We start from the raw sequence: 56,432 nt of genomic DNA, 5'->3' as shown, positions 1-56,432 counted from the left end.
CCGCGACCTGAACCGGCTGCCGGACGACGCCGTGCCCGGCCTCCTCGACGACCCCGCCTTCGTACGGGAGTTCGTCGCCCTGCACCGCTACTACCGCCAGGCCCGCCTGCTGCGGCTGCACCGCGTCGACGGCAAGCTCCTCGCCGTGTTCCAGACCGGCGAGAAGGCCGGCGACATCCGCGTCCTGCGCTGGTCGGTGTCCGAGGACGGCCAGGCGGTCTTCCTCGACGCACGCGGCGACCGCGACCACGCGCGCACCCCGGTCCCGGACATCGAATGGACCCGCGCCACCCGCGAGGACCACGTCCTCGGCCGGCACCCGCACGTCTCCGTCCAGGGCGAGGTCTTCGTCGACACCCTCGGCGGCACCCTCACCGTCAGGACGGACAGCGACACCGAAACCCCCGACGGCATCCACACCGAACCGGTCGACGAGCCGCTCCAGGCCCTCGCCGACGCGGAGATCGCGTACGCCCGGGTCGGTGCGCTGATCCTGCTGCGCGTCCTGCCCTACAAGGAGACCGCGCACCGCCACCTCGTCTTCAACACCCTCACCCGCACCGTCGTCCGCCTCGACGGCATCGGACAGGGCTGCCGGCGCCTGCCCGAGGACCAGGGCATCGTCTTCCCCGGCGGCTACTGCCTGGCCGCCGGCACCCACAAGACGTACGGACTCGACACGACCGGCATGGAGTTCGAGCGCGAGGTGCGCTCGCCCAACGGCGAGGACGTGCTGTACGCCTTCCACGCACCCGGCCGGGGCCGCGCCCTGCTCCTGTCGTACAACGTGATCCGCAAGGAGGTCGCCGCACCGCTGAGCTGCCACGGCTGGGCGCTCTTCGACGACGGCGCGCTGACCCTGCTGCGGCCCGACGGCGACGAACCCGCCCGCGTCCACCCGCTCCAGCTGTGGCACTCGCCCTACGTCTCCGACACCCACGCCGCGGGCCGGCCCGTCGGCGACGGCCCCCTCGACCGGGTCGGCAACGCCGACCTCGTCCGCGGCATCTCCGACTGCCTCTCCCTGGTCCGCTCCGTCACCGAGACCACCCCGACGACCGAGGTGTACGAGGCCCTGGCCGCCGCCTGCGTCCGCACGGCCGACGCACACCACTGGCTCGGCGAACCCGAACTCGGCGATCTGTACGGCCCGTTGGAGGAGGTGCGCGCCACCACCGAACAGGTCCTGGCCGAGTTCGAGACCGTACGCGACCTCGGTCGCCGCGCCGCCGCCGCGCTGGACGAGGCGGCCACCCGCATCGGCTCCGTGGTGCGCCGGCTGCGCGGCGAACAGCCCCGCGAGGCCGCCGCCTGGGTCGCGGGCCTGACCGAACTGCGCCACGCCCAGGGCCATCTGCTGACCCTGAAGGAGATGCGGTACGCCGACCACGCCCGCATCGACGAACTCGCCGACGAGGCCGGAGCCGACCTCGCCTCCTTCGGCCGACGCGCGGTCACCCACCTCGCCCACGAGGACGCCTTCGCCGCCCACCGCGCCGACGTCGAACGCCTCGTCGCCGACGCCGAACAGGTCGACACCGCGGCCGAGGCCGTCCCCGTCGCCGCCCGCCTGGACGAACTCGCCGACGGACTGAGGACGGTGACCGAAGTCGTCGCCGGACTCGACATCGGCGACGCGACCGTCCGCACCGCCGTACTGGAACGCGTCGCCGAAGCCCTCGGCGGCGTCAACCGTGCCCGCGCCACCCTCGACGCCCGCCGCCGCGGTCTGCGCGACCGGGAGGCCCGTGCCGGATTCGCCGCCGAACTCGCCCTGCTCGGCCAGACCGTGACGGGCGCCCTCGCGGCCGTCGCCGACCCCGAGTCCTGCGACGAACAACTGACCCGCGTACTCGCCCAGTTGGAAACCCTGGAGTCCCGCTTCGCGGAGTTCGACGACGTGCTCGGCGAACTTGCCGACCAACGCACCGAGATCTACGAGGCGTTCGCCGCACGCAAACAGAGCCTCACCGACGCCCGCGCCCGCCGCGCCGAACAACTCGCCTCCGCCGCCGAACGCGTCCTGGAGACCATCGCCCGCCGCTCGACCGCCCTCGCCGGCACCGACGAGGTCAGCACCTACTTCGCCTCCGACCCCCTGGTCGCCAAGGTCCGCCGCACCGCCGGCGAACTGCGCGACCTCGGCGACCGGGTCCGGGCCGAGGAACTCGACGGCCGCCTGCGCTCCGCCCGGCAGGAAGCCGCCCGCGCCCTGCGCGACCGCACCGACCTCTACGCCGACGGCGGCCGCGCCCTCCGCCTGGGCGGCCACCGCTTCGCCGTCACCACCCAGCCCCTCGACCTCACCCTCGTCCCGCACGGCGACGGCCTCGCCTTCGCCCTCACCGGCACCGACTACCGCGCCCCCGTCACCGACCCGGCCCTCGCCGAGGGACGCCGTTACTGGAACCGGCACCTGCCGTCCGAGTCGCCCGGGGTCTACCGCGCCGAACACCTCGCCGCCCGCCTGCTGCACGAGCACGGCCCCGACGCCCTGCACGCCGCCGACGACCTCACCGCCCTCGTACGCCGAGCCGCCGAGGAGGCCTACGACGAGGGATACGAGCGCGGCGTCCACGACCACGACGCCACCGCCCTGCTCACCGCCCTCCTGCCCCTGCACGACGGGGCCGGACTCCTGCGTCACGAACCCGCGGCCCGCGCCCTCGCCCTGCTCCACTGGACCCACGGCACCACCGCCGAGGAACGCGCCGACCTCACCCGCCGCGCCCGCTCCCTCGCCCGCGTCCGCGACGCCTTCGGCCCACCCCCGGCCCTCGCCGACCTGCACGCCGAACTCGCCCGCACGATCGCCGACCGGTACCCCGACGCGACCACTCGCCCGGAAGCCTGCGCCGCCTACCTCTTCGACGAACTCACCACCGGCCCCGACGGATTCGTCATCAGCGCGCAGACCCGCACCCTGCTCGACAAGTTCCGCCGCACCGTCGCCACCGAGGCCTACGACGAGGACCTGCCCGCCCTCGCCGACCTCACCGCCCGCCGCCAGCTCGTCGAGGCCTGGCTGTCCGCGTACGCCACCGCCACCGGCACCCACCTCACCCCCGGCGACCTCGCCGAGGCCGTCGCCGCCGAACTCTGCCCGGACCAGCCCCGCCACGAGTCCGACGCGCCCCTCACCACCACCGTGGAGGGCCTGCTCGGCGCCCACCCCCGCATCACCGACCGGCGCCTCACCCTCCGCCTGGACGAATTCCTCGCCCGCACCGCGGAGTTCAGGGACCACGACACCCCCGCCTTCCGTGCCTTCCAGCGCCGCCGCACCGCCCTGGTCACCACCGAACGCACCCGGTTGCGCCTGGACGACCACCGCCCCCGGGTGATGTCGACGTTCGTCCGCAACCGCCTCGTCGACGAGGTCTACCTCCCGCTCATCGGTGACAGCCTCGCCAAACAGCTCGGCACCACCGGCGAGTCGGGGCGCACCGGCACCGGCGGCCTGCTGCTCCTCGTCTCCCCGCCCGGCTACGGCAAGACCACCCTCATGGAATACGTCGCCGACCGGCTGGGCCTCGTCCTGGTGAAGATCAGCGGCCCGGCACTCGGCCACTCCGTGACCTCCCTCGACCCGGCCGAGGCGCCGAACGCCACCGCACGCCAGGAGATCGAGAAGATCAACTTCGCGCTGGCCGCCGGCAACAACACGCTCCTCCACCTCGACGACATCCAGCACACCTCGCCCGAACTCCTCCAGAAGTTCATCCCGCTGTGCGACGCCACCCGCCGCGTGGAGGGCGTGTGGGAGGGCGAGCCGCGCACCTACGACCTGCGGGGCAAGCGCTTCGCCGTCTGCATGGCCGGCAACCCCTACACCGAGTCCGGCGACCTCTTCCGGGTGCCCGACATGCTGGCCAACCGTGCCGACGTGTGGAACCTCGGCGACGTCCTCACCGGCAAGGACGACGCCTTCGCCGCCAGCTTCACCGAGAACGCGCTCACCGCCAACACGGTCCTCGCCCCGCTCGCCGGCCGCGACCGCGGCGACCTCGACCTGCTGATCCGCCTCGCCGAAGGCGACCCCACCGCCCACGCCGACCGGCTCACCCACCCGTACGCGCCCACCGAACTGGACCGCGTCCTCACCGTGCTGCGCCATCTGCTCACCGCCCGCCGCACCGTCCTCGCGGTGAACGAGGCATACATCGCCTCCGCCGCCCAGTCCGACGACGCCCGCACCGAGCCGCCGTTCCGGCTCCAGGGCTCCTACCGCAACATGAACAAGATCGCCCAGCGGATCCAGCCGGTCATGAACGACGCCGAACTCTCCGCCGTCATCGACGACCACTACGCGGCCGAGGCGCAGACCCTCACCACCGGCGCCGAGGCGAACCTGCTCAAGCTCGCCGAACTGCGCGGCACCCTCACCGCCGAGCGGGCCGACCGCTGGGCCGGGATCAAGGCCGCCCACGTGCGCACCCACGCCCTCGGCGGCCCCGACGACGACGCCCTCACCCGCGCGGTCGCCGCCCTCGCCCTCCTCGGCGACCGCATCGCCGCCGTCGAGTCGGCCATCACCCGCGCCACCGCGCTCGGGTGATGTCCGCCTCCGCTGCCGCGAGCAGTTGCTGGTCGGTGATGCCGAGCTTGTTGCGCAGCACACCGTTGGGCATGGCGTACGGATCGTTCACCCTGCCCGCTGCTCCGAAGTCCGCCGGTGGCGGGCGATCGCGCGGGCGACAAGGGTGTCCGCGTCGAGGTCGCCCCTCACGTAGGCCTCGGTGTCGTGGTCCGAGGCCTCGGAGGGGTGGAGCCCCTCGGCCTCGACGGAACCGGTGGCCGAGGCGACTGCGCCACGTCGTGCCGCTCGGCCGCTCAGCGACTCGAAGGCCTCGACGGACAGGAGGACGCCCTGGGGCTTGCGGTGGGCGCCGATCAGGACGGGCTCGGCATCCGCGCCGGACTCCGACAGGTCGGTCAGTATGCGCGACAGTCTCGCGCGCGCGTCACTGACGGTCACGACCTCGGGGATCTCCATGCTGTCACCGTACCCAGGTAGAGTCCTGATTCTGTACAGATTCCGGTCGTATGCGACGCGCCGAGACGCGCCCCGGCCGCGCGGGGCTTGCGAACACGCCCCGCGGCGCTGCCCGGGCCGGGGGTCATCCGCCGTCGGCGTGCTCCGTGTGCTCCGGGGACACCGCGATCAGCGCGGCCAGTTCCTCCGGGGTCCGGGGACCGGTGGTCCCATCCGCCAGCAGGCCCTGGGTGCGCAACAGCCGCGCCGCCGCGACGCCCCACGGCAGCCGCAGTCCCGCCGCCGCGAGCAGGTCCGTGCGGGCCAGCATCGCGGCGGCGGGGCCGGTGCGGGCGCCGGACGGCGTGAGCAGCGCGGCGTCGTCGGCCCAGCGCAGGGCGAGGTCCACGTCGTGGGTGGCCATGACGACCGTGGTGCCCCGCTCGCGCAACCCGGCGAGCGTCGCGAGCAGCCGTTCCTGACCGTCCGGGTCGAGGCCCGCGGTCGGCTCGTCCAGGATCAGGACGCGCGGCCGCATCGCCACCGCGCCCGCGATCGCGGTCCGCTTGCGCTGCCCGTAGGACAGCAGATGGGTGGGCCGTTCGGCGAGGGCGGTGATGTCGAGCGCGGCCAGCGCCTCCGAGACCCGCGCCCGTACCTGCGTGTCGGACAGGCCGAGGTTCAGCGGTCCGAACGACACGTCCTGGCCCACGGACGCCGCGAACAACTGGTCGTCGGGGTCCTGCACCACCAGCTGCACCGTCGTCCGCAACCGGGTCAGCCCCTTGCGGTCGTACCGGACCGGCCGGCCGGCCACGGCCAACTCGCCCCCGCTCGGCCGTAGTCCACCGCTCAGCAGCCGCATCAGCGTGGTCTTGCCGCTGCCGTTGCGGCCCAGCAGGGCGAGCGCGCGCCCCTCCCGCACCTCGAAGTCGAGGCCGGTGAGCACGGCCGGGCCGTCCTCGTAGGCGAAGGACGCGTCCCGCAGGGCGACCAGGGCGGGGACCAGGGCGGGATCGCTCATGGCATCCGGCTTTCCAGGAGAAGGGCGACGGCGGCCAGCGCCGCGAGAAGTAACAGGCTCACGGCCGTGAACCGTACGGAGACCCGCGCCTCGGGCACCAGCACGCGCAGCGTGCCGTCGTAGCCGCGTCCGGCGAGCCCCGTCTGCAGCCGCGCCGCCCGGTCGAAGGACCGGACGAACGCCGTCGCGCCGAGCCCGCCCAGCGAACGCCAGGCCGCCGCCCGGGTGGTGTGCCCGAGCCGGGCCGCCTGCGCCTCCCTGATCCGGCGCACCGAGTCGAGCAGCAGGAAGCTCATGCGGTACGTCACCAGAGCCACGTCGACGAGGGGAGCGGGCACCCCGGCCCGTACCAGGCGCGGCAGCAGGTCGGACATCGGCGTGGTGAAGGCGAACAGCAGCACACCGAGGGAGGCCGCCGAGGTGCGCAGCAGCAACTCGCCCGCGCGCAGCGGCCCTTCGGGGGCCGGAGACACGAACCCGTCCGGCCCGCCCACCTGCACCAGCAGCGGGAGCGCCCCGGTGACGCAGAAGCCCAGCGGCACCCGGTAGGCGCGCCACAGCCGCCGCCCCGGCACCCCCGCCGGGCCCAGCAGCACCGCGAGCGCGGTCAGCAGCACCAGGGCCGCGCCCGGCCAGGGCGGCAGGGAGATCGCGAGCACGGTGAGCCCCAGTCCGAGCACGGCCTTGTCCACGGGATGACGGCGGCGCCAGCGACTGCTGTGCGCCGCCGCGTCGATCGGCAGCACGGCCGGTCAGGACCGGGATCCGGGGGAGACCGCCTCGTCGGGGCCCGCGCCGATGCCCACGCCGGTGCCGGTGCCGGTACTCAAGTCCGCTCCGGTCTCCCGCAGTTGCCGCCGCACCCCTTCCGTACCCTGCCGACGCCCGCGCCGCACCCCGAAGTAGTACGCCAGGACGCCCGCGCCGACGGCGGCCTGGAGGGCGAAGAGCCCCGACTCGATCTCACCGGAAGGGGGTTCGTACAGCGGCGAGAACCACGGCTCGTAGTCCGGTTCGATCTCGGTGATCGCGGTCTCCGCCTCGCCGTCCGCGCCCGCGAACGGCTCCTCCTTGTGATCGCCGAGCCCGAGCACCAGCGGCAGCACCGCGAGCGCGGCCACGGCGAGCAGCAGCAGCGTGTTGATCTTCGCGTTCCTGGTCATCGCGCCACCGCCCCGGTCGTCCCCGACTCTGTTGTCGTCCCCGACTCTGTTTCCGTTCCGGCCTCCGCCGCCGTCGCGGCCCGCTTTCCGGCCACCAGCACGCCGAGCCGGGTCAGTTCGCCCTTGCTGGACTGCACCAGCAGGCGCATCACCAGCACCGTCAGCAGCCCCTCGCTCACCGCGAGCGGGATCTGCGTCAGGGCGAAGATGGAGCCGAACTTCCCGAGCGCGCCCAGGAATCCACTCCCCGGGTCGGGGAACGCGAGCGCCAGCTGCACACTCGTCACGCAGTACGTGGACAGGTCGGCGACGAACGCGCCGCAGAACACCGCGGCCATCAGCGGCGCCCCGTACCGGCGCGCCAGCCGGTACACGCCGTACCCCGCCCACGGACCGACGATCGCCATCGAGAAGACGTTGGCGCCCAGCGTGGTCAGCCCGCCGTGGGCGAGCAACAGGGCCTGGAACAGCAGGGTGATGGTGCCCAGTACCGCCATGACCGGCGGCCGGAACAGGATGGCGCCCAGGCCGGTGCCGGTGGGGTGGGAGCAACTCCCCGTCACCGAGGGCAGTTTCAGCGCGGACAGGACGAAGGTGAACGCTCCCGAGGCGCCGAGCAGCAGCGTGTTCTCGGGATGTTCCTTGACTTCACGGATGAGCGACCGGGCTCCGTGGACGACGAACGGCGCCGCCGCGGCGCCCCAGGCGACCGCGTGCACCGGTGGCAGAAAACCCTCGGCAATGTGCATGGCTCAGCAGACCCTCTCCAGCACCTCGTGGATGGTTGACGCGCCTTGGCCGGTCTCCTGGCTGACGGGTACCACCGCCCGAACTCCGCCTTCCCGGGTCCCAGGTGGACCCAGTGGCTGCCCGTCGGTCCTGTCGGGGGGACAGGACCAGGGGCCGGAGCCGGACTTCCCGATCACAGTGGCGAGGGCCGCACCGGTATCGCACCGGATTTCCCGTTCACCAAGGCGTGGTGACAGTAGACCCAGGTCCAGGCACCTGACAAGCCGCCCCAGGGGGGCGCGCGCACGGCGTTCCGCGGCTCTCGCCCCGGCGCACATCCGCGGTCCTGACCACCACGGCACGCAGGTCGCACATCGGCGGGCGCGCGGGCGGCACCCTTTCGGCGCCGTTCACCCCAGCGCGGGAATGGGGGGAGGGGGTCCTGGGCAGAGCCCAGCTGCAACTAATATGCAACAACGAGTTCCGGGCAGCAGAGGTGTGAGATTCGATGACCATCCGACGAATACGGGGTACCGCCCTCGCGGCGACCATGGCCGCCGCGGTCGCCGCCTGCTCGGCGCCGACCGGCGGCTCGGACGCCGGTACGGGCGGCGGGTCCGCCGAGTCCGTGGTGATCGGAGTCCCCTCCGAGCCCGACACCCTGAGCCCCCTGCTCGGCTACGGCAAGGACGGCAACTCCAAGGTCTTCGACGGGCTGCTCGCCCGGGACGCCGACCTGAAACTGAAGCCCGCCCTGGCCAAGGCGCTCCCCGAGATCGCCGACGACGGCCGCACCTACACCTACACCCTCCGCTCCGGCGTGAAGTTCAGCGACGGCGAACCCCTCACCGCCGAGGACGTCGTCTACACGTACGAAACGGTGCTCGACGACAAGACCAACAACACCGCCAAGAGCGAACTGGACGCCGTCGAGCGGGTCCGCGCGGACGGCGACGACAAGGTCGTCTTCACCCTCAAGTACCCGTACGCGGCCTTCGCCGCCCGCACCGTCCTGCCCATCGTCCCCGAGCACATCGCCGGCGAGCAGGACCCCAACACCGGCGCCTTCAACACCGAGCCGGTCGGCACCGGACCGTACGTCCTCACCGGCTGGAGCAAGGGTGAGAAGCTCACCTTCAAGGCGAACCCGGACTACTGGGGCGGCGCCCCGAAGGTGAAGAAGCTCACCATGGCGGTCATCGCCGACGACGACGTCCGAGCCACCCGGCTGCGCTCCGGCGACCTCGACGGCGCGACCCTCCCGCCCAACCTCGCCGCCACCTTCAAGAACGACGACGGCCGCACCACGTACCAGGCCACCACCTACGACTTCCGCGCCGTCACCCTCCCCACCGCGAACGAGGTCACCGGCGACACCGCCGTCCGCCGCGCCCTCGACCTCGCCGTGGACCGTCGGGCCATGGTCGACAAGATCCTCGACGGAGCCGGCCGCCCCGCCTACGGCCCGCTGCCCCTGGACGACCCCTGGTACACCAAGGACGTCGAACGCCCCCAGGACCTCGCCGAGGCCCGGAAGATCCTCGACCGCGACGGCTGGAAGGCCGGCAAGGACGGCATCCGCGCCAAGGACGGCGTCCGGGCCGCCTTCACCCTCTTCTACCCCTCCGGCGACAAGGTCCGCCAGGACCACGCCCTCGCCTACGCCTCCGACGCCAAGAAGGCCGGCATCGACGTCAAGGTCGAGGGCGCCACCTGGGAGGTCATCGAACCCCGGATGGGCAAGGACGCCGTCCTCGCCGGCTTCGGCAGCACCGGCGACCCCGACTTCGGCCTCTACACCCTGCTGCACTCCTCCCTCGCCGGCGACGGTTTCAACAACATGCCCCACTACGACAACCCCGCCGTCGACAAGGCCCTCGACACCGGCCGCCGCAGCCAGGACCCCGACGACCGCAAGGCCGCCTACGACGACCTCCAGCGCGCACTCGTCAAGAACCCCGGCTACACCTTCCTCACCCACATCGACCACCTCTACGTCCTCGCCGACCGATGGGAAGGCCTCACCACGCAGGTCGAACCGCACGAGCACGGCTTCGCCAGCGGCCCCTGGTGGAACGCCGAGGCCTGGCAGCCGAAGAAGCCCAAGAAGTGACCCCCCTGCCCTGGGCACCGATGGCCCACCTCGTGGCACGACGGGCCCTGCTCGCCGTGCCCGTCCTCCTCGTCGTCACCTTCGGTGTGTTCGCCATCGCCGCCGCCTCCCCCTTCGACCCCGTCAAGGCCTACGCCGGCACCGCAGCCCTCGGCGCCGACCAGGAAACCCTGGACCGGCTCCGGGACAACCTCGGCGTGGACCGTCCCTTCGCCGCCCGCTGGTGGGAGTGGCTGACCTCCGCCGTCACCGGCGACCTCGGCCAGTCCAGCGTGCTACGGCAACCGGTCGCCGACGCGATCGGCGAACGGATCGTGTGGTCGACGCTGCTGTGCGCCGTCGCGTTCGCCGTCGCCATCCTCCTCGGCACCCTGCTCGGCGTGCTCGCCGCCCGCCGCCCCGGCTCACTCCTCGACCGTACGGTCACCTCCCTCGCGTACTCCCTGGAAGCCGCGCCGGTCTTCTGGATCGCCCTGCTCGCCGTCTGGCTCTTCGCCCTCCAGTTGGACGTCCTCCCGGCCGGCGGCCTCACCGACACCGGCAGCGAACACGTCACCGCCGGACAGGTCGCACGCCACCTGATCCTCCCCGCCGGCGTCCTCGCCGTCTCCCAACTGCCCTGGTTCACCCTCTACGTCCGCCAGGGCGTCGGCGACGCGCTCGCCGAGGACCCGGTACGCGGCGCCCGCGCCCGCGGCCTCGGCGAACGCACCGTGCTCCTCGGCCACGCCCTGCGCTCAGGACTCCTGCCCGTCCTCACCCTGATCGGCTCCCGCGTACCCGAACTCATCACCGGCGCCCTGCTGGTCGAGACCGTCTTCAGCTGGCCGGGCATCGCCGCCGCCACCGTCGAGGCGGCCACCGCCGTCGACTTCCCGCTGCTGGCCGCGCTGACGACCCTCGCCACCGCCGCCGTCCTCGCCGGAAACCTCCTGGCGGACCTCCTGTACGGACTGACCGACCCGAGGGTGAAGCTCAGTGAGATGTGATTCCGATGGCTGACACCACAGCTGACACCACAGCCGACACCACACTGGAGAAGGCGAACACGGCCGGGTCCGCAGCCCCGGCCGCCGACTGGCGCTCGCGCGGTACCGCCCGCCGCTCCACCCACACCCTGCGGCTGCGCGTCTCCGCCACCCTGGTCGCCGTCACCGCTCTCGCGGTCCTGCTCGTCCCACCACTGGTCCAGCTCGACCAACAGGCCGTCGACCTCGCCTCGAAACTCCTCCCACCCAGCTGGGCCCACCCCTTCGGCACCGACGACGTCGGCCGCGACCTGCTGCTGCGTTGCATCTACGGCCTGCGGGTCTCCCTGCTGGTCGGGGTCGTGGCGGCGCTCACCGCCACCGTGATCGGCACCGCCGTCGGAGCCACCGCCGGAGCCCTGGGCGGCTGGGTCGACCGCCTCGTCATGCGCCTGGTCGACACCCTCTCCTCCGTCCCCCACCTGCTGCTCGGCATCTTCATCGTCGCCATGTTCCGGCCGGGCGTCTGGCCGGTGGTGGTGTCGGTGGCCGCCACCCACTGGCTGTCCACCGCCCGCATCGTCCGCGCCGAGGTCCTCTCCCTGCGCTCCCGCCCGTACATCGACGCGGCCGTCTCCGGCGGCGCGTCCCGGTGGCGGGTGGTGCTGCGGCACCTGCTGCCCGGCGTCCTGCCGCAGGCGGGACTGGCCGCCGTACTGATGATCCCGCACGCCATGTGGCACGAATCGGCGCTGTCCTTCCTCGGCCTCGGCCTCCCCACCCACACCGCCAGCCTCGGCACCCTCATCCAGGGCGCCCGCGGCACGCTGCTCGCCGGACAGTGGTGGCCCACCCTCTTCCCCGGCCTGTTCCTGATCATCCCCACCCTCGCCATCGCCGGGCTCGCCGGAGTCTGGCGGGAGCGGATCAACCCCCGACGCCGATCGGAGCTGATGCTGTGACCGGGCGACCTCCCGTCCTCGCGGTCCGCGGGCTGTCGGTGCGCTTCCTGGTGCCCGGCGGGGGCCCCGTCGCCGCCGTCACCGACGCGCACTTCGACGTCGCACCCGGCGAATGCCTCGCCCTGATCGGCGAGAGCGGCTGCGGCAAGTCCGTCCTCGCCTCCGCCCTCCTCGGCCTGCTCCCCGCCAACGCGCAGACCGCCGGCCACGCCCTGCTCGGCGACCTCGACCTGCTCGCCGCCGACGAACGCACCCTCGCCCGCACCGTACGGGGCCGGCGCATCGGCCTCATCCCACAGAGCCCGGCCGCCCACCTCACCCCCGTCCGCACCATCCGCGCACAGACCGAGGAGACGGTCGCCGCACTCACCGGCGTCCGCGGCCGCGCGTCCCTGCGCGCCGCCGCCGAAAAGGCCGCCGCCCGCGCCGCCTTCCCCGCCGACCACCTCGACCGCTACCCGCACGAACTCTCCGGCGGCCTCGCCCAGCGCGCCGCCACCGCCCTCGCCCTCATCGGCGACGCACCCCTGCTGCTCGCCGACGAACCCACCACCGGCCTCGACCGCGACCTGGTCGACCACACGGTCGACGAACTGCGACGCCACGTCGACGCCGCCGGCAACCCCGACGAGGGCCGGGCCCTCCTGATGATCACCCACGACCTGGCCGCCGCCGAACGCATCGCCGACCGGGTCGCCGTCATGTACGCGGGCCGCATCGTCGAACTCACCGACGCGAAAACCTTCTTCGGCACCCCCGGCCCCCGCCACCCCTACAGCCGCGGCCTGTTGAACGCCCTCCCCGACCGCGCCTTCACCCCGATCCCCGGCATGCCCCCCGAACTGGGCGCGCTCCCCGAAGGCTGCGCCTTCGCCCCCCGCTGCGACCGGTCCACGGCCACCTGCGCGACCCTCCCACCCCTGAGGGAGTCGGCCGCCTGCCACCACCCGATCGAGGCACAGGCCCCGAGCCCCGTCCCGGAGGACGCCCGTGCTTGAACTGCGCGCCATCACCGCCGGCTACGACCGCCGGGACCCCGTAGTCCGCGACGCCACCCTCACCGTCGCCCCCGGCGAGGCCGTCGGCCTGCTCGGCCCCAGCGGCTGCGGCAAGTCCACCCTCGCCAAGGTCGCCGCTCTCCTGCACCGCCCCGACGCCGGCACCCTCGTCCTCGACGGCACCCCGGTGCGCCACTGGCGCCACCGCGCCCCACGCTCGCTGCGCACCGCCTTCGGCGTCGTCTTCCAGCAACCCCGCCTCTCGGCGGACCCCCGCCTGTCCCTCACCGACCTGATCGCAGAACCCCTGCGCGCCACGGGCCGCCGAGTCGAGGCCCCCGACCGAGTCGCCGAACTGACTGCCACCGTCGGTCTGACCTCCGACCTCCTCACCCGCCGCCCCCACGAGGTCAGCGACGGCCAACTCCAACGCGCTTGCCTCGCCCGAGCGTTGGTCCTCCGCCCCCGCTGGCTGATCTGCGACGAAATGACCGCGATGCTCGACGCGTCGACAACGGCCGTGCTGATCAAGGTCGTCGAGGACTACCGCACGACAACCGGCGCCGGTCTGCTCGCCGTCGGCCACGACCGCACCCTCCTGGACCGCTGGTGCGACCGCACGGTCCACTGGGACACGGTGGTTACGCCCGGCGCACCGGAGGCCAAGGCGAGTTAACGGAACTCCCCTCACTCAACAGGAGGTTGGAGCAGCAGGGCGCTGAGCCCCCTCCTACTGCGAGCATTCGCCTCGGCCAGCCGAGTGCGAAGCAGCTCCTCCGAAGTGAGGGTCCGGACACGGTCCGGGTCGGCGTCCCAATCCCGCCCACCGGACAGCGGGCGGAGCTGGAGATACGGACCCGCGTGCCCCATGACGACACCGACACGATCGCGCTCGGTGTCCCGGACGGCGGTGCCGGGCGGGGGAGGCGCGGGCTCGCGCCCGGGGACACCGGAGCCCGGCTCGCTCACTGGTCCGCACCCCTCGCGATGACGGCCGCGAGGGCCGGCGCGACGGGCGCCGAGCAGACACCGAGGTGCACGAGGGCGTACCGGGCGCTGGCGGGAACGCGGTGGACCTCGGCGGCGTCCGCCGTCCGCTCCTCCCTGGTGGACGAGTACGCACCGCCCCGGGTCCACGCCTCGGACCTGGTCGGCACGTGGAACGACGGCCATGGCGGCACGCTACGGCTGGACGAAGAAGGGCGTGCGGTTGCCACCGGTACCTGGGGCGAAGGCGGAGTGGACTCGCCGGACGGGCGATGTGAGGGCTCGGGCACGTGGAGGTTCGAACCGGACGACGACCCCTGGCTCCAGAGCGTCACCATCGATGCCGGCGATTGCTGGCCGGGGCAGTGGACACTGGGCGGCACGGCCGGCCGCCCCAAGCTGAACTACCAGCACGGAGACCCGGACTCGCCCGAGTGGTACGTGCTCACCCGGTGAGGAGGGCAGGCGCACCGGCTGGTGCGCGGGGCCCGCATTGAGTTGAGCGGCGTAGTCGGCCGGACTGGCCGACTACGCGGTGGTGATCGCGCTTGCCTGACGGCTGTGACCGCTGACGGAGTTGTGCCGGTTGTTCGCGGCGACAGGGGCCGTCACGCAGCCGGGGCCGGAGCCTCCGGCGGGGCGGGAAGTGTCCGTCCCAGGCGGGCGAGTGGGGACAGGGCCATCAGTGCCGGCGAGAGCAGCATGCCTGCGGCTGTCACCAGGAGGCTGGTGCGCGTCCCCCACACTTCCGCGAGAAAGCCGCCGAGCAGCGAACCGAGTGGGGTCAGCCCCATGCCGACAAAGGTGATCGTCGCGGCCGCGCGGCCCTGCATCCCGTCCGGAGTGAGGGTCTGCCGGACGGCCATGAGCGTGACATTCACCAGCTGACTGAAGGCCCCGAACATGAAGCTGATCGCAAGGAGCGCGGGAACCGTCACCACAGAGGAGCCGCGCAGCGCAGGCACGAACAGGAACACGCCGTCGCCGAGTGCCGCCGCGGACACGAGCACAGCGCCATGTCCGAACCGGCTCGGCAGGCGGGCGGCCAGCATCGAGCCCAGGAGCGCTCCAGGTCCCGTCGCCGACAGTGCCAGCCCGACGGCGGTGCCCGACAGGTGCAGGTCCCGTGGCAGGAACAGCAGATAGACGGTCATCACAGCCGCGAAGAAGAACTGGAAGGCGGCTGATGCGAGGCACACGGCCCGCAGCGAGGTGTCGCCGGCGACGAAGCGGAGGCCCTCCTGGATCCGCCGCCGGACCCGAGGGGGACGTTCCGAGCGCTCCGGGATCGACTCACGGCGACCGATCCGTCGGATCGACAGGAACGACAGCACGAAGAACAGCGCGCTGGAGGCGGCAGCGATCGGTGCCGACAGCACGGACACCAACGCACCACCGAGAGCGGGACCGCCGATCTGCGCCGCGGACCGACTGCCCTCGAGCGCGCTGTTGGCCCGCACCAACTGATCGCGTTTCACCAGCCGTACCAAGGACGCCTGGTACGCCACGTCGAAGAACACGGACAGAGCACCGACGGCGAAGGCGACCACGAGCAGCGCCGGCAGGCCGAGCCAACCGAGGAGGCCGGCCACGGCGGCGGCGCCCAGCGCCAGGGCCCGGCCGGCGTCCGTCAGCACCATCACCGTGCGGGTCCGCCACCTGTCCACCCACGCGCCGACGAAGAGCGAGAGCAGCAGAATCGGCGCCTGCCCCATCGCGCGTAGGGCGCCCAACTGGCCGGCGCCGGCGTCGAGCGTCAGGACGGCGAAGAGCGGCAGAACCACCAGACTTGCATGTTCGCCCAGTTGGGAGGCCGTCTGGCCCACCCAGAGCCTGCGGAAGTCGCCGTCCCGCCACAGGCTTGACGGAACAGGTCGACCGGAATCGGATACGGCGGAGGAAGAGGACGGCACAGGGACCCCTCGGATGACCGAAGACGAGAGCCGCCAACCGGCGCACGCCAGGCGCACCGACGGTTTCAGGCAGCGGGAAGGGAAGGCTCGCTGTGCCGCGCTGTGAGGGCAGCACGCGATGACGGGCCGCTCACGGCCTCAGACGTCAACGCGTGCTCGGACGACCGACCATGTCTTCGCTCCTTGTGAGTCACTCGCTGCGTGAACACTAGCTCCCGCTCGGCAGGGCACGAAAGACGATTAAGGGCTGGGCGGACGGCAGGAGGAGTCCGGCTGTTCGCGCCGGGTCACGAGGGTGGGGCGGCTCAACTGGTCGCTCGATCCCCGAAGGCCGCATGGTGACCGCAGGGCCCTGGATCGGCGTCGCCTGGACTGCAGGACTGTTCCGTCAAAGGAGCCCTCTTCCGGAGCCTGTCTGAGGAGGCGGGGAGGGTGAGGGCACGTATCGAAAGTGCTGCCATGCGCTTGAGTTGTGTGCGCGAAGGCAGAGCGCAACTCGGTGGTGTCCGGAGTGGAGGTCAGGAAGGCTTGCGCGCATGGTTTCGGTAGTGCAGAACGTGGCGATCGACTGTACGGATGCCTACGAGCTGGCCCGGTTCTGGAGCGGGGTGACCGGCCGTCCACTGCATCCGGAGGACAGACCGGGTGACCGGGAGATTCAGGTGCTGCTGGCGGAGGGCCCGGTGCTGCACTTCAACCAGGTGCCCGAGGCCAAGACGATCAAGAACCGGATCCATCTGTGTCTGCGCCCTGAGACCTCGCGCGAGCAGGAGGTGGAACGGCTGCTGGGCCTCGGTGCCACCTTTGTCGCCGATCACCGGAATCCCGATGGCTCTGGTTGGGCGATCCTTGCTGACTCCGAAGGCAACGAATTCTGCGTTCTGCGCAGCGATTCCGACCGAGCCGCCATGAATTCCTGACGCTCACGCGCCACCCTGACCGGTTTCGCATAGCCGGTGGTGCGGGTGCGGACGAGGAGCGCGGGGGCCGACATGCGCCCGAGTCCATGCCGACCGGCCCGTCCTCCCCTCAGCCGCCCGCGTCCACGTCGTTGCGGGGCGCCCCGTCACCGACCGGCGGCAGATCGCCGCGCTCGACGGGCCCGGTCGGCGCCGCGCTGCCGGCGGGCGCGGACGGCAGCAGCTCGGCGGCCTCCTCGCCGGACGGCCGGCGGGCGTCCCGCGCCGCCTCGCGCAGGACGTCGCGGGAGACGCCCGCATCGCCCTCGAGCCGTACGACGTGGCCCTTCTTCACCACGGCGTACTCGTGTGTCCCCTGTCCGGAGCGGTACCAGACTCCCTTCTCGTCCAACTCGCACGTCTGCTGCCCCTTGGCGCAGTCGGAGGCGGACATCGTGCCCCGGTCGACGTACAGTCGCAGCTGCTCGCCCTCCTGCCGCGAGACGTACGTGGCGGAGAAACCGTCCCCGCCGTACACCCCGACGGACTGCCGGGCGAGCGCGAACCCGGGTGCCTCGATGACGTAGACGAGCTCCGGGGCGATGCCCAGCGCCCTGGCGCGGGTGACGAGTTCGGCGGCGGGGGCGTCGGTGTCCCGCGTCTGCCCCGGTTCGCTGCCGCAGGCGGTGAGCAGCAGAGGAGCGAGCAGTAGCGGCAGCAGTGGGCGCACGGTACGGATCATGCGCCCATCCAACCGGACGCCGGTCGCCGGCGTCCGTGCCATCGGGATGGTCGTCTCCGACATGGCCGCCTCCGTCGCCTTCTACCGCCGGTTCGGGTTCGCGTTCCCCGGGAGTGCCTACACGCCGGGGTGGGCCTGCGGTGCCGGCCCGCCCCGGCGGGTGGGGCTCAGCCGCCGAGTGCGGTGACCATGTTCATGATGGTCTCGACCTGGGCGCCGCCCTGGATGGGGTAGTTGGTGGCGCCGAGGTAGCCCCACCAGTCCCAGCATCCGTTGGGGTTCACGACGGACGACGTGGCCTGCGGATACAGAACGATCATCTTGTTGTTGTCGGCGTACTGGTTGAGGTTGGCGCGGTCGACGAAGGTCGTACCGATCTTGTCGTACCCCTGCTTGCAGCCGTGCAGGGAAACCATCAAGCGGCAGCTCTGCCCCGACTCACAGGGCGTGGGAACGTAGGCGAACCCGGAGCTGCCCATGCTCAGGGTGCTCGCCATTCCGTTGACGGCGTGGGTGCTCTGCCCGAACTTGATGAGTTTGCCCGTCAGCGGCCCGGTGTTGGGGGAGGAGACCGAGCCGAAGAGCTTCTGCAGCAGCGCTCTCTGGGGGTCGGTGCCGCAGTCGTTCATGTACGGCGCGCTGTTCGCGGTGCAACTGTTCGGCCCGTACGGGGTGACCCAGGAATGCCCCGCCGTGGAGGTGTTGTCGTAGGTCACGTTCGCGCCGAAGTGCTGGTAGAAGGCCTTCCCGGTATCACCGACCGAGGGCTTCACCGTGGTGTCGTTCTTGCCCTGGTAGAGGTACACGGGGCTGCCGGACAGGTTGCTGACCGGGTCGATCCACCCGTAGGAGGACCAGCTGGAGGCCCTCGAGGTCAGAGTGCTCAGATAGGTGGGGTAGATGTTGTCCCCACAGCCGTACAGGGCTTGGTAGACGTTGTTCTGGGCGCAGTAGTACGGTCCCGCCCCGAAGATCGCCGCGCCCTTGATCTTCTTCGAGTAGGCGACGTGCAGCTGACCGGCCATGTAGCCACCGGAGGAGATTCCGGAGACGTACACGCCGGATATGTTGTGGCCGGTGAGACTGCCCGACACCGGGGGGACCGTGTGGGGAGTGGCGGCCTGGGCGGTACCTGCCGACGTCAGCAGGGCCACCAGGACGGAGAGGATCAAAGCGGGGGACCACCAGAAGACGCGTTGACGGGCTCGCATCATGTGCACCTGTTCCCTGGGGCTTGCGGTCCGGTCAAGGCACCGGTCCGTGCGGTAGCGGAACAGTAGTGGTGACACGAGAACACTGGCGATGTGTGCGGCACACATCCATCAGCGGATCAAAGTGGCTCAAAGACACTGGTCCTGACGGCTGGTGCGAGGGGCACAGGCGTGCTCGCCGTGGCCGTGCCGCCGTACCGACTTCTGCTCCTGAGGCGGCTGTGACCAGCGGCGGTGCCAGTTTGAGAGGATTTGCACCGTTCCGGGACCGGCGGAGGGTCACAGGGCCGCGTCGGACCACTGGTCGAGGATGTCGTCGCCGGTCAGGGCGGCGCCGGGGTCGCTCGCCTCGCCGTTCAGTGACTGCTCGGCCCAGATGACCTTGCCCGTGGCGGTGTACCGGGTGCCCCAGCGTTCGGCGTAGCGGGCGACGAGGAACAGGCCGCGGCCTCCCTCGTCCGTGGCCGCCGCCTGGCGCAGATGGGGTGAGGTGCTGCTGCCGTCGGAGACCTCGCAGATCAGACGGCGGTCCCGCAGCAGGCGGACGTGGATGGGGACGGTGCCGTAGCGGATGGCGTTGGTGACCAGTTCGCTGAGGATGAGTTCGGTCGTGAAGCCCACCTCCGTCAGGTCCCACGCCGCCAGCTGCCGGGTGACGTCGGCGCGGACGCCGGACACGGCGGCGGCTTCGGGGGGCACGTCCCAGCCGGCTACCCGCTCGGGGTCGAGCACCCGGGTGCGAGCGACCAACAGGGCGACGTCGTCGTTCCCGCCGTTCGGCAGGAGGGCGTCGAGCACCGCGTCGCAGGTCTGCTCGGGAGTCCGGTCGGGGTGGGACAGCGCGCCACGCAGGATCTCCAGACCGACATCGATGTCCCGGTCGCGGCTCTCGATGAGCCCGTCGGTGTAGAGGACGAGCCGGCTTCCCTCGGGCACCTCGAACTCCGCGGTCTCGAAGGGCAGGTCGCCCAGGCCCAGCAGCGGGCCGGCGGGCACGTCGGGGAAGGACACGGTGCCGTCCGGACGGACGAGGGCGGGCGGCGGGTGGCCGGCCCGGGCCGCGCTGCACGTGCCGGAGGCAGGATCGTAGACGACGTACAGGCAGGTGGCCCCGATGAGCCCCTCGTCGTCACCCTGGTCAGCCCGTTCCCGGTCGAGCCGGACCACCAGGTCGTCCACCCGGGCCAGCAACTCGTCCGGCGGGAGGTCGAGGGTGGCGAAGTTGTGCACCGCGGTACGCAGCCGCCCCATGGTGGCCGCCGCGTGCAGACCGTGCCCCACCACGTCCCCGACCACCAGCGCCACCCGGGCGCCGGACAGCTCGATGACGTCGTACCAGTCCCCGCCCACCCCGGCCTGGGCCGGCAGATAGCGGTGGGCCGCCTCCAGCGCGCTCAGGTCCGGCAGGTCGCGGGGCAGCAGACTGCGTTGCAGGGTGACCGCCATCGCGTGCTCGCGGGTGTAGCGGCGGGCGTTGTCGAGCGCCACGGCGGCCCAGGCGGACAGCTCCTCGGCGAACAGCACATCGCTCTCGTCGTACGGTTCCGCTCGCTCCGAGCGCCAGAAGTCCACCGAGCCCAGCACCGTGCCGCGAGCCCGCAGCGGTACCGCGATCAGGGAATGGATCCCGTGGCCCAGGAACTCCTCCGCGCGGTCGGGGGCCAGCGTCCGCCATCCCTCGGCGGTGCTCAGATCCGCCTCCAGCACCGCGCGGCCGCTCTTCACGCACCGTGCCTGTGGTGTGGCGTCGGGGAAGCGAACGGTTTCGCCCACCGCCATCAGCGGCAGGCCGGTGTGGACGGTGCTCACGCCGGCCCGCTGCATGACGGTGCTCCGCCCGGTCGGCTCCTCGCCGCGCAGCACCTCCTCGACCAGGTCGACGGTGACCAGGTCGGCGAAGCGCGGGACCGCCACTCCGGCCAGTTCGTGTGCGGTGTGCTCCACGTCCAGGGAGGAGCCGATCCGTGCCCCTGCGTCGTAGAGGAGGCTCAGGCGCTCCCGTGAGGCCTCGGCGCGACCGGACAGAGCCCGCAACTCCGTGGTGTCCCTGAGCGTCACCACGCTTCCGGCACTCCCGTCGTCGGGCACTGTGCGTCGCTTGTTGACCGCCAGCAACCGGTCGGCCGAGAGGAGCACCTCGTCGGTGGCCGTCCGCTCCGACGTCAGCAGTTCGACGATGTCCGGGCTCAGACCCAGGTCGGTGACCTGCCGCCGCTCCGCGTCCGGCGGCAGATCCAGCAGTCGCCGCGCCTCGTCGTTGGCCAGTACCAACTGCCCGTCGCCCCCCACGATCAGCACCCCCTCCCGCACCGCGTGCAGCACCGCGTCGTGGTGGTCGTACATCCGTGTCATCTCCACCGGACCGAGACCGTGGGTCTGGCGCAGCAGCCGTCGGCTCACCAGAGCGGTGCCGCCCGCGCAGATGACCAAGGCCCCGCCCACGGTCCCCAGAATCACCGGAAACTGCTGGGCCGCCATGCCCGCCACCTTGTGGACCGTGATCCCGACTCCCACCGAGCCGACCACCGTCCCGTCGGGCGCGATGACGGGGACGTACGAGACCACCGAGCGGCCCTTGGACGTGTTGACCCGCTGCGTCTGGGGAGAGGTCGGGGGCCTGAGCGGGCCGACAACGGTCTTCCCGATCTGATTGGGGTCGGGGTGCGTATAACGGACCCCGTCCGGCGAGTACACGACGACGAGGTCCACGTCGGTCGCCCGCTCGATCTTCTCGGCGAGCGGCTGCAGCACCTTGGACGGGTTGGGACCGGTCATCGCCGCCACTGTCTGCGGGGAGTACGCGAACGTCGTGGCGACGGCCCGGGACCGGGACTCGGCCTCGTGGGTGCTGTCACGCCGGGCCTGGAGCACGAGAGCGGCCAGTGCGGCGGTGATGATCAGGGCCACGACCAGGATCTGCAGCACGAACACCTGGCCGGCCACGCTCCGCACCCGGAGCAGGGACCGCAGTCGCCCCGGGGGCCGCCCCGGCCAGGAACCCTCGCCGCGCCGGTCCCGCTGCCGGGCCGATCCCACGCGTGCGACCCGACCCCCGGAGGGGCGGGATGACATGGGGGGAGGGTGGTGGGAATGTGCGGTCACTGCATCGTTCGCCTCCTCGGCAGCGGTACCCCGGTCGTCCATGACCAACCGTCCGCCGGCCGGCCGCCCGTCGAGGGACGACCGGCGGTGCGCGGCCTCCGCGGTGTCGCGTCCGGCGAGCGGACACCGGGACCATCGAACCGGATGTTCTTCGCATTCCTCACGAACGACTCAACGGTACCCGCTCGGCCCCGATCCGGTTCGGTCGAGCGCGGTCCTCCCGAGCCCACCACCGGCCCCTGGCCCCCGGACCCGTGATCCTGGCCCCGGAACCGTGGTCCTGGACCCGTGCCCCCGGACCCCGGACCCGTGCCCCCGGACCCGTGCCCCCGGACCCGGCTGTGTGAACCGGCAGGTGCGGACCGCTGCGTGCGGAGGGCACCGCGCGCCACAATGCGGCTCAGGAGCGACACCATCGCAGGGGGGAAGCCATGGCCGGCCATCGAAAGTTCCGGACAGCGGTCGAAGCCGAGAAGTTGCGTGTCTGGTTGGCCCGGGCGTCCGGCGGTCTCGTCATGCCGGCCGCTGCCCTCGCCACCCAGGACATCCGCATCGTCGGCGTCGTCACCCCAGGTCCTGCTCGTCGGCGGCATCGCGTTCACCGTCACCGCCGTGCGGATGACCGGCCGGCTCAACCGCAAGGCCGAGGCGGCCCGCCGGAACGCCCTCGGGGGCCTCTGACACAGGGAGGAAGCAGGGACACAGGGAGGAAACGGGTGCGGTCCCCGTGGCGGGTCGGCGTTCAGCCTGCGACCGGCCCCGTCAGGCTCCGCCCGATACCCCGGGCCGCCACCTGCAGGGCGCTGACCAGCCGCGCCCGGTCGCGTTTGAGGCTGGGGACGACGATGCCGAGCGCCGCCACCACCGCGCCGTCCGACCGGATCGGCACGGCCACCGTGCAGGCGCCCAGGCTCATCTCCTCCACCGTCGTGGCGTAGTCGTCCTCGTGCACCTTCTTGAGCTGGCCACGCAGCAGGCCCGGCCGGCTCACCGTGTAGGGGGTGATCCGGGGGAGGTCGGCGAGCACCTCGTCCTGGACGTCGGCCGGGGCGTGTGCGAGCAGCACCTTGCCGACCCCTGTCGCGTGCAGCGGCAAACGGGAGCCGATCGCGCTGACCACCGGCACCGAGGCGTGTCCGGAGAGCCGGTCGACGTACAGCGCCTGCAGGCCGTCGCGCACCGCGAGGTGCACGGTGGCTAGGGTCGCGCCGTAGAGGTCGTGGAGGTACGGGGAGGCGATCTGTTGCAGCCCGGTGTGCACAGGCGCGAGCAGGCCGATGTCCCACAGCCGGCGCCCGACGACGTACTCGCCCGAGTCGGTGCGGCTCAGCGCGCCCCATGAGACGAGCTCGCCGACCAGCCGGTGCGCGGTCGGGACCGGGAGGCCGGCCCGGTGGGCGAGCTCGGTGAGGCCGAGCCGCCGGTGCCGTCCGTCGAAGGCCCCCAGGACCGCCAGCGCACGGCTGGTCACGGAACGCCCGGGCCTCGCGGAGTTGCCTGCCATGCCCGGCATCCTTCCGCTGAGTGGAAAAGGGGGCAAGGGGTGCGCGTGGCGATTCCGTGGCCACGGTCCCTGTGGTGCGGGCGGAGCCCGGCTCGCGAGCCCCGGGCACTGGTCGCCCCGGCACCGGGGCTCGTGTCGGACCGTCTGCCAAGCGGACGCCCGATGCTCCATGATGAGCGGGCCATGATCGAACCCGCCATGACGCCCCGCGCGCCACTGCCCTTCTTCCGGGCCGCCGTGTTCGCCGTGGTCTCCGCGGTGCCGGGGGCCGGCGGGCATCATCTGGTGGCCGAGGGGCCGGTGCCGTGGCGGCAGGGAGGGACGGCGGTCGCCGTGCTCTTCGCCGTGGCGCTGCTCGGTGTCCGGCGGCCGCGTTCCCTGGCCACGGTGACGGTCGTGTGCGGCGCCGCACAGGTCGGACTGCACCTGTGGCTGACGACGGGGCACGGCCGTCAGGCCGCCTCCCTCGCGCGGCCCGGACACCTGCACGCCGTGGCCGACGGGGCCGATGTCCACCAGGGATGGCACGAGGGGGCTGCGGGCTCGCCGGTCATGACCGGCGTGCACGTCCTCGTCGCCGTGCTGGTCGCCGTGCTGGTCGCCGTACTGCTGCACCGGGCCGACCGCGTCTGCTGGTCGCTGGAGCGCGGGCTGACGGCGGCCGTGGGCGCGACGCGGGACGCCGTGACGGTACTCCGCGCCATGTCCAAGGCCGCCGCTCCGGTCCCGGCGCGGTGGGAGCCGCCGGCGCCCCTGCCATCCCTGTGGTCGGCACCCGTGCCGCCGGACGGTGCGGTGCTGGCGGACGTGATGTCACGGAGGGGGCCTCCCCGGGCGCGGTCGTCTCCCGCCACCCGACCCTGCCGGGGCGTCAGCCGCTGAACAGCGGGCCCCGCACTCACCCACGCCTGGAGTAGCAGTGCTCCCTTTCCTCTTCCCCGAACGCCTGCGTGCCGTACGCCGTCCGGCCCTGGTCACCGCGGCGACCGCCGCCGCCGTTCTCCTGGCGGCCGGACCGGCCGCCGCCCACGTCCACGTCGAGTCCGACAACGCCCAGGCACTCGCCCAGGACGTCACGCTCACCTTCGCCGCCGCCTCGGAGTCCGCCGATGCCGGGATCACCCAGCTGCGGGTGGTCCTGCCCGAGGGCATCGAGCCCACGGACGTGACGTACGGCGAGGGCCCCAAGGGCTGGAAGCTCACCGTCACCGACGACGGCTACACCGTCAAGGGCCCGGCCGTGAAGGCCGGCGAGGACGTGGAGCACTCGGTGGTCGTCCGGCAGCTCCCTGACGCGAAGGAGCTGGCGTTCAAGACGCTCCAGAGCTACAGCGACGGCCGGATCGACCGGTGGATCGAACTGCCGGAGCCCGGCGGTGACGGCCACGGCCATGGCCACGGCAACGAGGCCCCGGTCCTCGAACTCGAGGCCGCCGCCCCCGGAGCCGCATCGGTCGGCCCGTCGCCCACCGCGCCCGAAAGCGCCCCGGCCCCGTCTCCCGCACCGACCGCCGAGGAGACGACGGCAACGCCGTCCGCCCGGGCCGCGGCCGCCGACAGCGAAGCGGAGGACAGCGGCCTGTCCGCCGCGGCCTGGGCGGGAATCGTCGCGGTGGTCCTTGCCGCGGCCGCCGCCGTGGCCTTCCTCGTCGTCCGCCGCCGGGGCGCCGCCCGGCAGTGACGTGGACGCGCACACCGCCACGGTGAGGGGTGGGTTGCCGCACTGCCGCGAGAGTGCGGCTGCGGCAACCCGCCTTCGTCGACGGGCGTTCGTCCAGGGATGACGTGTGCGCGTACGTGTGCGCGTGCGCGAGCCGAAAGTGCGTCGGTCCGCCGCGCCCGGCGGGTGCCCGAAGCGCCCGGCCCCGGAGTCGCGGACCGTCAGGAGCGCCCCGCCGTCGCGCCGGCCGCCGTGGTGGGCGTGGAGCACGCCCGTCCCGGCGAGGAGATCGGGGCCGCAGTGGTGCTGCGTCCGGGAGCACAGGCCACGCCCGACGAACCGCGGGAGTTCGTCGAGGACCGGGTGGCGGCGTACAGGTAACCGCGCGAGGCGTGGCTACGGACACCCTGCCGACCGGCCCCAGCGGCGAGATCCTCAAGAGGGAGATCACCGCACCGGCGGGACGTGCCCCACCGGACGTGCCCCAGCAGGAGCATTCCTTCCGGCGCGCGCGGCTCATTCGAGGGTGAGCCGCAGGTCTCACGCCTGCGGCTCACCCGCGGACGCAGTCCTCGATCACCGAGGCGACCTGCTCGGTCGCGGCCGAGACGCGGTGCGTGCGCCGGGCCAGTACCAGTTCGACCGACTCGGGGCTGGTGAGCGGTACGTAGGTCACGCCGTCGAGGCTCAGGCTCTGCACCGACTGCGGCACGAGGGCGACGCCGTGTCCCGCCGCGACGAGGACGACCAGGGTGGCCGTCTCGCCGACCTCGAGGAGCGGGTCGGGCCGGAAGCCGGCCCGTCGGCAGGCGGACAGGACCCGGTCGTACATCGAGGACCGGGACTGCGAGGGGTGGATGACGAACGGCTCGCCGGCCAGGGCCTCCAGCGGGATGCTCGGGCGGCCTGCCAGCCGGTGGTGGGACGGCAGTACGGCCACCAGCGGTTCGGACCGCAACGGCGTGATACGGATGTTCTCCTCCGACGCCGCGCCCCGCAGGACGGCGAGGTCGAACACGCCCGAGAGCAGGCCCTCGACGAGCCGGGGGGTGAGGAGCTCACCCCGCAGGTCCATGGTGATCTTGGGCAGCTTGGCCCGCACGGTGCGGGCGACCCGCGGCAGGACGTCGTAGGTGGCCGTGCCGATGAAGCCGACGGAGACCCGGCCCGCGTGACCGGTGGCCAGCTCCCGCATGTGAGCCCGCGCGCGTTCCTCCTCCATGACGAGGGCGCGTGCGTAGTCGGTGAGGTGACGGCCGGCCTCGGTCGGCTCGACGCGCCGGGTGGACCGGTTGAACAGCGAGATGCCCAGTTCCCGCTCCAGCTGCTTGATCTGCTGGGAGAGAGCCGGCTGCGCCACGTGCAGGCGGGCGGCCGCGCGCCCGAAGTGGCACTCCTCGGCCAGGGCGAGGAAGTACCGGAGCTGACGGAGTTCCATACGCCCTATTTTATAAGGCCGGCTTATGAATCGATGCCGACTAGGTCTTGGACATGATGAAGCGGGCGCTCGTACGGTAGGGGCGTGAGCGACAGTTACCTTTACGCAGCAGCAAGAACGCCCTTCGGCAAGTTCTCGGGCGCCCTCGCCGAGGTCCGGCCCGACGACCTCGCCGCGGTGGCTGTCACCGGGGCCCTGGCCAAGACCCCCGCGCTCGACCCGGCGGAGATCGGCGACGTCGTCTGGGGCAACGCCAACGGCGCGGGCGAGGACAACCGCAATGTCGGCAGGATGGCCGTCCTCCTCGCGGGACTGCCCACCTCGGTCCCCGCCACGACCGTCAACCGGCTGTGCGGGTCCTCCCTCGACGCCGCCATCATCGCCTCCCGCGCCATCGAGACCGGCGACGTGGACATCGTGCTCACCGGCGGCGTCGAGTCGATGACCAGGGCACCCTGGGTCCTGCCCAAGCCCTCGCGCGCGTTCCCCGCCGCGGACGTGACCGCCGTGTCCACCACCCTCGGGTGGCGGCTGGTGAACCAGCGCATGCCGAAGGAGTGGACCGTCTCCCTGGGCGAGGCGAACGAGCAGCTGGGCGACCGCTTCTCCATCGCCCGCGAGCGGCAGGACGCATTCGCCGCACGCTCCCACAACCTCGCCGACGACGCCTGGAACGCCGGCTTCTACGACGACCTGGTGGTGCCCGTCGTCACGGACCGCAAGGGCACGACCGTCACCCGGGACGAAGGGATCCGCCCCGGTTCGACCGCCGAGAAGCTCGCCGGACTCAAGCCCGTCTTCCGCCCCGACGGCGTCATCACCGCCGGCAACGCCTCCCCGCTGAGCGATGGTGCCTCCGCGGTACTGCTCGGTTCGGGCGAGGCCGCCGCACGCATCGGCACCGACCCCGTCGCCCGCATCGCCGGCCGGGGCGTGTCCGCGCTGGACCCGCAGATGTTCGGATACGCCCCCGTGGAAGCGGCGAACCGGGCACTGAAGGGCGCCGGGATCACCTGGTCCGACGTCGCCGCCGTCGAGCTCAACGAAGCCTTCGCCGTCCAGTCGCTGGCCTGCGTGGACGCCTGGGACGTCGACCCGGAGATCGTCAACGCCAAGGGCGGCGCGATCGCGCTCGGCCACCCCTTGGGCGCCTCCGGAGGCAGGCTCCTGGGCACCCTGGCCCACCGGCTGAAGGAGTCGGGGCAGCGGTGGGGCGTCGCCGCCATCTGTATCGGAGTCGGCCAGGCGCTCGCCGTGGTCCTGGAGAACGTCTCGGGAGGCAACCGATGACCACCCTGCTGTGCGACCACGCCGACGAGGCGGTGGCCGGGATCGAGGACGGCTCGACCGTGCTCGTCGGAGGGTTCGGAATGGCCGGCATGCCGGTCGACCTGATCGACGCCCTCATACGCCAGGGCGCCAAGGACCTCACCGTCGTGTCCAACAACGCCGGCAACGGCGACACCGGACTCGCCGCGCTGCTGGCCAAGGGACGGGTCCGCAAGGTGATCTGCTCCTTCCCGCGCCAGGCGGACTCGTGGGTGTTCGACGACCTCTACCGGGCGGGCCGGATCGAACTGGAGGTCGTCCCCCAGGGCAACCTCGCGGAACGGATGAGGGCGGCCGGGGCCGGCATCGGCGCCTTCTTCTGCCCCACCGGAGTGGGCACGCTCCTCACGGAGGGCAAGGAGACCCGCGAGATCGACGGCCGCACCTATGTGCTGGAGTACCCGATCAAGGGTGACGTCGCGCTGATCGGCGCCCACCGCGCCGACCGCATGGGCAACCTCGTCTACCGCAAGACCGCCCGCAACTTCGGTCCGGTCATGGCCACCGCCGCGACCACGGTGATCGCGCAGGTCCGCGAGATCGTCGAGACCGGCGACATCGACCCCGAAACCGTCGTGACCCCCGGCATCTACGTCGACCGTGTGGTGAAGGAGGCCGACCGCGCATGACCACGACCCGAGTGATGAACGAGCAAGGTCCGCTGAGCAAGCAGGACATGGCCGCCCTCGTGGCGCGCGACATCCCCCAGGGCGCCTTCGTCAACCTGGGCATCGGGCAGCCGACCCTCGTCGCCGACCACCTGCCCGCCGACTCCGGGGTGGTCCTCCACACCGAGAACGGCATGCTCAACATGGGGCCCGCCGCGAAGGAGGGCGAGGTCGATCCCGACCTGACGAACGCGGGCAAGGTCCCGGTGACCGAACTGCCCGGAGCCGCCTACTTCCACCACGCCGACTCGTTCGCGATGATGCGCGGCGGTCATCTGGACATCTGCGTCATGGGCGCGTTCCAGGTCTCCGCCGGCGGCGACCTCGCCAACTGGCACACGGGAGCGCCCGACGCCATCCCCGCCGTCGGCGGGGCCATGGACCTGGCGATCGGCGCCAAGAAGGTCTTCGTCATGATGACGCTCTTCACCAAGACCGGCGCCCCCAAGCTGGTGCCCGAATGCACCTACCCGCTCACCGGGCTGCGCTGCGTCGACCGCGTCTACACGGACCTCGCGGTCTTCGACATCACCCCCCAGGGGCTCAGGGTCGCCCAGACCTTCGGCACCACGCTGGACGAACTCGCCGGCCGCCTCGACGTGCCGCTGATCGCCGCCGAGGCGTGAGACACGGGCCGGGCCGACAGCCTGCCCGACAACGCGCTGATGGCCTGCCCGCGGACCGCGGGCAGGCCATCAGTACATGATCGGGCACCGCGTTGGTGATGACGGCGCCGCCGTAGGAGTGGCCGGCGAGGACGAGGGGGCCCTTGATCGTCTTGAGCCGGGCAGCGAGGTAGGCGGAGTCGGCGGAGAGGCCGCGCAGCGGGTTCGCGGTGGCGACCACCGGATAGCCCTGGGCCTGGAGGCTCCGAATGACCTCGTTCCAGCCCGAGGCGTCCGCCCAGGCGCCGTGCACCAGCACGATGGTCGGCTTGGTGCGCTCATGAGGTTCGGCACCACCACCGCTCTCGGAGGCCACGGACGACCGGTCCGAGGGTGTCCGTGACCAGGTGGCGCTTGCGTCTTTCGCGTCCACCACGGCCGCGGTCGGTTCGGCACCGCGGCCGTGGGTGCGACGGGTCCTGTCCCGTAACAGGTCGTGGACCTGCTCGGTGGTGCCGTCCGCCGATGCTCTCTTACGCCGGCATCAGGTCGGGTCCGACTCGTAGTCGGGCCGGATGGCGAGTTCTCCCGCTTCCCACATCTCGTGGACGCGCTTCTTGCATTCCTTGTCGGATTCCACTTCGTCCGCGAGGCGGAGGCCGATCTCGTTGTTCTTCTCGTCCGCCGCGTTGTCCGCGTCGGACCCGGGGCGGCCAAGCTCGTGCGCCTCGCCCATCGCCCTGGCGAATTCCTCACCCAGCCTCTTCTTGAGCAGGCACTGCCAGAACACGTGGCGAATGGAGTTCTGCTTTTCCGGGTCCGTCATGTGCTCGACCAGCTGAAGCACCTCGACGTGCACCCCGGCCCACCTGATGATGTTCTGGGGGCGCTTGAGAAGCTCGTAGACCTCCGGGCCGGAAACGTTCTTGCCGATCAGCCAGACGTACTTGTCCAAGGCGGCAGGGCCTTCTTCCAGAAGGCTCTTCTCCAACTGCGACAGAACCCGCGAGTATGCCGCCATGTTCTCCGACGTGTCCGCCAGGTTGTCGGCGATCACCTTGGATGCGGTAAGCCCGACGCCGAAGACGAACATGCCCAAGGCGAGGAGCGGGAGCATCTCAGGAGCCAAGAACGCGATCGTGGCCACACCCGCGAGCGCCGTGGCACCGGTCTTGCCGAGATCCCGAGGGGCGAGGCCCTGCGCTGCGTCGAGTATCCGGCGGGTCTCAAGGAGGGTGTCGTAGACGTCCGCGCTCGGCACGGTGTTGCATTCGCACCGGAACTCGGCGTCCCTGGTCACGCTCATCGACATGGTCCAGTCGCCGGCCTGAGGATCCTTGACGATCAGGTACCGGACCGAGTCGCCGGACATCTTGACGAGTTTTCCGTCCTCCTCGACGTCCTCGTCGAAGGAGTTCCCGTCCGGGCCCTCGAGGGTCATGACGACGCCCTTGGGGAAATCGACCGAGCCGTCGCCCTTGGTGATGACCGAGTAGAGGAAGGGCGCGTCCTCACCGATGGTCATCGTGTTCGTCAGGTTGAACCGTTCCACGTTGCCCAAGCCGTCCAGGTCCTTGGCGGGAAGGGTGTCGACCTGGCAGTACATGCAGTCATTCTCGCCCCTGGCCACCGTGGTGAACGCGGGGATGGGGCTCAGCTCGTTACTGACGTCGAAAAGGCCCCAGAGCCCGCCTACTCCCTTGTCCTCGATCTCCGTCGGCTCGTCGAAGTACTGACCCGCGATGAGCGCCGGGGTCTGCTTCGCGGCCTCTTGCCAGTCATCGCTGAGGGACAGGCCCCAGAGGCGCGAGGCGTACCGCGTGTACCCGTCGGGCGCGCCGTCCTTCTCTTCCATGTGCCCCCAGAACCAGTCCGGCACGTCATCGTTGTCGAGGACGTCGAACTCACCCCAGAGTCCGAGGGCACCCTTGTCCACGATGCGGGTCGGCCGGTTGAAGTACTGCCTCTTGACCACAGCCGGGCAGTTCTGGGCGACGCTCTTCCAGTCCGCGTCGTCGGGGATGTTCCACAGCCGCGCCGAGAACTGGCGCATGCCGTTGTCCTTGGTGCCGTCGTCCTGGAACTGCAGGGCGCCGGTCGCGTGCCCCAGGAATCCGATGGAGTCCCACAGGTACGAGTTGGCCACCGGGATCGGCGGATCCGTGATGGGCGAGGACTCGGGGACCTCGTTGCCGGAGGCGAGGTAGAGGGCCTTGATGATGCTCTTGCCGTCTTCCCAGACGTCGTTGGAGAGTTCCCAGATGATGACGCCCTTGGCGCCGACTCCCTTGAGGAATTTCAGTTTGCTGACGGCGGTGTCCGGGGTCTCGAAATAGATGTTGTGGGCGTACGGGTACTCGCCCGGAGGCAGGGGCTCGGCGAGCTCGGGGCGGGGCGTGCTCCCGTCCACCTTGATGTTCGCGTCCTCGGCCTCAAGGGCGTCCGGGAACTCGTCCAGGATTTCCTTGTACCGAAGCACCTTGTACCCCGGGGGCACCTCACCGGTCAGGTCGTCCGGTTCCTTGGCCGCGGCGAAGTCGTAACCGTAGATGGGCACTCCGGCCGCGATCTTGCCGCGGTCCACACCTTGCCCCTTGCCCTGCCAGTTCATGAAGAGCGGATTCGTCCAGTACCAGAGGCAGTCCTCGACCGAGAGGATCGGATTGTTCTCCGCAGCGTCGCCACCCGGGGCGTCCGAACCAGCGCCCGCCCTGGCCCCCGGCCAGCCGCCCTGCTGTTCGCGGAGGTACGACTCCAGATAGACATCCGCCTCACGGATCTTCGCCGTGTCCTTCCCGCGGATCTTGTGCAGGGCGGAATGCGGGCCGACCGGGGACTTGTCCCACGACCCGGTGAGGTCGTAGGTCATCACGCCGAGCCAGTCGAGGTGTTCGGCCATGTCCGGGTCGTAGTTGTTCCCGTACCACGAGGTACCGAAGACGGCCGCCGACACGACCTTGTCGGGCATGGCCTCCTTCAGTTTCCTGGCGAACAGGGTCAGACCCCGCCCCGCGGGATGCGGCCCGTCACTCTTCATCCGGCCGCCCTGGTCCTGGTCGCCGGGTCGGCCCCACCAGCACTCCAGGTCGAGATCGACGCCGTCCAGGCCGTTGTGGGTGACGTAGTCCACGACGTTGCGGACCGTCTGGTTGAGCTTCGGGGAGGCCGGGTCGTTCCCGATCGCCGTCATCAGGTCCAGGAACGCGTAGTCGTTCGCGCCGCCCAGCGCGACCATGATCTTGGTCCTGTACATGTTCGCGGCGATGAGCACGTCTGGGAGAATGGTGCTGATCTCCCTGACCGACGCGGGGTCGAACACCCCGGAATCCTTGTCGCTGAACGTCAGGAACGCGATGATGCCGTGCGTGATGTACTGATACATCTCGCCCTTGCCGTAGTTGAATCCCTCCTTCTTCCGCCAGGTAGGGATGTAGGCGATGATGTTCGCCCGCTCGGTCGGCTTGTGCGGGGTCTGGTCGTACAGCTCGTCGAAGAATCGCCAGCCGTTCTTGTCGGGGTCTCCCACTCCCGGCTCCGAGGCCCAGAAAGCGGCACGGAAAATATTGCCCTTGTATTTGGCGACGGCTCCGGTCTTGTAACCGCTGGGATTTTCTTCCCACTTGGGGACGTCAGGATAATCCGACGAAAGGCTCATTGAAGGTCGCTCCTAGTGTTGCGGATCGCTGCGCCCCACTCAATCATGGGCGACCTTGTCGACCACAGATCGTAATGAGCCCTTCCGGTTGCGCCTGATCGCGCCAGAACGGGTCGATGGGAATGGCCTGGAATTGATGACCCGGAGAACATCTGATCTACGTAGCCGGTGGTGAGGGGGGTTTGTGTCGCCGTGGTGTCGGCGGTCATTAACCTCGGCATTTCATGACGGCTCGTCAGTGCAACTGGCGGGCTATTTCGACGTGTTGGGCTGATGGTGGGCAGCGTGAGGGCCCGGCTGTCGCGTCGGGTGGACGCCGGGTTCCACGGCTCCGGCGGGGTGGTGCTGTTTGCAGGGAAGGGAACGTGCTGGTCAGCCGGGTTTCGACAGGGCTTGGAGCCGGTCCAGGGCCTCGGTGATCACATCGCTCCATGGCCAGTGGTGGGCGAGGCGGAGGATGCGGCGGCCGGTGGTGACCAGTTGGGCGGCGGTGGAGAACAGCCGCAGGCGGAGCCGGCGGGGTTCCCACAGACGGGGCTTGCCGGTCAGGGCGAGCATCGGCATCCAGGCGAGCAGGTCCAGGGCGATCTGGACGATCTCCAGCCAGATCTGGTTCTGCGCCATGTCATGGAGCGGGAGGTTGCGTAGGCCGGTGGCGCGGGCGGCGCGGATGCGGTCTTCGGCGCGGGCGCGCTGGCGGTGACCCAGTTCCAGCGCGGCGATCGGGGTGTTGATGGTGTTGGTGGCGAGGAAGGTCAAGCGCATGCCGTCGGCGTCGGTGAAGCGCAGTTGGGCGCCAGGGTGCGGGCGTTCCTTGCGGACGATCAGCCGCATTCCTTTGGGCCAGCCTTTCAGGCAGTCTCCGTCGAGTTCGGCTACCCAGGCGCCGTCGCGGATCTGGCCGCCGGGTTCGACGGCTACCGTCCAGGCCGAGGCGGGAACCTTCAAGACGGCCTGGTGGATGGCGTCGGTGATGGTCATGCCGACCGAGTAGGACAGCCACCGGCCCCGCATGGACAGCCAGTTGACGAACTCGTGGGTGCCGCCGCCGGAGTCGCAGCGGATCAGCGTCCACCGTCCGCGGCGGTACTTCTTCGGCAGCTGCTTCAAGGCGAGCTGGGCTGCTTCGATGTGATCTGCAGCGGTGTTGCTGCCCGCGTTCCCCGGCCGCAGCAGGCCGGCACGGGTTCGCCGGACCCGCCTTGGCCGTGGTCGACGAACCCCATCAGCGGATGGTGCCCTAAGGTCTTCTTCCAGGTCGCGGCCGCATCCTGCTTCTCGGAGTGTGCGATGACCAGCACCCCGTCCAGGTCCACGACCACCTGCCCGCTGGCGTCCGGAGCTTCCTCACCGGCCAACGTCCATACATATCCGCAGACTTGAGCGCGAGCCTGCCGCAGTGCGGTCAGCGCCCGCTTCCCGCCCGCTGCCAGTGTGTCGATCAGCCGGGACACCGTCGGATCCGATGCCACCGGCCCCGAACACTGCCGGCTCGGCGCGAAGCATGCCCACATCCGCCAGGGAGTCCCCGCCCAGCGCGATCGCGAGCGCCACATCCAGCAGGATCTTTCCCGGATCATGCACCGCCCGCGACTTGCGCCACGGCGCCAACGCCGCCGAGATCGCCCTGTCCAGGCCGGTCTTGCGAATCGTCTCCACGAGCAGCACACCGCCGGCCTGGGAGACCACCCCGCGACCACTGCCTTCGGTACAGACACGCGGGTAGGACCCGATACGCTTCTTCACCTGGAGAGTGCTTCTTTCATGCGACGACCTGGACCCTAGACAAGTCCCATCGTTGCAGGTCAGGAGCACTCTCCGCGTTTCTGATCACCCATCGGACGCCCCGCCACGTGAAAGCGCGAGGCTAGCACCGCCCACACCGTCTTCCCGGGGGCGTTCACGCGCGGCATGGTGCCCCACTCGTCGGCCAGCGCCGCGACCAGTACCAGACCCCGGCCGGACTCGGCGTCGGCGGGCGGTGCGTCGTGAGGCGGTAGCGGTACGCGTTCCGTTCGGGTGTCGGACACTTCTACGCGGAGCGTCCCACTGCCGCCGATGAGGCGCACCTCGAAGTCCCCTCCGGGTACGTGGCCGTGGCGTACGGCGTTGGCGGTCAGCTCGGCCGTGATGAGGGTCAGCGTCTCGTTGACGGTGGAGGTGTGGGGATGGCCCCACGCGTCGAGCCGGTCCGCGACCAGACGGCGTGCCAGGCGGGCACCCCGCGGGGTGGGGCTGAAGCGCATGACGAACTCGCGGTTCACGGTGTGCGTTTCAGCGGTGGGGGAGGTGCTGTTCATGGCCCCTACGCTGCCGGACTCACCTTGGTGGTCCCAGGTCCGACGTGCGCACAGCAAGGCGTCGTGGGTGACGGTGTGTTTCGTGTATGCCTCTGTATGTGGCGACGGTGGTCGGAGGCGGAACCGCGGGGAGCGGTCCCGTACCTACTCCCCGTACTCCCGCAGCAGCTTGTTGAGGTTGCGGATCTTGTCCACGTCGGCCTTCGGCAGGGGATCGCTGCTGTTGAAGTGCATGACGTTGTTGCGGATTTTGCGGATCTCGTCCAGCCGCGCGATGAACACCTTGCGGTCGAGCGGCCATCCGAGTTGCTCCCACAGATCGGCGTTCTCCAGTACACGTTGGTAGTCGCCGACTGTCATGTCGCCGAAGGAGGTGATGCGTTTTCCCTTGGGGTCACAGAGTTTCGTGACCTCGGGCAGGGTGAACGCTCCTGTGATGACCTGCCGCAGCCTGCGGTCCATCTCCCCGATCAGGAGGAAGTGCCCGGCCAGGTCACCGTAGGCCTGGGCCACGTCGGCGGCGGTGACGATGCCGGCGATGGCGTTGCTCTGGTCCCTGACGAGGACGAAGTCGTGCTCGGCCAGGGTGGGAAGGACGTCGATCAGGTCGTGGTCGTAGCGCACGTCCCGCGCGTCCACGATGGCCTGGGAGAGGTGGGCGCCGGGGTCGGCGTGCCGGGCGCGGGCTATGGATTTCCACGAGACGGTTCCCCGCAGGTTGTGCGGACCGGTGAGGACGGGAAGTCGGGAGAAGTCGTGGAGCATCTTCCAGGGCTTGATGACGCTTAGCTCCCCACCATGGCTCAATACCAACCGACCGTGCTGGACACCTTCCCGGGTCGCACTACCGACGGCCCTGATGAGGCTGAACAGCAGCTCCTCTATTTTCAGGCCACGAAAGAAGCCATTGCGCAGGAGCATGGATTCGCTGACTGTGACACTTTCCGAGAATGTGTCATGTTTTGCGGCTGGTGTGCCCAGGGCCACCGGCACGAGCTCGCGGGGCTGGAACCGCCAGGCCGGAATTGATTGCCAGCGTCAGAATTCGTCGGGCGGGGGTCTGTTCGGTCTTCAGTGGATCGGGGTCCTGGCTGCGTAGGCCTCAAGCAAGAGCATTTGTCGTTGGGTTCGAACATCACTCGTCGCCTGGAGAGCGCATGAATGTCGGTGAGAAGTAAGAGCACCTGACGTGGTGCGGGCACTCGGTGATCACGTGCGGAGGCATCCCGGCCCGTGGCAGGATGACGGCATGCTGACCCGAAAGGCCGATGCCGCGTAGGCGTCCGCAGTGGAGGCTGCGTGCAAAGCGCCGGGTCGGGGAACTGAGACATGGTCGCCTTCCACTCCTCCGCGCTGGACGGAGTCGCCGCCAACCCGGCCCTCCCCACACCGCTGCTGCTGCGGCTGATCGCCTTCGACGGCGGGGGTCACGGCCCGCCCTTCCAAGCCCTCCACCGGCCGGGGCTGCCCGAGCCGGCCGTGGCGGCTGTCCTCACCCACCCGGTCCTGAACGCGCGAGTCCGGTTCGCGATGAGCGGCCAGGCGGAGCCCGAGCAGCGGGCCCGGCTCGCGGACGACCCCTCGCCCAAGGTGCGGGCCGCCGTCGCGAACGGACCCGAGTGGACCCGCGATCCCCGGACGAAGGTCCGTCCGCTGCCGGACGCCGTGTGCGGGCGTCTCCTCGAAGACCCCGAACCGTCCGTCCGCAGCGCGCTGTTGCACTCGCCCCACCTGGCGCCGTCCTTCCTCGCCTCCCTGGCCCGGCATCCCGATCCGGCCGCACGACGTGCCGCCCTGCGCGTCTGGGACGAACTGACGGCGGACGGGCGCGCCACGCTGCTCGACGACCCCGACCCCGAGGTACGACGGTCGGCCGCGCTGTGCGCGTGTTCTCACGACGCACGGCTCACGGCGGCGCTGCTCCGCGACCCCGCCGCCCTGCCCGAGGCGCTGCGCCGGGGGCTCCTCGACCGCGCGGACGCCGAGCGGTTCCTCGCCGAGGGCGTCCACCTGGTCGAGCTCGCCGGTAATCCGTCCCTGCCGGCCGACCTCGTGGACCGGCTCGCCGTCGACCCCGACGACGGGGTGCGGCTCGCCGTCTCCCTCCGGCCCGAGTTGACCGAAGCCCGACGCGCCGCGATCGACTTCACCGTGGCCCTACGCGCACGGGGTGACGTGGACTGGGTGGCGGTCGGCATCGCCGATCAGGAGGTGCTACGGCGGGCCGCGGCCTCCGCCCATCCTCTGCTGCGCCGCGCCGCGGCCCGCAGCCCCCATCTGCCCCCGGATCTCCTGCGGCTTCTGGCCGAGGACGCGGACGTCGTCGTGCGCACCCACCTGGCCGTGTATCACCCCGACACCCCGGCGGAGGTCCTGATGAGCGTGTACGCACGGCTCGGCGGGACGTTCTCCGCCTGGATGGCGACCGGCCACCCCCGCTTCCCCCGCGAGGGGCTGGCCGCCCGCTACGCGGACCATCCGGACGGGATCTACCGACAGCTGGCCGTCCGCGACCCCGCCGCCGGCCCCGATCTGATCGAGCGGCTCAGCCACGATCCGGACGTCCGGACGCGCCAGGCGGCGGCCCGCGACCCGCGTCTGCCGCTTCCCTGTCTCCTCGAGGCCCTCGCCCTGCCCGAGCTGGCCTTCAGCGCGGGTGCCAACCCGGCCCTTCCCCCGGGTGAGATGGCCGTGGTCCTGGACGAGGCCGGGGTGCCCGGATGACGGCGGGCGCCCGGAGCGACGCGGCCGAGGTGCTCGGGGTCGATCCGCGTGTCCACGGTCACCGCCCGGCGGACCACCCGCGTCCCGGACGACTGCCCGCCCCGGCCGGCTCCAGGTGCACCGCCGCACGGTCGCGCGGGGCTGGGTGTCTGCGTCAGCACCAGCGGGTGCGGGGGCAGTTCCAGCCGCCTCCGCCGCCGCCGGACGAGCCCCCGGAGCTGCCCGAGCTGTCGGGCCGGCCGTTCGGGTAGGTGTTGTTGCGATTCCGGTCGCCGGGGAAGGGGTCGCGGTAGTCGGGGTCGCCGTCGTCGTCCCGGTCCGGCAGGCGGGGACTGTCGCCCTCCTCCCGGTCGGGTTCCGGGCAGCCGTTGTCCGGGTGGGTCAGCTCCAGGGTCACCCGTGTGCCGGTGGTGACGTCCGCGTCCTCGGCGGGGTCGGTGACGCACACGCGCCAGTCGTCGTACTCGCCCTCGTCGGGCAGTGTGTCGTTGAGATACGCCGTGTCCGCCCGTACGTGGTCCTCCGGGACGATGTCGAGGTCCACGACCTCCTTGTGCGCGGTCTTCCAGGTCTTCCGGACCAGGTCCGGCATCTTCGGCCACGGGATGGCTTCGCCGTCCGCCTCGGGGCACGGCGCGCCCGTCTGTACGGCACCGAAGTCGATCGTCTTCGTGTCGGACGACGTCCAGCCGGTCTTCTGGAAGCAGACGGTCCAGTTGGACCGCATCCAGATGCCCTTGTCGTCGTCGGACGCGTTGTGGTCGCCCACGCCGAACCCGGCGGCCTTGGCCCTGTCCCGCGCCTCGTCCAGCCGCAGGCCCCGGTAGTCGGCGGCCTTCGGCCGGGGCTTGGGCGCAGGCTCCCCGTCGTTCCCGGTCGTCGAGGGCGTCGGCGAGGCCGGGGCGCCGGCCGCACGTCCCTTCCCGTCCGTCTGGGCCACGGTGGAGGCCCCGTCCTCGGGCGGGTCCGGGACGACCGCGCCGAGCAGCGCCATGACCCCGATGGTGGCGGCCACCTTGACGCCCTTCTGCCAGGTGTTGTCCTTCCAGATCAGGACGATCGCGAAGACCAGCAGGAGGAAACCGAGGAACGTGTTGACCAGCCCCAGCAGGGGTACGGCGAGCACGAAGCCGACGCGGGCCGGGGTGGTCAGCCACCACCGGGTACCGGGAGCCGCCGGGCGGCGGTAGGGCGGCGGTGTCGGAGGGGCGGGCGGGTGGTGCATGGGCGGTGTTCTTTTCTTGAGCAGAGTCATGGCGGGCCCGCGAGGTCGCTCCGGCCGTCGGTCGAGCGACGGCATCGTACAGAGCGCGCTAAAAGCCCCCAAGGGTGGATCAGTTTATGCCGGTCGCCCATCCATGGCTGTCGCACCTGATGGGGGGAACTTTCGGACTTCGTGTGCTCACCGACGTTTTGGGGTTTTAGCGTTGACGCCGGGTGAGGAGCCGACCGGGGGCGCTGTACGCATCCCCGCGGTGCATGTAGGCGGAGCGGGTCGTGTCCCTCGGCAGGGTGGGGGAGTTGGGCGGACCGGCCGGTGGACGACGGAGGTGAACGGGCTATGAGCGAACTGGTGCGGGAGCCGGGGGAGACGGCCGAGCAAGGAGAGCCGGAGCAGGACGCGGTGCCGGGATCTTTGCCGGAGCCGGGGACGGGCATCCTGCGGGTGTTCGGGCGGCAGTTGAAGCGGTTCCGGCTGCGGGCGGGGCTCGATCGGGCGGAGTTCGGCGGGCGGACGGGGTATTCGACGGCAACTATCGCTGCTTATGAGCAGGGGCGCCGGGTGCCGCCGGCGAAGTTCATCGACGTGGCTGATGAGTTGCTGGACGCGGGCGGGATTCTTCAGGAGATGAAGGAGGAGGTCGCGCGGGCGCAGTATCCGGCCTTCTTCCGGGATGCGGCTCGGCTTGAGGCAGAGGCAGTTGAGCTGCATGCCTATGACACGCATGTGGTGAAAGGACTGTTGCAGACCGAGGAGTACGCACGGGCCGTGTTCACCATGCGGCGCCCGCTCCTTGATGAAGAGACGATCGAGCAGCGAGTCGCGGCTCGGCTATTGCGGCAGGAGATCTTCTCGCGGTGGCCTGCACCGTTGATGAGCTTCGTCATCGAAGAGACCGTGCTTCGACGGCCCATCGGTGGTGATGGAGTTCTGCGAGGACAACTGGAGCAGATCTTGCTGGTAGGCCAGAAGCGCAACGTGGAGATCCAGGTCATGCCCACGCTGCGGGTAGATCACGCTGGGCTTGCAGGGCCGTTCACCTTGATCGAGACCAAGAGCGGGCAACGTATGGCCTACGCGGAGGTCCAGACAAGCAGCCACCTCTACACGGAACGGACATCCGTTCGGGTGCTTGAGGCGCAGTATGGGATCATCCGGGCCCAGGCTCTCACTCCGGGGGAGTCGATGGCTTTTGTCGAGGGGTTGCTGGGAGAGTCATGAAGGCTGCAACGGAACTGGTGTGGTTCAAGAGCACTTACAGCAGTGGCGAGGGCGGTGACTGCGTGGAGGTAGCCACCTGCCCGCATACCGTGCACGTGAGGGACTCGAAGGACACGAACCGTCCAGGCCTGGCTGCCAGTTCGGACGCGTGGGCCGCGTTCGTTGGGTTCGCCGCCCACCGGATCGGCTGATTCGCTGCCCTACTTGTGCCCTGTGGCTCCGATGCGAGCCACAGGGCACATGTATGTCCGAGATAACCCGGCGTCAGGCGTCCACGGTCGCCGCCTCGGGCGGTGTCCAACGGCCTGCGGCGATCTCGGCGTCCAGCCGCGCCTGGAAGTGGGCGTGCGCGGCGCGCATCTCGGTCTCGCGGGCCGCCTTGTAGAAGGGGGACTGGTAGCCGGCCGGGGGCGGGGTGTGGTTCGGGTCTTCCAGATGGACGACCGGCACCGGCACACGGTAGGCGGGCAGCGGGTCAGCCGCCTGCGGGAGACGTCCCTGTCATGGGCAGGGACGGGTCGGCCGACCATTCCTCGATCGACCCGTCGTACACGGTCACGTCGTCCCGGCCCAGCAGGACCAGGACGAACCCGAGCAGCGTCGCCGAGATGCCGCCGCCGCAGTAGAGGAGCGTGCCGGTGTCCGCGGGCAGGCCACTGACCGCTTCCTCCAGCGCCGGGCGGGGCAGGAACCGGCCGCGGGAGTCCAGCAGCCGGTCCTTGGCGGGCAGGTTGAGGCTTCCCGGAATGTGGCCGCGGCGGCTGTACCGCGTGGGCGCGGCGCCACGGAAGGCGTCCTCGCCGAGCGCGCACACCAGGACCCGGTCGGAGCGGGAGCCGTTCATGACGTCGAGCACCTCGGACTTGTCCACCAGGGTGCCGCGCTGCTCGGCCTGCCAACCGGCGGCGGGAGTGGCCGGGTCGGCGGCGTCCAGGTCGGCCGCGGGGCCGGAGGCGACCGGTCCGCCCTGGGCCAGCCACTCCCGCAGACCGCCGTCCAGGACCGCGACGGTGTGCAGGCCGATCTCCCCCAGGACCCACCACAGGCGGGTCGACCACATGCGGGAGTCGTCGTCGTAGACCACGACGCGGGAGTCCGGGCCGACGCCCAGCTCGCGCAGGGCGGCGGTGAACCGCTCACTGTCGGGCATCGCGTAGGAGAAGCCGGCCTCCGGTGCGGCGAGCACGCCCGCCAGGTCGGCGTAGCGGGAGCCTGGAATGCGGACCCGCTCCCAGTCGTCCCGGCCGGTGGGCAGCGGGGCGGGGAACGCCGCCCCGTGGTCGCCGGGCCCGGCGGCGTCCGTCGGGAGGGGCTTCTGCCGCACCGTGGCATCGAGCACGACGAGGCCGGGGCGGTGCAGGTGCTCCCGCAGCCAGGCGGCGTCGACCAGCGGCCCCGGCAGATCGAGGTCGGTGTACCGGTGCGACTGGCTGGTGGGATGGCGCCACAGGCCGGCGGTGGTGTGGGCCACGGCCGATGTCTTGAACCCGTTCAACCGGATCCGTCTGGTTGTCATCGCGGTCTTGCCTTCTGCGAGGGGGTGTGGGGCTTGGGGGACGTGGGTGCCGGGTACCCGCGGCGGGCGGAGGGTCGGGTCGCCTCCGCCCGCACACACCGGATCGGTGACATCCGGTGCGGAAGGGGATCGGGACGCTTCGGCGGGATGCCGCCGGTTGGGCGCAGTGTTTCGACGGGTCAGGAGAGGCGCGGGTGCCGCGTCACGCGACAGAAGCGGCCCGGCCGATGAGAGCGGGACAGGACCGGCCGGTGGAGGCGGCGGCACGGTGGCAGACGGTTCCCTTGGGGAAGAACGAGGGAACGGACACGTGGGCACCGCCTTTCGAGGTCACAGAACCCGGCTCTGGGCGTGGCCCGACGATAACAGACCCGTTCGGCGCCCCGCGTTGCCTGTGCGAACGGCGTCCTACCAGGTGGCGGGCCCTTCGCTTTGGCCCGCCATGGATGTACCCCGGTGTGTGCGGAACGCGGAGCCGACGACGTCGGGACGGGGCTTGGGACCGGATTCGGGACCGGGCTTGGGACGGGGCTCAGGACCGCGCGAGGGCCGCGATGCGCAGGTCCCGGGTGCGGCTCTGGTGCTCGATCACGTGCTGTCCGGCGGCCGCCGCGTCGCCGCGGCGGATCGCGTCCAGGATCCGGGCGTGCTCCTCGACGATCAGCGCGAGGTTGTCCGGCCGGGTGGTGGTGCCGGAGTCGTACACCTTCAACTGGGCGTCCAGGCGGTCCATCAGTTCGATGATCGTCGCGTTGTGCCCGGCCTCGCGCAGCGCCCGGTGCCACTGCTCGTTGAGATCCTGCAGCTCGGCGGGGTCCGCCGACGCCACGGCGCACTCGTGGACGTGGACGAGCCGGGCGAGGTCGAGCTCGGTCCGGCGGGTCGCGGCCGCCTGTGCGGCGGTCGACTCCAGGGCGATGCGCGCCTCGCAGATCTCCAGGATCTCCTGGGGAGTGCGCGTCCGGACCACGTAGCCGCGAGTGGCCTGGGTCACCAGGCCTTCCTGTTCGAGCCTGATCAGCGCCTCCCGGACGGGGGTGCGCGAGACGTTGAACTGCGTGCTCAGGCCCGTCGGGATCAGGACGGTTCCGGGCGGTGACTGGCCGTCGAGGATGCTCCGTCGGATACGGGCGTAGTGGCTGCCCGTGCCCGCGCCGGCGCCCCGGTCTCCCCGTGCGGTGCTCAAGCTGTTCGCTCCTCTTCCGTGCCGAGGGCCGACCCGTCGGCGGCGCACGCGGAGCGGCGCTCTCTGTGGACAGGTGTTCTCGCGATTCGAGACGGCCATAGTCTGCCACTGTCTACATGTGTATACAGTTACTTGCAGCTGAATCCGGACTGGAGTTCCATCGCGTCCTCAGGCCCGGGTTCATGTGTTCGAGTGCATGACCCCTATACGCCTGACAGGAACGCGGGAGCTTCTGATGCATCGTGGCGCGCAGCCAGGGCGATACGCCGCCCACCCGGCGCACCCGGTAGCCGGGCCGACCTCCCGTTTCTGCAACAACCTGACGAGCCGTCGGCACATCGACCTCATGCGCGTCTTCAGCACGGGCTGTTGCTGATCACACGCCTCCTCCGCCTGCCGCGTCCCGGCCGCTGAATCAGCGGCGGGCGCGGCTGTGTCCGGCCCGATGTCAGGCGCACCTCCACTTCGTCGCACGCCCCGCCCGCTCCTCGGCATGGCGTGGGAGTCGGCCCCGGGCACCGCCCCCACGGCCCCACAGCCCCCACGACCCCGCAGGCCTCCTCGGCTGCCGCCGCTCACCGGCCAGGCGGTCCAACGGGTGGCCGAACCACTCCTGAAGGGGATTTCCATGCCCGAGCAGCTGCTGCTCGCCAAGGACCCACAACCGCACTCCGGCCCGTCCGGCCGGCCCGGCGCCGGAAAGGACCGGGGGACCGGGTCGCCCTCCGCCGCCCGCAACCGCCGGGTGCTGCTGCGCGCCGCCCGCACGGCCGGCCCCTGGGTCGTCCCCGTGCTGGTCCTGGTGGTGTGGCAGTGGACCGCCGCGGTCGGCATCCTGCCGCCGTCCGTCCTCCCCGCTCCGGAGGCGGTGTGGCGGGCGGGAGCCGATCTGGCCGCCACCGGGGAACTCCAGTTCCACATCCTCACCAGCCTTCGGCGCATCCTCCAGGGCTTCGCCCTGGGCGCGGCCACCGGCCTGCTCCTGGGGTTCCTGGTCGGCATGTCCAAGGTGACCGAGATCCTCCTCGACCGCTCCCTGCAGATGGTGCGCACCATCCCGCACCTGGCGCTGGTGCCGCTGATGATCGCCTGGTTCGGCATCGGCGAGGAGCCCAAGATCCTGCTCGTGGCACTGGGCACCTTCTTCCCCATCTACCTGAACACCGTGACCGGCATCCGCGGGGTCGATCCCAAGCTGCTGCAGCTCGGCCGCTCCTACGGACTGGGACGGTGGCGCCTGGTGCGCGACATCGCCGTCCCCGGGGCGATGCCCACCATCCTCTCCGGTATCCGGTACTCCCTCGGCGTCGCCTGGATGACCCTCGTGATCGCCGAGACCATCTCGGCCAGCGACGGCATCGGCTATCTCGCCCAGAACGCCCGCGAGCTGCTGCGCACCGACCAGATCGTCCTCGCCATCGTGCTGTACGCACTGGCCGGTCTGCTCGCCGACCTGCTGACCCGGCTCATCGAAAGGAGGGTGCTGCGGTGGCACCCCAACTACCGGCCCAAGGCGAACCAGTGACCCCGGCGCGGGCAGGCGCCCGGCTCGCCCTGGAGGGCCTGGGCCGGCAGTACGACGGCCGGTGGGTCCTGGAGAACCTCGACCTGGACGTCGAAGCCGGCTCGTTCGTCTCCTTCCTCGGCCCCAGCGGCGCGGGGAAGAGCACCCTGCTGCGGATCATCGCCGGACTCGAGAAGCCGAGCGCGGGAACCGTCGGACTCCAGGGAGAAGGTCCGCAGCCGCCCATGGTGCGGATGATGTTCCAGGAAGACCGGATGCTGCCCTGGCGATCGGTCGAGGACAACGTGCTGCTGGGGGTCAAGGGCCGCCGGGACGAGGCACGCGCACTGTTGGAGGCGGTGGGCCTGGGCGACCGCGGCGGTGCCTGGCCGGCCGAGCTCTCCGGCGGGCAGAAGCAGCGCGTCGCCCTGGCCCGCGCCCTGCTCCACCACCCCGAACTCCTGCTCCTGGACGAGCCGTTCGGCGCACTGGACGCGATCACCCGGATCGCCATGCAGCAACTCCTGGAACGCCTGTGGCTGGAGCAGCCGCGCACCGTCCTGCTGGTGACCCACGACGTGGAGGAGGCGCTCGTGCTCTCCGACCGCGTCCTGGTCCTGGCCGACGGCGCCGTCGGCCGCGACCTGCGCATCGACCTGCCCCGCGGGGAGAGGCGCGGCCACCCCCGCCTCGTCGCCTGGAAGGAAGAACTGCTCCAGGGCCTCCTCGCACCGCACTCCTCCGCCCCGGCCGACGTCTGAGTCCGCGGCAGTACCCCGCCGCGGGTCTGAGTCCGCGGCAGTACCCCGCCGCGGCCCCCGCACCATCCGCGCATCCGCCCGCCCGAGCACCGCCCCACCGAGGAAGATCCCGACCGTGACCGTGAACCGCCCGTCCGCCCGTTCGACCACCGGAGCCCCGTCGCTCCTGTCCGGCAAGTTCTCGCGCCGCGGTGTCCTGGCCGCGGGCGGCCTCGCCGCCCTCGCCCCGGTCCTGGCCGCCTGCGGCGGTGGATCACGGCCCGGCTCCGCCTCGCTCGCCGACGGCGTGCCGCAGAAGCTGCGCTACGCGGTCATCGGCAGCGGCAAGACCGGAATCCCGGCGGCCCTGCGCTACAAGTTCGAGGGCGTGGACCTCGGCAAGGAACTCGGCGGCACCACCGTCTCCTGGCCGTCCGGGTTCACCGCCTCGCTGCCGGTGATGGAGGCGCTCAAGTCCAACAGCGTCGACTTCACCTTCGCCACCGCCACCGCCGTGGCCTACGCGATCGGCGGCGGGGTGCCCATCGTGCCGCTCGCCGCCTACCCGCTGCCCTCCAACGAGGTCGAGATCCTGGTCCCCCAGAACTCGCCCATCCAGGGCGCCGCCGACCTCAAGGGCAAGCGGATCGCCGACCAGCAGGGCACCACCGGCACCTACAGCCTCATCAAGTACCTGCAGACCGCCGGCCTGCGGCTGGACGACGTCGAGTACGTCAACCTGCCCGCCGCCGACGCCGAGTCGGCCTTCGCCAACGGCAAGGTGGACGCCTGGATCAGCTGGACCCCGGCCATCAGCCTGGGCCGCGCCCGGCACAAGGCACGCTCGCTGCCGAAGGTCAGGACCTACGACTACACCTTCTACGTGGCCAGCGAAGCGTTCGTCGAGGAGTTCCCCGAGGCCGCCGCGAAGGTCGTCCGCGTCATCCGGGACACCCAGCGCCGCATCAACGCCCGCCCCGAGGCCGCCGTCGAGTTCTTCGACAAGATCGGCGGGTTCGGCTCGGAGGACCTCGAACGCAAGGTCTTCCTCGAGGTGACCAAGGACAAGCGGCAGTCGGAGTCCCTCGCCGACACGCTCGGACCGGTGGACAGCAAGGCGAGCAAGAACACCCAGGACCTGGCCGACAACTTCCACGACCTGGGCGTCTACCCGTCGAAGATCGACGTGACCGGATTCCTGCAGGACTCGCGATTCGACGCGATCAAGAAGACGGTGGCCGCCGAACTGGCCAAGTGACGGACACGGCCTACCACACGACACAGCGCACGACAGCAGGGAAGAGAGAACACGCAGTGAGCACCCCCGAGAACCAGATGCACCTCGCCGCCTTCGTGACCGCGGGCCCCGGCCGGCCCGGCGGCTGGCGCCACCCCGGATCCGAGCCCGGCTGGCTGTCGGCCTCCTACTACCAGCACATCGGCCGCGTGCTCGAACAGGGCAAGTTCGACCTGATGTTCCTCCCGGACATCCTGTCCGTGCCCGACCGCCTCGGCGGCAGCATGGACAGCCAGCTGCGCTACGGCGCACTCGGCTCCCTGCGGCTGGACCCGACGCCCGTGCTGTCGGCGGTCGCCGCCGCCACCACCCACCTCGGCCTGGCCGCCACGATCTCCACCAGCTACTTCGACCCCTTCCCCGTGGCGCGCTCCCTCTCCACGCTGGACCACCTCAGCGACGGACGCGCCGCCTGGAACGTGGTGACCTCCTTCCAGGACTCCGAGGCCCGCAACTTCGGCGAGGACCGGCACATCGACCGCGACCAGCGCTACGCGCGGGCCGACGAGTTCCTCGAGGTGGCCTGCAAGCTCTGGGACAGCTGGGAGGACGACGCCCTCGTCTTCGACGCCGAGACCCCGCTGTTCGCCGACCCCGACCGGGTCCACAGCATCGACCACAAGGGCGACTGGTTCAACGTCCGCGGCCCGCTGAACACCCCGCGCTCGCCCCAGGGCTACCCGGTGATCATCCAGGCCGGTGCCTCCCCGAAGGGCCGCGACTTCGCCGCGCGCTGGTCCGACGTCATCTTCTGCAGCCACGCCTCGCTGGAGTCGGCCAAGGACTTCTACCAGGACATCAAGGCCCGCGCCGTGGCTCACGGCCGCCGGGCCGAGGACGTCAAGATCCTCCCCATGGCGACCCCCATCATCGGTCCCACCACCGAGGCGGCCCGTGAGACCGAGGCGCGCCTGTTCGAACTGGTCCCCCCGCTGGCCGGCCTGTCCACCCTCGCCTACCACCTGGACATCGACCTCTCGGAACTGCCGCTCGACGAGCCGCTGCCCGACGTCGACGTCCCCGGCGTCCAGGGCCACTACCAGGAGGTCGTGGAGATGACCCGGCGCGAGGGCCTGACCCTGCGCGAGCTGGGCAAGAAGTACGGCGGCCGCACCGAGGGATCGTTCGTCGGCACCGCGGCCGAGGTCACCGACGGCATGGCGCAGTGGTTCACCGAGGGCGCCTGCGACGGCTTCACCATCGGGTCCGTCCACACCCCGGGCGCCTTCGAGGACTTCGTCCGCCAGGTGGTGCCCGAGCTCCAGCGCCGCGGCCTGTTCCGCACCGAGTACGAGGGCACCACCCTGCGCGACCACCTCGCCCTGGACCGCCCCGAGACCGGCCAGTGGCGCGACCGCCGGCACGGCAACGCCGACGGCAACAACGGCTGACCCCGCCCCTCGTACACCGGAACCCGTACACCGGAACCCGCACAGCGACGCCAAGGACCTCACGGCATGACATCAGCAGGCGACACCACGAGCATCACCGGCCGCACCACCGACACCCAGGGACGCTTCCTGGTGACCGCGAGGACGAACCACTTCGTCTCCGACGCCCGCACCGGCCCGGCGGAGGCCGTGCAGGCAGGAGAACTGCTGCTGTCCTCCCTGGCCTCCTGCTCCCTGAGCAACATCCAGCTCCATGCCGAGGAACGCGGCTCCGGCCTGACCGGGGGCCAAGCCGAGGTCAGCTACCAGCGGGACCCACAGGACCCCACCCGCTACGCGTACCTGCGGATCGACCTGCTGCTCGAGGGAGTCGACCAGGACGAGGCCGATGTCCTGGTCGGGCTCTTCACCGGCAGCTGCCCGATCTACAACACCCTGCGCCGGGGCGGCCACGTCGAAGTGGCCGCCCGGGTGCGGGAACCCCTCGCCGACATCGTTTGAGAACCGGCCGCCCCGGAACCGAGGCTGCCTGAGAACCGGCGGCGCCGGAGCCGGGGCTGCCTGAGAACCGGCGGCGCCGGAGCCGGGGCTGCCTGAGAACCGGCGGCGCCGGAGCCGGGGCTGCCTGAGAACCGGCCGCCCCGGAGCCGGGGCCACGCCGAAACCCCGCCCTCGGGCGCAGCCCCGGCACTCACCGGCACTCACCGGCACGTCCGCGAACCAGGTGACGGGCCGGCCCGCCCCCGGCCCGCTCCACCGCATCCCACCCCCCCCCCCGCACGTACACACCCGAGGTGATCACCGTGGCCACCGTCCTGTCCGTCTCCGGCAGCCCCTCCGCCGCATCCCGCACCGCCCGCCTGGTGCGCCACCTGGACGCGCGACTGACCGCCAGAGGGCACGAAGTGATCCCGCTGGACGTACGCACCCTGCCCGCCGAGGCGCTGCTCGGTGCCGACTTCGGCCATCCCGCGATCCGCGAGGCCACCGCCCTGTTCGAACGCGCCGACGGCGTGGTGATCGGCACCCCCGTCTACAAGGCCGCCTACTCCGGCCTGCTCAAGTCCCTTCTGGACCTGCTCCCGCAGTACGCCCTGACCGGCCGGACCGTACTGCCCCTGGCCACCGGCGGCTCCACCGCCCACGTGCTGGCCGTCGACTACGCACTGCGCCCGGTCCTCGCCTCGATGGGCGCCGAGCACATCACCCCCGGCTGGTTCGTCCTCGACAAGCACCTGGCCACCGCCCCGGACGGCACCCTGGACATCGAACCGGAGACCGCCCGCCACCTCGAACGCGTCGTCGACGGCTTCGCCTCCGCCCTGGAACGCAGCACCCTCCAGCCCGCCGCCTGACCGACCGCCCCGCCGGCCACAGCCGATCCGAGCCCGACCCGACCGCCCGCGGGGCACGGACGGTGCGGGGCGCTCTCTCCGGGGCCTTCGGCATCTTCTTTGGGGACTCAGGGGCTTCATCCTTGTCGCGGACTGCGCCGCGTCGCCCGGCGCGGTGACGGCTGGCTGCCGCTGATCGTCGTCCCCAGTCACGTCGACGTCGACGGGCTCGTCGCGCAGCGCTCGCAACTGGACGAACTGGCCCGGCAGGCCGGCCGTGCCCCCCGGGCGATCGACACCGTGCTGTGGGTGAACATCGACGCCGGCACGAGCACGGAACGGGTCGCCGACACCGTCAAGGAAGTCCACGAGCGGACGGGCATCGACCACTTCATGATCGACTCGATGTACGACGTGGACACCGTCGACGGATCCCTCGACCACGCCCGTGAGATCCTCCGGCTCGTGGCGAAGGGCTGAACCCTCGCCGTCCGGGCGGACCGGCGCCGGGCGGACCGGCGCCCGCCGGGGGACGCGGCGTGCGCGGCGGAGGCGGCGGCCCGGAGCCGCTCGCTCACGAAGCGGTATGCGCCCAGGAGCATGTACGGCCAGTTGCTCGCATCGGGGAGGCCTGTGCGATCAGCAGCGCACGGGCGGCATCCCCACCACCCCCGACAGCACCATCGCGTGGTGGCGTCGCGCAGCGGCTGCCAGGCGTTCGGGCCACCGGCACACCCGGCGGCCGACCCATGTCACTCATCGGGCCGCCGATTCGTCATCCAGGGAACGGCTCCCACAACGGAGCGCCCGGCAACACCGTCCCTGCAGAGCGGAGAGAACGTGTTCGTCGCCTTCGTCACGGTCACCATCCTCGGCGCGGTCTTCAACGGCGCCGCCGCCGTCACGTACCTGATCGGCCATGAATACCCCAAGACCCAGGCGGACATGAAGGGTGTTCCCCGCAAGTACGTACCGGTACTGGGCGCGTTACTGGCAGCGGGCACCGTGGGGCTGCTGGCCGGGCTCGCCGTGCCGGTTCTGGGGACCCTCGCCGCCGCCGGCCTCGTGCTGTACTTCATCGGCGCGATCATCGCCCACCTGCGGGTGGGCTCCCGCGACATCGTGGGCGGGATCGTGTTCCTGGCCACCGCGGTGGCCGCCCTTGTCCTGGGCCTGCTCCACCACGGCCCCTGGTGACCCCGCACTTCCTGCCTCGCGCGGGTACCCGGGGCAGCGACGCGCTCTTTGCGTCACTTCGACCGGCGGGAACTTCTCCACATGCTCCTCGAGGGCATGGGCCATCACGTCGTCCGGCTCAACCCAACGGTCCTTGAGGTCGTCGTCATCCCACTTCAGCCCCAGTTCCTCGGGGCCTGACCCACCGCGCTTCGGCGTGACGGCCTGCACCGCACGCAGATGACACGGGTTCTTCCGGATCAGTTCGTCGTCCACCGCCAGGTCAAAGGCGGACTGAAGGTCGTTGAAGACCAACCGCGAGGTTGAGTCCTCCGGCAACTCGCGTCGCCCCGGCAGCCGAGCCGCCGGACTGGCCGTGGTCTTCAAGCCCATCGAGTCCACCCAGGCTCGCTGGAGGGCAGTGAAAGCTCCCCGTCTCGTCGCCCTCGTCCGAGCCGGAGCCCGCTTCGAACGCGGCCGCTTCGTCGAACGCCCCGAAACCCCAACGGCATGAACAACCTCAAACGGTCTATAGAATCCGGCACTTGCCCGCTACCGGACTTCCTCAACACGCAGGTGGCCAATCATGGGTGAATCGCACCCGCTCCTGACTTTCTTCATGGACGCTGCCGACAACTGCTTCCCGCCGGTCGACGGCCGGGTGACGGTGCTACCGCCCCTTCCCGGAGGTCTCGAATGCTCGGTCGCCTTTACGGGTCATGCCGTCGTCGCAACCGCCATGACCGACCAGGCCGTACACGCCCAGGGCCCAGACGGTTTCGGCGAGTCGTTGTCCGCTGACTTCCTGCGCCACCTCGCCGGGCCCACGGGGTGGATCGGTGTCATCGACGCCACACTCACGGCCCGCGGCACCGGCGGCCTCCCGCGCCTGGCGGAGCTGACCGACGCAGACGACCATCCACGTGTCCGCCACGCCCGGTGGCTGCGGACAAACGTCCAGGTCTACGGCGACGAACGTGGCCTCATCACCCTGGCCGACGGCCTTGCCGGGCGGCGTGAGCTGAGTATCGAACTCCACCGCGCTCAGGACAGCAGCCGAGGGCATGGGCGGTCGCTTCTCTCCGATGCCCTTTCGCTGGTCCCGGAAGGCGAACCGGTCTTCGCCGCCGTTTCCCCGGGCAACGCCCGCTCCCTGCGCGCCTTCCTCACCTGCGGATTCACGCCCATCGGCAGCGAGGTTCTGCTGCGTCCCGAGCGGAGGCAACCGGCCTTGGCCACGGGAACCGTACGGCAACCGCATCACTTCAGCTGCCGACCGGGAGTTTCCGAGTGACCGAGCCGACCGCCCCGTACGTCCTGGGCAAGAAGCCCTTCCTGTACGTCGTCGTCTGCGCGAGCGGGATCGCCGGTGATGTCGGCACGCTGATCACCGCCGCGCAGGAACGGGGTTGGGACGTCGGGGTCGTGGCCACGCCGCAGGCACTGGGCTTCCTCGACGTGGAAGCGATCGAGGCGCAGACCGGCTACCCGATCCGGTCCGTCTGGCGCAAGCCCGGCGAGGCCCGCCCCCTCCCGCCCGCGGACGCCATCGCCGTGGCCCCGGCCACGTTCAACACGGTCAACAAGTGGGCCGCCGGCATCTCCGACACCCTCGCCCTGGGCATCCTGTGCGAGGCGTACGGCATGGGCACTCCCGTCGCCGTCCTGCCGTATCTCAACGCCGCCCAGGCCGCCCACCCGGCCTACCGGCAGAGCCTGGAACGGCTGACCGGGATGGGCGTCCTGCTCGGCTCGCACGAACCGCACCGCCCGAAGGCCGGGGAAGGCGCCGACCACTTCCGGTGGACGGAAGCACTGGACCTGTTGGAACCCAAGATGGCTGGGTAGCGTCCCGCGAACCGACCGACCGACCGGCCTTGCCGCCGGCCCCGGCCGAGGAGATCGAGGGCCGGACCGTCCGGCCTGTTCCTGTACGGGCCGGCATATCGGTAGCAGAGTCGTCCGTAGAGCTGTCGGGCGGGGAGTACCGGGCACGGCGAGCAAGGAGACCCATGGGGCTCTCAGGGCGTTGATGAGGGGGGGATATTGGTGTGCTCTCGTATTCAACTGTCGTGTATTGGTCCACCGGCAGCCTCGAACAGTGACTTTGGGTGACGAGGCCGGGGAGCGTTGCGTCCGGGCAAGTGGTGATGTGCTGGTGGAACGGCGGTTGGCTTCCGCGGCTGGTGTGCAACGGCTCGCTGTGCGGCCGCGCTCTAGGATGATCGTGCGATTCGGCGAGGGGAGTTCGGGGTGGAGCAGCCGTTGAGTATCGCGGTGGCGCAGCCGAGGTGCACGGCTTGCGACGTGATGGCCAACGCGGTAGCTCACGCGGAGGCTGTTCGGGCGGTGGACGCGCGGGTGGTGGTCTTCCCCGAGATGTCGTTGACGGGATACGAGCTGGACGCGGCGCCGGTCTCCCCAGACGATGAACGGCTGGCTCCGATCGTCGCCGCGTGCGCCGAGACCGGAACGCTCGCCTTGGTCGGCGCGCCCGTGCCCGGTCCGCACATCGGCATCCTGGCTGTGGACGGAGACGGCGCGCGCGTGGCCTATGGGAAGGTCCACCTGCACGGCAGCGAGGCCGTCAACTTTGTGCCTGGGAGGCCCGCCGTGATCGAAGTGGACGGGTGGCGGCTGGGGCTCGCCGTCTGCCGCGACACGGGTATTCCCGAACATGCCGTGAGGACCGCAGCGCTGGGCATCGACGGGTATGTGGCTGGGGTTGTCCACGCCGATCACGAGGCTGAGGTCCACGGCGAGCGCGCCCGCAGGGTCGCAGCCGACCGCGGGGTGTGGGTCGCCATGGCGGCCTTTGCGGGTCCGACCGGTGGCGGTTTCGACCGCACGTCCGGCCGCTCGGGCATCTGGTCCGCCGACGGGGAACTGGTTGCGGAAGCGAGCTCCGCTCCCGATGAGTTTGCGCGGGCAGTTTTCATCAAGTGAGTCCGAGTCGGAGCGTGGGCCTCAGCGACTGGCAGATGGCAGCATTGAAGGTGCGTGATCTCCGGGGGCGTATCGGCTCCATGGCCCGCCGGTCTCCCTGATGAGGCGGGTGGTGGTCTTGTCTCAGCTTGACTCTGTCGGGGATCTTGGAGTTTCCCGGCGAGAAGGCCGGGCGTGCCGCGTGTCAGACGTGGCCACCGCACCACCCGGAGGCTTCAACTCATTCCGGAGTCCTGCGGTGGCCACCAGCGACGCTGAAGGGAAGCTCAGAGACTGTCCAGTTGGTTACAGCCCGACCGGGTTGAGGTAGGTGGCCGGGCGGGTGGCGCCGTCCTGCTTGAGGATCTGGCCGCCAAACGGCCACTTCAGGGTGAAGTACTCTGTCTCGTTCGGCGGGGTGACCAGGAACTTCGCCGGAACGAACTTCTCCTTCTGCGGCGTGGACTTGGCCACCGGGAGCAGGTTGATGCTGAAGTCCACCGTGTCCCCCTGCTTCAGGATCATCTTTTCGGGCTTCTTGGAGGAGCGCGCCAGCGACCAGGTGCCGTCGGTCTTCTGAGCACCGATCATGTCGACACCGGCGAAGCCGGACAGGGTGCAGGTGCGCTTGCTCTGGTTGGTGAACCAGATGTACGCCTGGGTCTGCTTCTTGGTCTGCTCCATCTCCGGCTTCGCGTCATCCCCCATGGCGAAGCCGGCCTTCAGGTCGGCGGTGTGGCAGCGGGTTGGCTCGGCCTCGGCGGGGGCGGCCGAGGCCGGGATGGCGGTAGCGGCAGTGCCGGCGACGACGACGGCCGCAAGGGCCACAGCGGTCAGCTTGCTCTTCATGAAGTTTCGGGTTCCCCTCGCATACGAATCGGCGCGCGAGGTCAGTGCGCGCCTACGCACCTGAAGATGTGCAATGCCCGGGGGAGGTTCGGTGTGCCGGAAAACTTTTCCGGCAGCCAGGCTCCCAACTGTGGCCGCGTACGAGAACTCATGCGGTGCGGGCCGTTGCAGCGTCGTGGGGGAGGACACCGCGACGGCCCGCGACCTCGCTCAGCGTCCGGTCCAGCACAGCGGGACCGATGGCAGCGTGCGACGCCCGTATCCGACCTGAGCATCACGCTGAGCTACATGACACTTGGTTCGCCGCTCATTAACGGCACGTCGGCCGTGGGTTCAGCGTGACTGTGGTGCTTTCACCGGGAATCCACGGTGTCTTCGGCCGGCAGGCTCGAAAGTGCGGTGGGTTCGTCGCTGCTGAATCGGCAGGATGCTCATTCGCGCTCGGTGATGAAGATTCTTGAAAACGGCCCATGAGACAGTCGGGCACGGCTCACCGACCGTCACCGAGGAGAAGGATCCATGAGAGCGTTGCCCGCCGTCACTGGCCGTGATGATTTCGATGCCCTGGTCGTCAGGACCGACTACCACGACGACCAGGCGTGGCAGGACGTCGCGGCGGCGCTGATGCAGCCCTGGGGAGACAGGCAGTACGAGGCGCACGTCCACTTCATCGACGATCCGGCCTGGGCAGGGGCGACCGTTGACGAGGTGCTGACTGCGGTCTGCGGCGACGACAACCTGGCCGTTGTCTTTCTCGCCGACCGTACAACCATGCAGACCGAAAGCCACGCACTGCTGGCGGTCACCACGCTGACGCGGGAGGAGTGCGTGGGCGATGAGGGATACGAACAGCTGACCGAGTTCGGCCGCGATTTCCGCACTATCCCCGCAGGGGTCCACGACGTCCACGCGAACCTGAGCATCGGCAACCTGGGCTTCGAGGAGTACGCGGCATGGGCTCACGATGATCCCGAGGGGACATACCGGTCCTTCTGAACGGGGCTCCCGAAACTGTGGACAGAGCCGAAATCAAGAATCTTCATCGTCGGCGGTCTGCTCGATCTGGTCGTCGAGCAGGTTCTGGGCGATTGCCGCGTAGCGGCTCGCGGTGGTGTGGGACAGGTCGAAGACCAGGGCGAGGTGCAGCGGGTCAGCACCGACGGTCAGCGTCTCGTGGAGCACCCGGTCGCCGCGGATGCGTTCGAGGTAGACGCCCTGGTGCAGCAGATGCCGCTTGAGGTATTCGGCACTGACAGGCCCCGTTTCCAGGGCGGTCTTCGCGTTGATCAATACGTGCCGGTCGGGGGTCTTCGGCCAGGTGATGCGACGCTGGGCGAGCCAGGCCAGCAGGGTCTGGTGAGGCAGTTCTCCGAGCCGTTGGGTGTGTCCGGCGATGGTGATCGGGTGAGCAATAGTCCGCGAGTTCCGCGTTCGTCCCCCAACTCCTGGCACGACTGAGAGTGCCTGGACCTGGGCCTGTTCCCTCGTCCGGGTGACCGCAGGCCGTTCTGACCCAATCTCGCCCGCAGTACGCAACCCTCATCCCTGTCGGGATTCCTTCAGTCTGGGTGAAGTCGAGGAGGCGTGGGTTGGCTCTGGCCGCAGTGCGCGATCTGCGCGAGTACCGGGCCCCGGTGAGCGAGGAGGAGCTCGCCGAGTTCGAGACCGACGTCCTGGCGGGGTTCGTGCTCGCGCGGGCATCGGCCGGACTGGTCGACAGCACGATCCGCAACGACACCAACCACCTGGAGCTGATCCGGGACTGGTTCGGCCGTCCGCTGTGGGAGATGGAACCGGCCGACGCCGACGTCTATTTCGGCAAGGTGCTTCGCGACGCCAAGCCGTCGGCCCGGACCGGGCGGGCCGGTGCGCTGACGGTGTACTTCCAGTTCCTTGAGCTGCGGCACAAGGCCGAGCTGCACAACCTCACCTGCCGCGTGGTCGAGTGCCCGCTGGACGAGATGAACCGGCCGCGGGCCTCGGTGGAACCGCAACTGCGGATCCCGCCCAGCGAAGCAGAGATCGAGGAGCTGTTCGCCGGATGGCGCGAGGAGCTGGTGACCTGCCGCAAGTTCGGCCCGGCCGCGCGCAACTACGCGGTGGCCCGGCTGGCGGCGGACGTGGGGCTGCGGATCAACGAGGCACGGATGCTCGACCTGGACGACGTCCGGTGGGAGCTGGGCCGGTTCGGCAAGCTCAACGTCCGGCACGGAAAGGGATCCCGGAGGCGTGGGCCGAAGCCGCGATTGGTGCCGCTCATCAACGGCGCCGACCGCAACCTGCAGTGGTTCATCGAGGACGTGTGGGGCCACTTCGACGCCGACCACACCCGGCCCGGTGCCCCGCTGTTCCCCTCCGAGCGCAAGAACCGGGACGGCTCCTGCTCGCGGGCGACCGCCGAC

The 56,432-nt window shown here is 70.8% G+C and carries 53 protein-coding genes, 3 pseudogenes and 1 riboswitch (1 of these 57 running past the window's edge); of the genes and pseudogenes, 34 read left to right on the top strand and 22 right to left on the bottom strand.

Annotated elements, in window-relative coordinates:
• A protein-coding gene (locus tag ACFPZI_RS19445; RefSeq protein ID WP_381364574.1) for a DNA repair ATPase crosses the window boundary here: on the top strand, nt 1–4,558 show its 3' portion. 431 nt of this gene lie to the left of the window's left edge; 4,558 of the gene's 4,989 nt are visible here — the last part of the coding sequence; its start codon lies beyond the left edge, outside the window; the stop codon is at nt 4,556–4,558.
• An 87-nt stretch (nt 4,559–4,645) separates the two neighbouring features.
• On the opposite strand, the gene ACFPZI_RS19440 is transcribed toward ACFPZI_RS19445, so the two are convergent.
• The 5 genes from ACFPZI_RS19440 to ACFPZI_RS19420 form a co-directional block, all read right to left on the bottom strand.
• Nucleotides 4,646–4,996, bottom strand: coding sequence for an antitoxin VbhA family protein (locus ACFPZI_RS19440; RefSeq protein WP_381364572.1), 351 nt, complete (start codon nt 4,994–4,996; stop codon nt 4,646–4,648).
• A gap of 124 nt (nt 4,997–5,120) precedes the next feature.
• Nucleotides 5,121–5,999 carry an energy-coupling factor ABC transporter ATP-binding protein gene (locus ACFPZI_RS19435; RefSeq protein ID WP_381364570.1) on the bottom strand — a complete coding sequence of 293 codons (879 nt, stop codon included), beginning with the start codon at nt 5,997–5,999 and terminating at the stop codon, nt 5,121–5,123.
• Nucleotides 5,996–6,745 (bottom strand): cobalt ECF transporter T component CbiQ, encoded by a 750-nt coding sequence (cbiQ, locus tag ACFPZI_RS19430; protein ID WP_381364568.1) that lies wholly within the window; start codon nt 6,743–6,745, stop codon nt 5,996–5,998. The genes ACFPZI_RS19435 and cbiQ overlap by 4 nt, the downstream gene beginning before the upstream one ends.
• Before the next feature lie 6 nt (nt 6,746–6,751).
• Nucleotides 6,752–7,162, bottom strand: a complete 411-nt coding sequence (locus ACFPZI_RS19425; RefSeq protein ID WP_381364566.1) for an energy-coupling factor ABC transporter substrate-binding protein — start codon at nt 7,160–7,162, stop codon at nt 6,752–6,754.
• The gene (locus tag ACFPZI_RS19420) at nt 7,159–7,911 is read right to left on the bottom strand and encodes an energy-coupling factor ABC transporter permease (protein ID WP_381364565.1); all 753 of its coding nucleotides are present in this window, start codon (nt 7,909–7,911) and stop codon (nt 7,159–7,161) included. Before ACFPZI_RS19420 ends, ACFPZI_RS19425 begins: the two co-directional genes overlap by 4 nt.
• A 30-nt stretch (nt 7,912–7,941) precedes the next feature.
• Nucleotides 7,942–8,172, bottom strand: a riboswitch (cobalamin riboswitch).
• Between the two features lie 227 nt (nt 8,173–8,399).
• On the opposite strand from ACFPZI_RS19420, the gene ACFPZI_RS19415 reads away from it, so the two are divergent.
• The 6 genes from ACFPZI_RS19415 to ACFPZI_RS19390 all read left to right on the top strand — a co-directional run bounded on the left by ACFPZI_RS19415 (nt 8,400) and on the right by ACFPZI_RS19390 (nt 14,375).
• Nucleotides 8,400–10,004 carry an ABC transporter substrate-binding protein gene (locus ACFPZI_RS19415; protein ID WP_381364563.1) on the top strand — a complete coding sequence of 535 codons (1,605 nt, stop codon included), beginning with the start codon at nt 8,400–8,402 and terminating at the stop codon, nt 10,002–10,004.
• Nucleotides 10,005–10,024: 20 nt separating this feature from the next.
• The gene (locus ACFPZI_RS19410) at nt 10,025–10,993 is read left to right on the top strand and encodes an ABC transporter permease (RefSeq protein ID WP_381364999.1); all 969 of its coding nucleotides are present in this window, start codon (nt 10,025–10,027) and stop codon (nt 10,991–10,993) included.
• 5 nt (nt 10,994–10,998) lie between these two features.
• Complete coding sequence (locus ACFPZI_RS19405; protein ID WP_381364561.1) at nt 10,999–11,934, top strand: ABC transporter permease; 936 nt, start codon at nt 10,999–11,001, stop codon at nt 11,932–11,934.
• Complete coding sequence (locus ACFPZI_RS19400) at nt 11,931–12,932, top strand: ABC transporter ATP-binding protein (RefSeq protein WP_381364559.1); 1,002 nt, start codon at nt 11,931–11,933, stop codon at nt 12,930–12,932. The genes ACFPZI_RS19405 and ACFPZI_RS19400 overlap by 4 nt, the downstream gene beginning before the upstream one ends.
• The gene (locus ACFPZI_RS19395) at nt 12,925–13,608 is read left to right on the top strand and encodes an ABC transporter ATP-binding protein (RefSeq protein WP_381364557.1); all 684 of its coding nucleotides are present in this window, start codon (nt 12,925–12,927) and stop codon (nt 13,606–13,608) included. The genes ACFPZI_RS19400 and ACFPZI_RS19395 overlap by 8 nt, the downstream gene beginning before the upstream one ends.
• 185 nt (nt 13,609–13,793) lie before the next feature.
• Nucleotides 13,794–14,375 carry a hypothetical protein gene (locus tag ACFPZI_RS19390; RefSeq protein ID WP_381364555.1) on the top strand — a complete coding sequence of 194 codons (582 nt, stop codon included), beginning with the start codon at nt 13,794–13,796 and terminating at the stop codon, nt 14,373–14,375.
• A gap of 152 nt (nt 14,376–14,527) precedes the next feature.
• On the opposite strand, the gene ACFPZI_RS19385 is transcribed toward ACFPZI_RS19390, so the two are convergent.
• Nucleotides 14,528–15,832: an MFS transporter gene (locus ACFPZI_RS19385; protein WP_381364553.1), complete on the bottom strand. Its 1,305-nt coding sequence runs from the start codon at nt 15,830–15,832 to the stop codon at nt 14,528–14,530.
• A 536-nt stretch (nt 15,833–16,368) separates the two neighbouring features.
• On the opposite strand from ACFPZI_RS19385, the gene ACFPZI_RS19380 reads away from it, so the two are divergent.
• Nucleotides 16,369–16,752, top strand: a complete 384-nt coding sequence (locus ACFPZI_RS19380) for a VOC family protein (protein WP_381364551.1) — start codon at nt 16,369–16,371, stop codon at nt 16,750–16,752.
• A 109-nt stretch (nt 16,753–16,861) separates the two neighbouring features.
• Here the strand turns inward: ACFPZI_RS19380 and ACFPZI_RS19375 are convergent, their stop codons facing one another.
• Nucleotides 16,862–17,473, bottom strand: coding sequence for a hypothetical protein (locus tag ACFPZI_RS19375; protein ID WP_381364549.1), 612 nt, complete (start codon nt 17,471–17,473; stop codon nt 16,862–16,864).
• Between ACFPZI_RS19375 and ACFPZI_RS19370 the strand changes: the two are divergent.
• Nucleotides 17,472–17,591: pseudogene (locus tag ACFPZI_RS19370) on the top strand (VOC family protein); the annotation flags it as partial. The gene ACFPZI_RS19375 and the pseudogene ACFPZI_RS19370 overlap by 2 nt on opposite strands.
• A 49-nt stretch (nt 17,592–17,640) precedes the next feature.
• Here ACFPZI_RS19370 and ACFPZI_RS19365 read toward each other — a convergent pair.
• Nucleotides 17,641–18,687, bottom strand: a complete 1,047-nt coding sequence (locus ACFPZI_RS19365; protein WP_381364547.1) for an extracellular catalytic domain type 2 short-chain-length polyhydroxyalkanoate depolymerase — start codon at nt 18,685–18,687, stop codon at nt 17,641–17,643.
• Between the two features lie 276 nt (nt 18,688–18,963).
• Entirely contained in the window at nt 18,964–21,756 is a 2,793-nt protein-coding gene (locus tag ACFPZI_RS19360) for a SpoIIE family protein phosphatase (protein WP_381364545.1), read from the bottom strand.
• 510 nt (nt 21,757–22,266) lie between these two features.
• Between ACFPZI_RS19360 and ACFPZI_RS19355 the strand changes: the two genes are divergently transcribed.
• On the top strand, nt 22,267–22,467 hold the full coding sequence (locus ACFPZI_RS19355; protein WP_381364543.1) for a hypothetical protein: 201 nt from the start codon (nt 22,267–22,269) through the stop codon (nt 22,465–22,467).
• 61 nt (nt 22,468–22,528) lie between these two features.
• Here ACFPZI_RS19355 and ACFPZI_RS19350 read toward each other — a convergent pair whose 3' ends face one another.
• Complete coding sequence (locus tag ACFPZI_RS19350) at nt 22,529–23,290, bottom strand: IclR family transcriptional regulator (protein ID WP_381364541.1); 762 nt, start codon at nt 23,288–23,290, stop codon at nt 22,529–22,531.
• Nucleotides 23,291–23,473: 183 nt separating this feature from the next.
• On the opposite strand from ACFPZI_RS19350, the gene ACFPZI_RS19345 reads away from it, so the two are divergent.
• The 4 genes from ACFPZI_RS19345 (at nt 23,474) to ACFPZI_RS19330 (ending at nt 25,480) form a co-directional block, all read left to right on the top strand.
• Nucleotides 23,474–24,172 (top strand): hypothetical protein, encoded by a 699-nt coding sequence (locus ACFPZI_RS19345; protein WP_381364540.1) that lies wholly within the window; start codon nt 23,474–23,476, stop codon nt 24,170–24,172.
• Nucleotides 24,173–24,209: 37 nt separating this feature from the next.
• Nucleotides 24,210–24,971, top strand: a complete 762-nt coding sequence (locus tag ACFPZI_RS19340) for a DUF1775 domain-containing protein (RefSeq protein WP_381364538.1) — start codon at nt 24,210–24,212, stop codon at nt 24,969–24,971.
• 165 nt (nt 24,972–25,136) lie between these two features.
• The gene (locus ACFPZI_RS19335) at nt 25,137–25,331 is read left to right on the top strand and encodes an AMP-binding enzyme (protein WP_381364536.1); all 195 of its coding nucleotides are present in this window, start codon (nt 25,137–25,139) and stop codon (nt 25,329–25,331) included.
• A gap of 11 nt (nt 25,332–25,342) precedes the next feature.
• Nucleotides 25,343–25,480 (top strand): hypothetical protein, encoded by a 138-nt coding sequence (locus ACFPZI_RS19330; RefSeq protein WP_381364535.1) that lies wholly within the window; start codon nt 25,343–25,345, stop codon nt 25,478–25,480.
• Between the two features lie 23 nt (nt 25,481–25,503).
• Here ACFPZI_RS19330 and ACFPZI_RS19325 read toward each other — a convergent pair whose 3' ends face one another.
• Nucleotides 25,504–26,388: a LysR substrate-binding domain-containing protein gene (locus ACFPZI_RS19325; RefSeq protein WP_381364533.1), complete on the bottom strand. Its 885-nt coding sequence runs from the start codon at nt 26,386–26,388 to the stop codon at nt 25,504–25,506.
• Between the two features lie 84 nt (nt 26,389–26,472).
• Between ACFPZI_RS19325 and ACFPZI_RS19320 the strand changes: the two genes are divergently transcribed.
• The 3 genes from ACFPZI_RS19320 to ACFPZI_RS19310 are packed head-to-tail and all read left to right on the top strand — an operon-like array spanning nt 26,473 to nt 29,011.
• Nucleotides 26,473–27,678, top strand: a complete 1,206-nt coding sequence (locus ACFPZI_RS19320; RefSeq protein ID WP_381364531.1) for a thiolase family protein — start codon at nt 26,473–26,475, stop codon at nt 27,676–27,678.
• Entirely contained in the window at nt 27,675–28,346 is a 672-nt protein-coding gene (locus ACFPZI_RS19315; protein WP_381364530.1) for a 3-oxoacid CoA-transferase subunit A, read from the top strand. Before ACFPZI_RS19320 ends, ACFPZI_RS19315 begins: the two co-directional genes overlap by 4 nt.
• A complete protein-coding gene (locus ACFPZI_RS19310; RefSeq protein WP_381364528.1) occupies nt 28,343–29,011 on the top strand; it encodes a 3-oxoacid CoA-transferase subunit B in 669 nt (222 codons plus the stop codon). Before ACFPZI_RS19315 ends, ACFPZI_RS19310 begins: the two co-directional genes overlap by 4 nt.
• Here the strand turns inward: ACFPZI_RS19310 and ACFPZI_RS19305 are convergent.
• From ACFPZI_RS19305 to ACFPZI_RS19285, 5 genes and pseudogenes are all read right to left on the bottom strand, one after another.
• Nucleotides 28,929–29,303: an alpha/beta fold hydrolase gene (locus ACFPZI_RS19305; RefSeq protein WP_381364997.1), complete on the bottom strand. Its 375-nt coding sequence runs from the start codon at nt 29,301–29,303 to the stop codon at nt 28,929–28,931. The two genes, ACFPZI_RS19310 and ACFPZI_RS19305, sit on opposite strands and share 83 nt — an antisense overlap.
• Nucleotides 29,304–29,534: 231 nt before the next feature.
• Nucleotides 29,535–32,645: a glycoside hydrolase family 18 protein gene (locus tag ACFPZI_RS19300; protein WP_381364526.1), complete on the bottom strand. Its 3,111-nt coding sequence runs from the start codon at nt 32,643–32,645 to the stop codon at nt 29,535–29,537.
• A gap of 372 nt (nt 32,646–33,017) precedes the next feature.
• Nucleotides 33,018–34,391, bottom strand: a pseudogene (locus tag ACFPZI_RS19295) (IS1380 family transposase).
• A 59-nt stretch (nt 34,392–34,450) separates the two neighbouring features.
• The gene (locus ACFPZI_RS19290) at nt 34,451–34,945 is read right to left on the bottom strand and encodes an ATP-binding protein (protein WP_381364525.1); all 495 of its coding nucleotides are present in this window, start codon (nt 34,943–34,945) and stop codon (nt 34,451–34,453) included.
• A 144-nt stretch (nt 34,946–35,089) separates the two neighbouring features.
• Nucleotides 35,090–35,866 carry a hypothetical protein gene (locus ACFPZI_RS19285; protein ID WP_381364523.1) on the bottom strand — a complete coding sequence of 259 codons (777 nt, stop codon included), beginning with the start codon at nt 35,864–35,866 and terminating at the stop codon, nt 35,090–35,092.
• Between the two features lie 408 nt (nt 35,867–36,274).
• Here ACFPZI_RS19285 and ACFPZI_RS19280 point away from each other — a divergent pair, with 408 nt between their 5' ends.
• Nucleotides 36,275–37,669: a Mucin-2 gene (locus ACFPZI_RS19280; RefSeq protein ID WP_381364521.1), complete on the top strand. Its 1,395-nt coding sequence runs from the start codon at nt 36,275–36,277 to the stop codon at nt 37,667–37,669.
• A gap of 154 nt (nt 37,670–37,823) precedes the next feature.
• Here ACFPZI_RS19280 and ACFPZI_RS19275 read toward each other — a convergent pair whose 3' ends face one another.
• A complete protein-coding gene (locus ACFPZI_RS19275) occupies nt 37,824–38,894 on the bottom strand; it encodes a PASTA domain-containing protein (protein WP_381364520.1) in 1,071 nt (356 codons plus the stop codon).
• A 336-nt stretch (nt 38,895–39,230) separates the two neighbouring features.
• On the opposite strand from ACFPZI_RS19275, the gene ACFPZI_RS19270 reads away from it, so the two are divergent.
• Together ACFPZI_RS19270 and ACFPZI_RS19265 are read left to right on the top strand one after the other, a co-directional pair.
• Nucleotides 39,231–40,112, top strand: a complete 882-nt coding sequence (locus tag ACFPZI_RS19270; RefSeq protein WP_381364519.1) for a helix-turn-helix domain-containing protein — start codon at nt 39,231–39,233, stop codon at nt 40,110–40,112.
• Nucleotides 40,109–40,303: a DUF397 domain-containing protein gene (locus tag ACFPZI_RS19265; RefSeq protein WP_381364518.1), complete on the top strand. Its 195-nt coding sequence runs from the start codon at nt 40,109–40,111 to the stop codon at nt 40,301–40,303. Before ACFPZI_RS19270 ends, ACFPZI_RS19265 begins: the two co-directional genes overlap by 4 nt.
• Before the next feature lie 73 nt (nt 40,304–40,376).
• On the opposite strand, the gene ACFPZI_RS19260 is transcribed toward ACFPZI_RS19265, so the two are convergent.
• From ACFPZI_RS19260 to ACFPZI_RS19250, 3 genes are all read right to left on the bottom strand, one after another.
• Complete coding sequence (locus tag ACFPZI_RS19260; RefSeq protein ID WP_381364516.1) at nt 40,377–40,562, bottom strand: hypothetical protein; 186 nt, start codon at nt 40,560–40,562, stop codon at nt 40,377–40,379.
• Nucleotides 40,563–40,587: 25 nt separating this feature from the next.
• Nucleotides 40,588–41,628 carry a sulfurtransferase gene (locus tag ACFPZI_RS19255; protein ID WP_381364514.1) on the bottom strand — a complete coding sequence of 347 codons (1,041 nt, stop codon included), beginning with the start codon at nt 41,626–41,628 and terminating at the stop codon, nt 40,588–40,590.
• A gap of 532 nt (nt 41,629–42,160) precedes the next feature.
• Entirely contained in the window at nt 42,161–42,814 is a 654-nt protein-coding gene (locus ACFPZI_RS19250) for a GntR family transcriptional regulator (RefSeq protein ID WP_381364512.1), read from the bottom strand.
• Nucleotides 42,815–43,442: 628 nt separating this feature from the next.
• Between ACFPZI_RS19250 and ACFPZI_RS19245 the strand changes: the two genes are divergently transcribed.
• The 12 genes and pseudogenes from ACFPZI_RS19245 to ACFPZI_RS19190 all read left to right on the top strand — a co-directional run bounded on the left by ACFPZI_RS19245 (nt 43,443) and on the right by ACFPZI_RS19190 (nt 53,202).
• Nucleotides 43,443–44,339, top strand: a complete 897-nt coding sequence (locus tag ACFPZI_RS19245) for an ABC transporter permease (protein WP_381364510.1) — start codon at nt 43,443–43,445, stop codon at nt 44,337–44,339.
• Nucleotides 44,336–45,079 (top strand): ABC transporter ATP-binding protein, encoded by a 744-nt coding sequence (locus tag ACFPZI_RS19240; protein ID WP_381364508.1) that lies wholly within the window; start codon nt 44,336–44,338, stop codon nt 45,077–45,079. Before ACFPZI_RS19245 ends, ACFPZI_RS19240 begins: the two co-directional genes overlap by 4 nt.
• Before the next feature lie 115 nt (nt 45,080–45,194).
• Nucleotides 45,195–46,316: an NrtA/SsuA/CpmA family ABC transporter substrate-binding protein gene (locus ACFPZI_RS19235; RefSeq protein WP_381364507.1), complete on the top strand. Its 1,122-nt coding sequence runs from the start codon at nt 45,195–45,197 to the stop codon at nt 46,314–46,316.
• Between the two features lie 56 nt (nt 46,317–46,372).
• On the top strand, nt 46,373–47,746 hold the full coding sequence (locus ACFPZI_RS19230; RefSeq protein ID WP_381364505.1) for an LLM class flavin-dependent oxidoreductase: 1,374 nt from the start codon (nt 46,373–46,375) through the stop codon (nt 47,744–47,746).
• A 66-nt stretch (nt 47,747–47,812) separates the two neighbouring features.
• Entirely contained in the window at nt 47,813–48,247 is a 435-nt protein-coding gene (locus ACFPZI_RS19225; protein WP_381364504.1) for an OsmC family protein, read from the top strand.
• Nucleotides 48,248–48,549: 302 nt separating this feature from the next.
• Nucleotides 48,550–49,101, top strand: coding sequence for an NADPH-dependent FMN reductase (gene ssuE, locus ACFPZI_RS19220; RefSeq protein ID WP_381364502.1), 552 nt, complete (start codon nt 48,550–48,552; stop codon nt 49,099–49,101).
• A gap of 99 nt (nt 49,102–49,200) precedes the next feature.
• The gene (locus ACFPZI_RS19215; RefSeq protein ID WP_381364500.1) at nt 49,201–49,560 is read left to right on the top strand and encodes an LLM class oxidoreductase; all 360 of its coding nucleotides are present in this window, start codon (nt 49,201–49,203) and stop codon (nt 49,558–49,560) included.
• Nucleotides 49,561–49,920: 360 nt separating this feature from the next.
• The gene (locus tag ACFPZI_RS19210) at nt 49,921–50,277 is read left to right on the top strand and encodes a DoxX family protein (RefSeq protein WP_381364498.1); all 357 of its coding nucleotides are present in this window, start codon (nt 49,921–49,923) and stop codon (nt 50,275–50,277) included.
• 283 nt (nt 50,278–50,560) lie between these two features.
• Nucleotides 50,561–50,770 (top strand): annotated as a pseudogene (locus ACFPZI_RS19205) (IS256 family transposase); the annotation flags it as partial.
• A gap of 72 nt (nt 50,771–50,842) precedes the next feature.
• Nucleotides 50,843–51,550: a hypothetical protein gene (locus ACFPZI_RS19200; protein WP_381364496.1), complete on the top strand. Its 708-nt coding sequence runs from the start codon at nt 50,843–50,845 to the stop codon at nt 51,548–51,550.
• On the top strand, nt 51,547–52,104 hold the full coding sequence (locus ACFPZI_RS19195) for a flavoprotein (protein ID WP_381364494.1): 558 nt from the start codon (nt 51,547–51,549) through the stop codon (nt 52,102–52,104). Before ACFPZI_RS19200 ends, ACFPZI_RS19195 begins: the two co-directional genes overlap by 4 nt.
• A 405-nt stretch (nt 52,105–52,509) precedes the next feature.
• Nucleotides 52,510–53,202 (top strand): carbon-nitrogen hydrolase family protein, encoded by a 693-nt coding sequence (locus ACFPZI_RS19190; RefSeq protein WP_381364492.1) that lies wholly within the window; start codon nt 52,510–52,512, stop codon nt 53,200–53,202.
• A gap of 285 nt (nt 53,203–53,487) precedes the next feature.
• On the opposite strand, the gene ACFPZI_RS19185 is transcribed toward ACFPZI_RS19190, so the two are convergent.
• Entirely contained in the window at nt 53,488–54,030 is a 543-nt protein-coding gene (locus tag ACFPZI_RS19185; RefSeq protein ID WP_381364490.1) for a DUF4232 domain-containing protein, read from the bottom strand.
• 519 nt (nt 54,031–54,549) lie between these two features.
• Between ACFPZI_RS19185 and ACFPZI_RS19180 the strand changes: the two genes are divergently transcribed.
• A complete protein-coding gene (locus tag ACFPZI_RS19180; RefSeq protein WP_381364488.1) occupies nt 54,550–55,026 on the top strand; it encodes a DUF6924 domain-containing protein in 477 nt (158 codons plus the stop codon).
• Nucleotides 55,027–55,059: 33 nt separating this feature from the next.
• On the opposite strand, the gene ACFPZI_RS19175 is transcribed toward ACFPZI_RS19180, so the two are convergent.
• The gene (locus ACFPZI_RS19175) at nt 55,060–55,482 is read right to left on the bottom strand and encodes a hypothetical protein (protein WP_381364486.1); all 423 of its coding nucleotides are present in this window, start codon (nt 55,480–55,482) and stop codon (nt 55,060–55,062) included.
• 137 nt (nt 55,483–55,619) lie between these two features.
• Between ACFPZI_RS19175 and ACFPZI_RS19170 the strand changes: the two genes are divergently transcribed.
• Nucleotides 55,620–56,432 (top strand): site-specific integrase (locus ACFPZI_RS19170; RefSeq protein ID WP_381364484.1); only part of this gene is annotated, 813 nt, incomplete at its 3' end.

The organism is Streptomyces chlorus, assembly GCF_042655885.1.
Classification (GTDB): Bacteria; Actinomycetota; Actinomycetes; order Streptomycetales; family Streptomycetaceae; genus Streptomyces; species Streptomyces chlorus.
Note: the sequence above shows the minus strand (reverse complement) of the source record. Positions and strands in the feature narration are given on the sequence as shown.

Excerpts from the sequence above, each read along its gene's own strand:
- ACFPZI_RS19365 (WP_381364547.1), bottom strand. The coding sequence starts at position 18,687 with ATGATGCGAGCCCGTCAACGCGTCTTCTGGTGGTCCCCCGCTTTGATC.
- ACFPZI_RS19270 (WP_381364519.1), top strand. The coding sequence starts at position 39,231 with ATGAGCGAACTGGTGCGGGAGCCGGGGGAGACGGCCGAGCAAGGAGAG.
- ACFPZI_RS19380 (WP_381364551.1), top strand. The coding sequence starts at position 16,369 with ATGGTTTCGGTAGTGCAGAACGTGGCGATCGACTGTACGGATGCCTAC.
- ACFPZI_RS19425 (WP_381364566.1), bottom strand. The coding sequence starts at position 7,162 with ATGACCAGGAACGCGAAGATCAACACGCTGCTGCTGCTCGCCGTGGCC.
- ACFPZI_RS19310 (WP_381364528.1), top strand. The coding sequence starts at position 28,343 with ATGACCACGACCCGAGTGATGAACGAGCAAGGTCCGCTGAGCAAGCAG.
- ACFPZI_RS19435 (WP_381364570.1), bottom strand. The coding sequence starts at position 5,999 with ATGAGCGATCCCGCCCTGGTCCCCGCCCTGGTCGCCCTGCGGGACGCG.
- ACFPZI_RS19280 (WP_381364521.1), top strand. The coding sequence starts at position 36,275 with ATGGTCGCCTTCCACTCCTCCGCGCTGGACGGAGTCGCCGCCAACCCG.
- ACFPZI_RS19225 (WP_381364504.1), top strand. The coding sequence starts at position 47,813 with ATGACATCAGCAGGCGACACCACGAGCATCACCGGCCGCACCACCGAC.
- ACFPZI_RS19185 (WP_381364490.1), bottom strand. The coding sequence starts at position 54,030 with ATGAAGAGCAAGCTGACCGCTGTGGCCCTTGCGGCCGTCGTCGTCGCC.
- ACFPZI_RS19410 (WP_381364999.1), top strand. The coding sequence starts at position 10,025 with ATGGCCCACCTCGTGGCACGACGGGCCCTGCTCGCCGTGCCCGTCCTC.
- ACFPZI_RS19440 (WP_381364572.1), bottom strand. The coding sequence starts at position 4,996 with ATGGAGATCCCCGAGGTCGTGACCGTCAGTGACGCGCGCGCGAGACTG.
- ACFPZI_RS19375 (WP_381364549.1), bottom strand. The coding sequence starts at position 17,473 with ATGATCCGTACCGTGCGCCCACTGCTGCCGCTACTGCTCGCTCCTCTG.
- ACFPZI_RS19325 (WP_381364533.1), bottom strand. The coding sequence starts at position 26,388 with ATGGAACTCCGTCAGCTCCGGTACTTCCTCGCCCTGGCCGAGGAGTGC.
- ACFPZI_RS19265 (WP_381364518.1), top strand. The coding sequence starts at position 40,109 with ATGAAGGCTGCAACGGAACTGGTGTGGTTCAAGAGCACTTACAGCAGT.
- ACFPZI_RS19360 (WP_381364545.1), bottom strand. The coding sequence starts at position 21,756 with ATGTCATCCCGCCCCTCCGGGGGTCGGGTCGCACGCGTGGGATCGGCC.
- ACFPZI_RS19300 (WP_381364526.1), bottom strand. The coding sequence starts at position 32,645 with ATGAGCCTTTCGTCGGATTATCCTGACGTCCCCAAGTGGGAAGAAAAT.
- ACFPZI_RS19180 (WP_381364488.1), top strand. The coding sequence starts at position 54,550 with ATGAGAGCGTTGCCCGCCGTCACTGGCCGTGATGATTTCGATGCCCTG.
- ACFPZI_RS19420 (WP_381364565.1), bottom strand. The coding sequence starts at position 7,911 with ATGCACATTGCCGAGGGTTTTCTGCCACCGGTGCACGCGGTCGCCTGG.
- ACFPZI_RS19350 (WP_381364541.1), bottom strand. The coding sequence starts at position 23,290 with ATGGCAGGCAACTCCGCGAGGCCCGGGCGTTCCGTGACCAGCCGTGCG.
- ACFPZI_RS19285 (WP_381364523.1), bottom strand. The coding sequence starts at position 35,866 with ATGCTCCTGCGCAATGGCTTCTTTCGTGGCCTGAAAATAGAGGAGCTG.
- ACFPZI_RS19345 (WP_381364540.1), top strand. The coding sequence starts at position 23,474 with ATGATCGAACCCGCCATGACGCCCCGCGCGCCACTGCCCTTCTTCCGG.
- ACFPZI_RS19315 (WP_381364530.1), top strand. The coding sequence starts at position 27,675 with ATGACCACCCTGCTGTGCGACCACGCCGACGAGGCGGTGGCCGGGATC.
- ACFPZI_RS19255 (WP_381364514.1), bottom strand. The coding sequence starts at position 41,628 with ATGACAACCAGACGGATCCGGTTGAACGGGTTCAAGACATCGGCCGTG.
- ACFPZI_RS19405 (WP_381364561.1), top strand. The coding sequence starts at position 10,999 with ATGGCTGACACCACAGCTGACACCACAGCCGACACCACACTGGAGAAG.
- ACFPZI_RS19415 (WP_381364563.1), top strand. The coding sequence starts at position 8,400 with ATGACCATCCGACGAATACGGGGTACCGCCCTCGCGGCGACCATGGCC.
- ACFPZI_RS19200 (WP_381364496.1), top strand. The coding sequence starts at position 50,843 with ATGGGTGAATCGCACCCGCTCCTGACTTTCTTCATGGACGCTGCCGAC.
- ACFPZI_RS19275 (WP_381364520.1), bottom strand. The coding sequence starts at position 38,894 with ATGCACCACCCGCCCGCCCCTCCGACACCGCCGCCCTACCGCCGCCCG.
- ACFPZI_RS19245 (WP_381364510.1), top strand. The coding sequence starts at position 43,443 with ATGCCCGAGCAGCTGCTGCTCGCCAAGGACCCACAACCGCACTCCGGC.
- ACFPZI_RS19290 (WP_381364525.1), bottom strand. The coding sequence starts at position 34,945 with ATGAACAGCACCTCCCCCACCGCTGAAACGCACACCGTGAACCGCGAG.